This window comes from Burkholderia sp. Ac-20345 (assembly GCF_017104825.1).
In the GTDB taxonomy this organism is placed as follows: domain Bacteria; phylum Pseudomonadota; class Gammaproteobacteria; order Burkholderiales; family Burkholderiaceae; genus Burkholderia; species Burkholderia lata_B.
In genome coordinates, this window is sequence record NZ_JAAGPO010000054.1 from 1 (window position 1) to 52,929 (window position 52,929).

Annotated in this window: 69 protein-coding genes and 2 pseudogenes; 37 read left to right on the forward strand and 34 right to left on the reverse strand. The window is 63.3% G+C overall.

The window, feature by feature from the left end:
- The 3 genes from G3O06_RS20440 to G3O06_RS20450 all read left to right on the forward strand — a co-directional run.
- Window positions 1-284, forward strand: a 284-nt coding sequence (locus G3O06_RS20440; RefSeq protein WP_241020156.1) for an AIR synthase-related protein, incomplete at its 5' end; no start/stop codon positions are given.
- A 72-nt stretch (window positions 285-356) separates the two neighbouring features.
- Window positions 357-947, forward strand: a complete 591-nt coding sequence (locus G3O06_RS20445) for a LysE family transporter (RefSeq protein ID WP_205817291.1) — start codon at window positions 357-359, stop codon at window positions 945-947.
- A 259-nt stretch (window positions 948-1,206) separates the two neighbouring features.
- Window positions 1,207-2,286, forward strand: a complete 1,080-nt coding sequence (locus G3O06_RS20450; RefSeq protein WP_205817292.1) for a purine nucleoside permease — start codon at window positions 1,207-1,209, stop codon at window positions 2,284-2,286.
- 220 nt (window positions 2,287-2,506) lie between these two features.
- Here G3O06_RS20450 and G3O06_RS20455 read toward each other — a convergent pair whose 3' ends face one another.
- Window positions 2,507-2,800: a DUF4148 domain-containing protein gene (locus tag G3O06_RS20455; protein ID WP_174971121.1), complete on the reverse strand. Its 294-nt coding sequence runs from the start codon at window positions 2,798-2,800 to the stop codon at window positions 2,507-2,509.
- Window positions 2,801-3,194: 394 nt separating this feature from the next.
- Entirely contained in the window at window positions 3,195-4,199 is a 1,005-nt protein-coding gene (ceoR, locus tag G3O06_RS20460; RefSeq protein ID WP_174916304.1) for a putative multidrug efflux transcriptional regulator CeoR, read from the reverse strand.
- 174 nt (window positions 4,200-4,373) lie between these two features.
- Between ceoR and G3O06_RS20465 the strand changes: the two genes are divergently transcribed.
- From G3O06_RS20465 to opcM (G3O06_RS20480), 4 genes and pseudogenes are all read left to right on the forward strand, one after another.
- A complete protein-coding gene (locus G3O06_RS20465) occupies window positions 4,374-5,234 on the forward strand; it encodes an alpha/beta hydrolase (RefSeq protein ID WP_174999801.1) in 861 nt (286 codons plus the stop codon).
- A 32-nt stretch (window positions 5,235-5,266) separates the two neighbouring features.
- Window positions 5,267-6,484, forward strand: a complete 1,218-nt coding sequence (gene ceoA / locus G3O06_RS20470; RefSeq protein WP_174916302.1) for a multidrug efflux RND transporter periplasmic adaptor subunit CeoA — start codon at window positions 5,267-5,269, stop codon at window positions 6,482-6,484.
- Window positions 6,485-6,529: 45 nt separating this feature from the next.
- Entirely contained in the window at window positions 6,530-9,730 is a 3,201-nt protein-coding gene (gene ceoB, locus G3O06_RS20475) for a multidrug efflux RND transporter permease subunit CeoB (protein WP_205817293.1), read from the forward strand.
- Window positions 9,731-9,740: 10 nt separating this feature from the next.
- Window positions 9,741-10,466, forward strand: a pseudogene (gene opcM / locus G3O06_RS20480) (multidrug efflux transporter outer membrane subunit OpcM); the annotation flags it as partial.
- A 102-nt stretch (window positions 10,467-10,568) separates the two neighbouring features.
- On the opposite strand, the gene G3O06_RS20485 reads toward opcM (G3O06_RS20480), so the two are convergent.
- The 28 genes from G3O06_RS20485 to G3O06_RS20625 form a co-directional block, all read right to left on the reverse strand.
- A complete protein-coding gene (locus G3O06_RS20485; protein ID WP_205817294.1) occupies window positions 10,569-11,165 on the reverse strand; it encodes a formyltransferase family protein in 597 nt (198 codons plus the stop codon).
- Window positions 11,156-12,283, reverse strand: coding sequence for a GNAT family N-acetyltransferase (locus tag G3O06_RS20490; protein ID WP_205817295.1), 1,128 nt, complete (start codon window positions 12,281-12,283; stop codon window positions 11,156-11,158). Before G3O06_RS20490 ends, G3O06_RS20485 begins: the two co-directional genes overlap by 10 nt.
- Window positions 12,280-12,444, reverse strand: a complete 165-nt coding sequence (locus G3O06_RS20495; RefSeq protein WP_205817296.1) for a hypothetical protein — start codon at window positions 12,442-12,444, stop codon at window positions 12,280-12,282. Before G3O06_RS20495 ends, G3O06_RS20490 begins: the two co-directional genes overlap by 4 nt.
- Entirely contained in the window at window positions 12,401-12,616 is a 216-nt protein-coding gene (locus G3O06_RS20500; protein WP_205817297.1) for a Com family DNA-binding transcriptional regulator, read from the reverse strand. Before G3O06_RS20500 ends, G3O06_RS20495 begins: the two co-directional genes overlap by 44 nt.
- Before the next feature lie 139 nt (window positions 12,617-12,755).
- The gene (locus G3O06_RS20505; RefSeq protein ID WP_205817298.1) at window positions 12,756-13,307 is read right to left on the reverse strand and encodes a hypothetical protein; all 552 of its coding nucleotides are present in this window, start codon (window positions 13,305-13,307) and stop codon (window positions 12,756-12,758) included.
- A gap of 42 nt (window positions 13,308-13,349) precedes the next feature.
- Window positions 13,350-14,198 (reverse strand): hypothetical protein, encoded by an 849-nt coding sequence (locus G3O06_RS20510; RefSeq protein WP_205817299.1) that lies wholly within the window; start codon window positions 14,196-14,198, stop codon window positions 13,350-13,352.
- A 34-nt stretch (window positions 14,199-14,232) separates the two neighbouring features.
- Window positions 14,233-15,042: a DUF4376 domain-containing protein gene (locus G3O06_RS20515; protein ID WP_205817300.1), complete on the reverse strand. Its 810-nt coding sequence runs from the start codon at window positions 15,040-15,042 to the stop codon at window positions 14,233-14,235.
- Between the two features lie 5 nt (window positions 15,043-15,047).
- Window positions 15,048-16,262, reverse strand: a complete 1,215-nt coding sequence (locus G3O06_RS20520; RefSeq protein WP_241020157.1) for a phage tail protein — start codon at window positions 16,260-16,262, stop codon at window positions 15,048-15,050.
- A 7-nt stretch (window positions 16,263-16,269) separates the two neighbouring features.
- The gene (locus tag G3O06_RS20525; RefSeq protein WP_205817301.1) at window positions 16,270-16,920 is read right to left on the reverse strand and encodes a phage tail protein I; all 651 of its coding nucleotides are present in this window, start codon (window positions 16,918-16,920) and stop codon (window positions 16,270-16,272) included.
- A 1-nt stretch (window position 16,921) separates the two neighbouring features.
- On the reverse strand, window positions 16,922-18,091 hold the full coding sequence (locus G3O06_RS20530) for a baseplate J/gp47 family protein (protein WP_205817302.1): 1,170 nt from the start codon (window positions 18,089-18,091) through the stop codon (window positions 16,922-16,924).
- On the reverse strand, window positions 18,088-18,516 hold the full coding sequence (locus G3O06_RS20535) for a GPW/gp25 family protein (RefSeq protein ID WP_205817303.1): 429 nt from the start codon (window positions 18,514-18,516) through the stop codon (window positions 18,088-18,090). Before G3O06_RS20535 ends, G3O06_RS20530 begins: the two co-directional genes overlap by 4 nt.
- 52 nt (window positions 18,517-18,568) lie before the next feature.
- Window positions 18,569-19,228, reverse strand: a complete 660-nt coding sequence (locus G3O06_RS20540) for a phage baseplate assembly protein V (protein WP_205817304.1) — start codon at window positions 19,226-19,228, stop codon at window positions 18,569-18,571.
- Window positions 19,218-20,291, reverse strand: coding sequence for a Cro/Cl family transcriptional regulator (locus tag G3O06_RS20545; protein ID WP_205817305.1), 1,074 nt, complete (start codon window positions 20,289-20,291; stop codon window positions 19,218-19,220). The genes G3O06_RS20540 and G3O06_RS20545 overlap by 11 nt, the downstream gene beginning before the upstream one ends.
- Window positions 20,279-20,515, reverse strand: coding sequence for a tail protein X (locus G3O06_RS20550; RefSeq protein WP_205817306.1), 237 nt, complete (start codon window positions 20,513-20,515; stop codon window positions 20,279-20,281). The genes G3O06_RS20545 and G3O06_RS20550 overlap by 13 nt, the downstream gene beginning before the upstream one ends.
- 10 nt (window positions 20,516-20,525) lie before the next feature.
- The gene (locus G3O06_RS20555; protein WP_205817307.1) at window positions 20,526-21,212 is read right to left on the reverse strand and encodes a phage tail protein; all 687 of its coding nucleotides are present in this window, start codon (window positions 21,210-21,212) and stop codon (window positions 20,526-20,528) included.
- Window positions 21,179-23,668 carry a phage tail tape measure protein gene (locus G3O06_RS20560; protein ID WP_205817308.1) on the reverse strand — a complete coding sequence of 830 codons (2,490 nt, stop codon included), beginning with the start codon at window positions 23,666-23,668 and terminating at the stop codon, window positions 21,179-21,181. The genes G3O06_RS20555 and G3O06_RS20560 overlap by 34 nt, the downstream gene beginning before the upstream one ends.
- 125 nt (window positions 23,669-23,793) lie before the next feature.
- Window positions 23,794-24,189, reverse strand: coding sequence for a phage tail assembly protein (locus G3O06_RS20570; protein ID WP_205817309.1), 396 nt, complete (start codon window positions 24,187-24,189; stop codon window positions 23,794-23,796).
- A 1-nt stretch (window position 24,190) separates the two neighbouring features.
- Window positions 24,191-24,712 (reverse strand): phage major tail tube protein, encoded by a 522-nt coding sequence (locus tag G3O06_RS20575; RefSeq protein WP_205817310.1) that lies wholly within the window; start codon window positions 24,710-24,712, stop codon window positions 24,191-24,193.
- Window positions 24,709-26,142 carry a phage tail sheath subtilisin-like domain-containing protein gene (locus tag G3O06_RS20580; RefSeq protein ID WP_205817311.1) on the reverse strand — a complete coding sequence of 478 codons (1,434 nt, stop codon included), beginning with the start codon at window positions 26,140-26,142 and terminating at the stop codon, window positions 24,709-24,711. The genes G3O06_RS20575 and G3O06_RS20580 overlap by 4 nt, the downstream gene beginning before the upstream one ends.
- A gap of 3 nt (window positions 26,143-26,145) precedes the next feature.
- Window positions 26,146-26,412 (reverse strand): hypothetical protein, encoded by a 267-nt coding sequence (locus G3O06_RS20585; protein ID WP_205817312.1) that lies wholly within the window; start codon window positions 26,410-26,412, stop codon window positions 26,146-26,148.
- A 21-nt stretch (window positions 26,413-26,433) separates the two neighbouring features.
- Window positions 26,434-26,943 (reverse strand): Gp37 family protein, encoded by a 510-nt coding sequence (locus G3O06_RS20590; RefSeq protein ID WP_205817313.1) that lies wholly within the window; start codon window positions 26,941-26,943, stop codon window positions 26,434-26,436.
- On the reverse strand, window positions 26,940-27,410 hold the full coding sequence (locus G3O06_RS20595) for a phage protein Gp36 family protein (RefSeq protein ID WP_205817314.1): 471 nt from the start codon (window positions 27,408-27,410) through the stop codon (window positions 26,940-26,942). The genes G3O06_RS20590 and G3O06_RS20595 overlap by 4 nt, the downstream gene beginning before the upstream one ends.
- Window positions 27,411-27,424: 14 nt before the next feature.
- Window positions 27,425-27,775 (reverse strand): hypothetical protein, encoded by a 351-nt coding sequence (locus G3O06_RS20600; RefSeq protein ID WP_205817315.1) that lies wholly within the window; start codon window positions 27,773-27,775, stop codon window positions 27,425-27,427.
- Between the two features lie 12 nt (window positions 27,776-27,787).
- On the reverse strand, window positions 27,788-28,675 hold the full coding sequence (locus G3O06_RS20605) for a Mu-like prophage major head subunit gpT family protein (protein WP_205817316.1): 888 nt from the start codon (window positions 28,673-28,675) through the stop codon (window positions 27,788-27,790).
- 18 nt (window positions 28,676-28,693) lie between these two features.
- Window positions 28,694-29,092, reverse strand: coding sequence for a hypothetical protein (locus tag G3O06_RS20610; RefSeq protein ID WP_205817317.1), 399 nt, complete (start codon window positions 29,090-29,092; stop codon window positions 28,694-28,696).
- 27 nt (window positions 29,093-29,119) lie between these two features.
- Complete coding sequence (locus G3O06_RS20615; protein WP_205817318.1) at window positions 29,120-30,241, reverse strand: phage protease; 1,122 nt, start codon at window positions 30,239-30,241, stop codon at window positions 29,120-29,122.
- A gap of 472 nt (window positions 30,242-30,713) precedes the next feature.
- Window positions 30,714-31,133, reverse strand: a complete 420-nt coding sequence (locus G3O06_RS20620) for a hypothetical protein (protein ID WP_205817319.1) — start codon at window positions 31,131-31,133, stop codon at window positions 30,714-30,716.
- 279 nt (window positions 31,134-31,412) lie between these two features.
- Complete coding sequence (locus G3O06_RS20625) at window positions 31,413-31,835, reverse strand: transcriptional regulator (protein ID WP_205817320.1); 423 nt, start codon at window positions 31,833-31,835, stop codon at window positions 31,413-31,415.
- A 91-nt stretch (window positions 31,836-31,926) separates the two neighbouring features.
- Between G3O06_RS20625 and G3O06_RS20630 the strand changes: the two genes are divergently transcribed.
- Window positions 31,927-32,199: a helix-turn-helix domain-containing protein gene (locus G3O06_RS20630; protein ID WP_205817321.1), complete on the forward strand. Its 273-nt coding sequence runs from the start codon at window positions 31,927-31,929 to the stop codon at window positions 32,197-32,199.
- A gap of 36 nt (window positions 32,200-32,235) precedes the next feature.
- On the opposite strand, the gene G3O06_RS20635 is transcribed toward G3O06_RS20630, so the two are convergent.
- Complete coding sequence (locus G3O06_RS20635; protein ID WP_205817322.1) at window positions 32,236-32,481, reverse strand: hypothetical protein; 246 nt, start codon at window positions 32,479-32,481, stop codon at window positions 32,236-32,238.
- Window positions 32,482-32,619: 138 nt separating this feature from the next.
- Between G3O06_RS20635 and G3O06_RS20640 the strand changes: the two genes are divergently transcribed.
- The 3 genes from G3O06_RS20640 to G3O06_RS20650 are packed head-to-tail and all read left to right on the forward strand — an operon-like array spanning window position 32,620 to window position 34,275.
- A complete protein-coding gene (locus G3O06_RS20640; protein ID WP_241020158.1) occupies window positions 32,620-33,060 on the forward strand; it encodes a hypothetical protein in 441 nt (146 codons plus the stop codon).
- Window positions 33,057-33,365 (forward strand): hypothetical protein, encoded by a 309-nt coding sequence (locus G3O06_RS20645; RefSeq protein WP_205817324.1) that lies wholly within the window; start codon window positions 33,057-33,059, stop codon window positions 33,363-33,365. Before G3O06_RS20640 ends, G3O06_RS20645 begins: the two co-directional genes overlap by 4 nt.
- Before the next feature lie 10 nt (window positions 33,366-33,375).
- Window positions 33,376-34,275 carry a hypothetical protein gene (locus tag G3O06_RS20650; protein WP_205817325.1) on the forward strand — a complete coding sequence of 300 codons (900 nt, stop codon included), beginning with the start codon at window positions 33,376-33,378 and terminating at the stop codon, window positions 34,273-34,275.
- A gap of 109 nt (window positions 34,276-34,384) precedes the next feature.
- On the opposite strand, the gene G3O06_RS20655 is transcribed toward G3O06_RS20650, so the two are convergent.
- A complete protein-coding gene (locus tag G3O06_RS20655; protein ID WP_205817326.1) occupies window positions 34,385-34,729 on the reverse strand; it encodes a hypothetical protein in 345 nt (114 codons plus the stop codon).
- Window positions 34,730-34,780: 51 nt separating this feature from the next.
- Here G3O06_RS20655 and G3O06_RS20660 point away from each other — a divergent pair, with 51 nt between their 5' ends.
- The 24 genes and pseudogenes from G3O06_RS20660 to opcM (G3O06_RS20775) all read left to right on the forward strand — a co-directional run.
- Entirely contained in the window at window positions 34,781-36,049 is a 1,269-nt protein-coding gene (locus G3O06_RS20660) for a hypothetical protein (protein WP_205817327.1), read from the forward strand.
- Window positions 36,043-37,227 (forward strand): AAA family ATPase, encoded by a 1,185-nt coding sequence (locus G3O06_RS20665; RefSeq protein WP_205817328.1) that lies wholly within the window; start codon window positions 36,043-36,045, stop codon window positions 37,225-37,227. The genes G3O06_RS20660 and G3O06_RS20665 overlap by 7 nt, the downstream gene beginning before the upstream one ends.
- A 74-nt stretch (window positions 37,228-37,301) precedes the next feature.
- Window positions 37,302-37,571: a hypothetical protein gene (locus G3O06_RS20670; RefSeq protein WP_205817329.1), complete on the forward strand. Its 270-nt coding sequence runs from the start codon at window positions 37,302-37,304 to the stop codon at window positions 37,569-37,571.
- A gap of 23 nt (window positions 37,572-37,594) precedes the next feature.
- Window positions 37,595-37,894, forward strand: a complete 300-nt coding sequence (locus G3O06_RS20675; protein WP_205817330.1) for a hypothetical protein — start codon at window positions 37,595-37,597, stop codon at window positions 37,892-37,894.
- 52 nt (window positions 37,895-37,946) lie between these two features.
- The gene (locus tag G3O06_RS20680; RefSeq protein ID WP_241020159.1) at window positions 37,947-38,534 is read left to right on the forward strand and encodes a DUF3164 family protein; all 588 of its coding nucleotides are present in this window, start codon (window positions 37,947-37,949) and stop codon (window positions 38,532-38,534) included.
- Between the two features lie 2 nt (window positions 38,535-38,536).
- On the forward strand, window positions 38,537-39,322 hold the full coding sequence (locus G3O06_RS20685; RefSeq protein WP_205817353.1) for a hypothetical protein: 786 nt from the start codon (window positions 38,537-38,539) through the stop codon (window positions 39,320-39,322).
- Complete coding sequence (locus G3O06_RS20690; RefSeq protein WP_205817332.1) at window positions 39,315-39,476, forward strand: hypothetical protein; 162 nt, start codon at window positions 39,315-39,317, stop codon at window positions 39,474-39,476. Before G3O06_RS20685 ends, G3O06_RS20690 begins: the two co-directional genes overlap by 8 nt.
- 100 nt (window positions 39,477-39,576) lie before the next feature.
- Entirely contained in the window at window positions 39,577-40,017 is a 441-nt protein-coding gene (locus G3O06_RS20695) for a regulatory protein GemA (RefSeq protein WP_205817333.1), read from the forward strand.
- A gap of 181 nt (window positions 40,018-40,198) precedes the next feature.
- Window positions 40,199-40,564, forward strand: coding sequence for a Mor transcription activator family protein (locus G3O06_RS20700; RefSeq protein ID WP_205817334.1), 366 nt, complete (start codon window positions 40,199-40,201; stop codon window positions 40,562-40,564).
- A 118-nt stretch (window positions 40,565-40,682) separates the two neighbouring features.
- Window positions 40,683-40,931 (forward strand): hypothetical protein, encoded by a 249-nt coding sequence (locus tag G3O06_RS20705; protein WP_205817335.1) that lies wholly within the window; start codon window positions 40,683-40,685, stop codon window positions 40,929-40,931.
- Window positions 40,915-41,403 carry a lysozyme gene (locus G3O06_RS20710; RefSeq protein WP_205817336.1) on the forward strand — a complete coding sequence of 163 codons (489 nt, stop codon included), beginning with the start codon at window positions 40,915-40,917 and terminating at the stop codon, window positions 41,401-41,403. The genes G3O06_RS20705 and G3O06_RS20710 overlap by 17 nt, the downstream gene beginning before the upstream one ends.
- Window positions 41,400-41,723 (forward strand): hypothetical protein, encoded by a 324-nt coding sequence (locus G3O06_RS20715; RefSeq protein WP_205817337.1) that lies wholly within the window; start codon window positions 41,400-41,402, stop codon window positions 41,721-41,723. The genes G3O06_RS20710 and G3O06_RS20715 overlap by 4 nt, the downstream gene beginning before the upstream one ends.
- Before the next feature lie 256 nt (window positions 41,724-41,979).
- A complete protein-coding gene (locus G3O06_RS20720; protein ID WP_205817338.1) occupies window positions 41,980-42,501 on the forward strand; it encodes a hypothetical protein in 522 nt (173 codons plus the stop codon).
- Between the two features lie 106 nt (window positions 42,502-42,607).
- A complete protein-coding gene (locus G3O06_RS49125) occupies window positions 42,608-42,724 on the forward strand; it encodes a TraR/DksA C4-type zinc finger protein (protein ID WP_241020163.1) in 117 nt (38 codons plus the stop codon).
- 11 nt (window positions 42,725-42,735) lie between these two features.
- Window positions 42,736-43,083 carry a hypothetical protein gene (locus G3O06_RS20730; RefSeq protein ID WP_205817340.1) on the forward strand — a complete coding sequence of 116 codons (348 nt, stop codon included), beginning with the start codon at window positions 42,736-42,738 and terminating at the stop codon, window positions 43,081-43,083.
- A complete protein-coding gene (locus tag G3O06_RS20735; protein WP_205817341.1) occupies window positions 43,080-43,367 on the forward strand; it encodes an ArsR family transcriptional regulator in 288 nt (95 codons plus the stop codon). Before G3O06_RS20730 ends, G3O06_RS20735 begins: the two co-directional genes overlap by 4 nt.
- A 1-nt stretch (window position 43,368) precedes the next feature.
- Window positions 43,369-43,905, forward strand: a complete 537-nt coding sequence (locus tag G3O06_RS20740; RefSeq protein ID WP_205817342.1) for a DUF3486 family protein — start codon at window positions 43,369-43,371, stop codon at window positions 43,903-43,905.
- Window positions 43,905-45,407 carry a terminase family protein gene (locus G3O06_RS20745; RefSeq protein WP_241020160.1) on the forward strand — a complete coding sequence of 501 codons (1,503 nt, stop codon included), beginning with the start codon at window positions 43,905-43,907 and terminating at the stop codon, window positions 45,405-45,407. Before G3O06_RS20740 ends, G3O06_RS20745 begins: the two co-directional genes overlap by 1 nt.
- Complete coding sequence (locus tag G3O06_RS20750) at window positions 45,407-47,017, forward strand: DUF935 domain-containing protein (protein ID WP_205817343.1); 1,611 nt, start codon at window positions 45,407-45,409, stop codon at window positions 47,015-47,017. The genes G3O06_RS20745 and G3O06_RS20750 overlap by 1 nt, the downstream gene beginning before the upstream one ends.
- An 11-nt stretch (window positions 47,018-47,028) precedes the next feature.
- Window positions 47,029-47,211 (forward strand): hypothetical protein, encoded by a 183-nt coding sequence (locus G3O06_RS20755; RefSeq protein WP_205817344.1) that lies wholly within the window; start codon window positions 47,029-47,031, stop codon window positions 47,209-47,211.
- Complete coding sequence (locus G3O06_RS20760) at window positions 47,208-48,020, forward strand: phage minor head protein (protein ID WP_205817345.1); 813 nt, start codon at window positions 47,208-47,210, stop codon at window positions 48,018-48,020. The genes G3O06_RS20755 and G3O06_RS20760 overlap by 4 nt, the downstream gene beginning before the upstream one ends.
- Window positions 47,972-48,595 carry a phage virion morphogenesis protein gene (locus G3O06_RS20765; RefSeq protein WP_205817346.1) on the forward strand — a complete coding sequence of 208 codons (624 nt, stop codon included), beginning with the start codon at window positions 47,972-47,974 and terminating at the stop codon, window positions 48,593-48,595. Before G3O06_RS20760 ends, G3O06_RS20765 begins: the two co-directional genes overlap by 49 nt.
- Window positions 48,596-48,625: 30 nt before the next feature.
- Entirely contained in the window at window positions 48,626-48,970 is a 345-nt protein-coding gene (locus G3O06_RS20770) for a DUF2513 domain-containing protein (protein WP_205817347.1), read from the forward strand.
- A gap of 326 nt (window positions 48,971-49,296) precedes the next feature.
- Window positions 49,297-50,118: pseudogene (opcM, locus tag G3O06_RS20775) on the forward strand (multidrug efflux transporter outer membrane subunit OpcM); the annotation flags it as partial.
- Between the two features lie 93 nt (window positions 50,119-50,211).
- On the opposite strand, the gene G3O06_RS20780 reads toward opcM (G3O06_RS20775), so the two are convergent.
- Complete coding sequence (locus G3O06_RS20780; protein WP_205817348.1) at window positions 50,212-50,808, reverse strand: TetR/AcrR family transcriptional regulator; 597 nt, start codon at window positions 50,806-50,808, stop codon at window positions 50,212-50,214.
- A 125-nt stretch (window positions 50,809-50,933) separates the two neighbouring features.
- Between G3O06_RS20780 and G3O06_RS20785 the strand changes: the two genes are divergently transcribed.
- Complete coding sequence (locus tag G3O06_RS20785; RefSeq protein WP_205817349.1) at window positions 50,934-51,365, forward strand: Tautomerase enzyme; 432 nt, start codon at window positions 50,934-50,936, stop codon at window positions 51,363-51,365.
- 65 nt (window positions 51,366-51,430) lie between these two features.
- On the opposite strand, the gene G3O06_RS20790 is transcribed toward G3O06_RS20785, so the two are convergent.
- Window positions 51,431-52,321, reverse strand: coding sequence for a LysR family transcriptional regulator (locus G3O06_RS20790; RefSeq protein WP_174984762.1), 891 nt, complete (start codon window positions 52,319-52,321; stop codon window positions 51,431-51,433).
- A 99-nt stretch (window positions 52,322-52,420) separates the two neighbouring features.
- Between G3O06_RS20790 and G3O06_RS20795 the strand changes: the two genes are divergently transcribed.
- Window positions 52,421-52,864 (forward strand): PACE efflux transporter, encoded by a 444-nt coding sequence (locus G3O06_RS20795; protein WP_174916294.1) that lies wholly within the window; start codon window positions 52,421-52,423, stop codon window positions 52,862-52,864.
- The last annotated feature ends 65 nt before the right edge of the window (window positions 52,865-52,929 follow it).

A 52,929-nucleotide genomic window follows, 5' to 3' on the forward strand; every position in this document is an offset into this window, starting at 1 on the left:
TGCCGTGGCTCGCGGGCGTCGAGGCGTTCGTTGCCGACGGCGTGTTCACCGGCGCGTCGGGCCGCAACTGGGCCGCGTACGGCGCGGACGTGCAGCTGGCCGACACGCTGCCGCCCGTCGCGCAGGCGCTGCTGACCGATCCGCAGACGTCGGGCGGCCTGCTGGTCGCGTGCGCGCCCGAGGCCGTCGATGAAGTCCTCGCGTGCTTCCGTGCCGACGGCTTCGACCGCGCGGGCGTGATCGGCGAGATGGTGGACGGGCCCGCACGCGTCGACGTCGCGTGACGCTGAAGCGCCCCACCAGATTATTTTGCGGTCGCTAGAATCGATGCCTTCCATCGAAGACATCGACGACCGATGAACGACTTCCTGTTCGGGCTGATGATCGCGCTGTCGGTCGGGCCCGTTGCGCTGATGATCGCGAACTACGGGATGCGCGCCGGCACCGCAAGCGGCGTGCGCGCGGCGGTGGGTGTCGCGACGGCCGACGGCTGCTATGCGGTCGTCGCGTTCACGCTCGGCGCGATGCTCGCGAGCACGCTCGCCGCGCATCTGTCGCTGTTTCGACTGGTCGGCGCGCTCGTGCTGCTCGCGATGGGCGCGCGGATGCTGTGGCAGGCGCTGCGGGATCGCCGCCGCACGCTCGACGGCGATGCGCGGCCACCGGGCAGCCGCCCGTTTGCATCGATGTTCCTCGTCACGCTCGCGAACCCGCTCACGATCCTGTTGTTCTACGGCTATGCAACCGCTGCCGCCGGTGCGCATCGGCACTGGCTGCTCGGTGCCGCGTGCGTATTTGCAGGCAGCCTCGCGGGGCAGCTCGTGTTCGCATTCGGCGGCAGCGTGATCGGCCGGATCGTGAAGTCGCCGGGGCTGCTTGCGGCGAGCCATGTGGTTGCCGCGCTTGTCGTGCTGGGTTACGGGGTGGCGGGGCTGGCGCGGCTGTAGCGGTTCGCCGGGCGGGTGATGAGCAGGCGGGTGAGGCTGGCGTGCCGGTTTCGGTCAACCGGATAGTATTCCTGACGGAATGTCGAGGTGCAGGGGCCGTTTCCTTCGTCATTCCCGCACGTACCCAATCCGCACCGATGCGCCGACGCACCGACGTCGTTTCGTAGTCGGGTTCCGCATCGGGCACGCCCGTTCTATACTCCGACGCGCAGTCTACGAGAGCCGTTCTCACCCAACATCATCGAAACAAGGAACGCCGATGCTGACTCGCTCCATTCTTTCCGCCGCTGCATTCTCGCTCGCAGCCTGTGCGACCGCGCCGTCGATCGCGCAGGACAACCAGGGCAACAACGCGGGCAACAATGCATTCGCCGAGACCGGTGCACAGGGCCGCCCGGTCAAGGTCATGATCATCACGATGTTCGGTCCGGAGGGCCAGGCCTGGCTCGACCGGCTCGGCCCGTGGCGCGACATCGCCGTGCCCGGCCTGTCGCCCGACTACCCGAACGTTCATTGCAACAAGCAGGACGTGTGCGTGGTCACGACCGGCATGGGCTATGCGAACGCGTCGGCGACGATCATGGCGCTCACGTTCTCGCAGCGCTTCGATCTGCGCCGCACGTACTTCCTGATCTCCGGCATCGCAGGCGTCGACCCCGCGCAAGGCACGGTCGGTTCGGCCGCGTGGTCGAAGTACCTCGTCGATTTCAGCCTGCAGTGGGAACTCGATGCACGCGAGATTCCGGCCGGCTGGAATACCGGCTTCCTCGGCATCAACACGAAGAGCCCGAACGACAAGCCGCCGCTCGACTATCGCACCGAAGTGTTCCAGCTGAACCCGCAACTGACCGACGCCGCGGTCGCGCTGTCGCGCAACGTGGTGCTCGCCGACAGCGCGCAGGCGCAGGCCGCGCGTGCGAAGTTCACGTATGCGCCGGCGAACCGGCCGCCGACGGTGATCCAGTGCGACACGTCATCGGGCAACACGTGGTTCTCGGGCACGCTGATCGGCGAGCGCGCGCGCCAGTGGACGAAGATCCTGACCGACGGCAAAGGTACTTACTGCATGACCGCGCAGGAAGACAACGCGACGTATGAAGCGCTCAAGCGCGCGGCGAGCGTGAAGCGGGTCGACCTGTCGCGCGTCGCGGTGCTGCGCACGGGGTCCGATTTCGACCGGCCGTATGTGGGGCAGACGAGTACAGACAACCTGCTGAACTACGCGGACCAGGGCGGCTTCGCCCCGGCGACCGAAAACCTGTATCGCGCGGGCAATCCGCTCGTTCAGGACATCGTGACGCACTGGGGCGAATGGCGTGACGGGGTGCCGCGCCGGTAAGGGCCGGAAGTTGACTCGGCCGGCGGTCAGTGCGCGTGCGGGGCCGAACGGAACGGCGTCCATACCGGCGTGGTGTCGTCCCAGTGATCGAGCGGCGAAGGGAGTTGATCGTTCATCATGTGCTCCTGCAACTAACTATCTAACTGACTGACTCGGCGAGTCGTCGACAGGGAAATCGCGACGCCGCGCACGGGGCAACCCGTTGCGCGGCGTTGCGCGTTTACCGGCCTCCGCCGGCGAGCTGGTTGCTTTCCGGCGTCGGGCGATACGGGCCTTGTGCCAGTTCGAGCCCTTGCGGATACGAGTTGGCCTTGCGCAGGTACGCGAGCGTGCCGTCCTTGCGTGCTTGCTCGACTTCCGCGCTTACTTCGGCGCGGGTGCGCGGGCCGTAGTGCTGCGAGTACCACGACGTGTTGCCGTAGTCGCCGGCATGCGGCGTACCCGAATCGGCGAAGGCCGGTGCGGACACGGCGAGCGTGAGTGCGAGGGCGGAGAGAAGATGGCGGCGGTTCATGGCGTAACTCCTGTCATTCGGAGCTGGCGCTGGAGCGCTTACTCCGGTCCCATCAAGCGGGATCTGTTCGATGCGCAACGAGGTGCGCGACAGGGTTTACTCTAGGTATCTGTTCCGTCGCGATAAATGCGGCAGATGCGAATTGAATTGTCGTGTCAGTGGAACAATCGACATCCGTACACCTGGCAGGGTTATGCGGAAATCGCCCGAACCCGCTTGCAGCGGGCCTCGCACGGGAGCGACGACGGCGCGCGGCGACGCATGCGGACGATTGCGTCGCATGGCACAAAGGTTTGCTGCGGATTCAGGAAGGATCGGGTGCGCCGGGCGGGAAACGGGGCGCGGAGGCGGGGCGACGCGCGGGCCTCGCAGCCCGCGCGTGCAGTTCAGACGATTACGCGACCCACTCGTTGATGACCGGCGTGTCGAGCGCCGGCGCGCGTTCAGCTTCCTCGAACGTGCGCTTGCTGCACGTCGCGTCGAGGCTGCCCTTGCCGCTCAGCAGCGGGCAGCGGTCGAACACTTCGGCCACCCAGTCGACGAACACGCGCACCTTCGGCGACAGATGACGGCTGTGCGGATACACGACCGAGATCGGCATCGGCAGCGGCTTGACGCCCGGCAGCACTTCCTTGAGCCGGCCTTCGCGCAGATGCGGCAGCACCATGAACAGCGGCGGCTGGATCAGCCCGAAGCCTTCGATCCCGCAGGTTACGTACGCATCCGCGTCGTTCACCGACACGATGCCTTCCATCTTCATCTCGACTTCCTTGCCGTCGGTCAGGAACGTCCAGTCGATCGTGCGGCCGGTGCGGCTCGAGAAGTAGTTGACGGCCTTGTGCTGGCTCAGGTCGTCGATCGATTGCGGCTCGCCGTGGTGCTCGAGATAGTCGGGCGACGCGACCGTCACGCATTCGAACAGGCCGACCCGGCGCGCGACGAGCGACGAGTCCTGCAGTGCGCCGACGCGGATCACGCAATCGACACCTTCCTGCAGCAGGTCGACCGGCCGGTCGGACAGGCCGAGCTGCAGGTCGATGTCCGGATAGCGCGAATGAAATTCGCACAGCGACGGAATCACGAGCAGCCGCCCGATCGAACCCGGCATGTCGATACGCAACTTTCCGTGCGGCTTCCGGTTGTTCGCCTGGAAGCTCGCCTCGGTTTCCTCGACGTCCGCGAGGATCCGCACGCATCGTTCGTAGTACGCGGCGCCGTCCGGCGTGAGCGACAGCCGGCGCGTGGTCCGGTGCATCAGCCGCACACCGAGGAATGCTTCGAGATTCTGGATGATCGTCGTGACGGACGCTCGCGGCAAGCTGAGCGTTTCTGCTGCCTTGGTGAAGCTGCTTGTATCGACGACGCGAGTAAACACCTGCATGGCCTGAAGCCGGTCCATCACAACCTCCGCAATCTAATGAGCCTCCGGAACAACAAGGCTGCGCTACCTCGTGGGTAAACGCAGCCTCGGATTGTTCGGGGGCGTTGAATTGTGTTGCCGGATTATAGGCATTTATCCCAATGTCTGCCGGACCCAGAATTCGTTCCATCTCGAAATGGATGCTGCATCGTCATGGACGCTTCTGAATTCAGCAAATTCCTGAAGGCCGCATTGCCCGCCCAAGCCATGGCGGGCGCGGCGCTGACGGTCGCCGAAGTCGAAATTCCCGGCTACGCGCAGGACATCGTGCTGCGCCTCTACCGCCGCCCGGACAAGACCGGGTTGCCAGTAGTGCTTTATTTCCACGGCGGCGGCTTCGTCCGCGGTTCGCTCGAAGACGCCGATTTCGCCGCGCGTTTTTTAGCAGAACGCTTACCAGCGCTCGTAGTGTCGGTCGATTATTCGCTCGCGCCGGCCTTTCCCTTTCCGGCCGCGCCGGAGGATGCGTATCGCGCCGCCGTATGGGCCGCGACGCGCGCCCGCGCGTTCGGCGGCAACCCGAAGAAGATCGGTGTCGCGGGCCACGACGCGGGCGGCCAGCTCGCGAACTGCCTCGCGTTCATCGCGCGCGATCGCGGCGAAGTGTCGATCGTCGCGCAGGCGCTGTTCGGGCCGATGCTCGACCCGAGCATGACACGCATCGGCGACGCCGATCGCCTCGCGTCCGACATCACCGCGCGGGAATGCGCGGCATGTTATCGCGCGTATCTGCCGCAGGCCGCGCAACGCATGCACCCGTACGCGGCGCCGCTCGAATCGGTGCGCCTCGCGGGGCTGCCGCCGACGCTCGTCGTCACCGCGCAGAACGACGTGCTGCACGTCGAGGCGGAGAAATATGCGGGCTGCCTGATCTCGTCGGGCGTGCTCACGCAGGTGATCCGCTATCCGGACATCACGCACGCCGCGCTCGCGACGCACGAAGCCGCCTTCGAGGAAGCCGTGCGCTTCTTCCAGTGCCGCTTCCAGGCGCGCCAGCCGAACCGTTCCGAATAACCAAAACCAATCCACGTTTACTGGAGATCCACATGGCCATCCTACGCACCTCCCGTTCCCGGATCGCGACAGCGGCGATCGTGACGCTTGCCGTCGTCGGCCTCGGAACGTTCGGCGCAATGCGCGTGAACGCGAACGCACCCGATAAAGCGGCAGCGCCGCTGCCCGAAGTCGACGTCGCGACCGTCGTGCCGCAGACCGTGACCGACTGGCAGAGTTATTCGGGCCGCCTTGAAGCGGTCGAAAAGGTCGACGTGCGCCCGCAAGTGTCGGGCACGATCGTCGCGGTGAACTTCAAGGACGGCGCGCTCGTGAAGAAGGGCGACGTGCTGTTCGTGATCGACCCGCGCCCGTACCAGGCCGAAACCGACCGCGCGGCCGCACAGCTCGCGGCCGCGCAGGCGCGCAACGGCTACGCGCAGACCGACTGGCAGCGCGCGCAGCGGCTGATCGGCGACAACGCGATCGCGAAGCGCGATTACGACGAGAAGCAGAACGCGGCCCGCGAGGCGACGGCGAACCTGAAGGCCGCCGAAGCCGCGCTGGAAACGGCACGCATCAATCTCGGCTATACGCGGATCACGGCGCCCGTTTCGGGCCGCGTGTCGCGTGCGGAAATCACGCTCGGCAACGTCGTGTCGGCCGGCGCATCGGCCGCGCCGCTGACGACGCTGGTGTCGGTGTCGCCGATCTACGCATCGTTCGACGCGGACGAGCAGACCTACCTGCAATACATCAACGGCGCGCGCAACGGCCGCAAGGTGCCGGTGGAGCTCGGTCTCGCGAACGAAAGCGGCTACTCGCGCAGCGGCGAGATCGACTCGGTCGACAACCGGCTCGACACGTCGTCCGGCACGATCCGCGTGCGTGCACGCTTCGACAATGCCGATGGTGCGCTCGTCCCGGGCCTCTACGCACGCGTGAAGGTGGGCGGCAGCGCGCCGCACGAGGCACTGCTCGTCGACGACGCGGCGATCAACACCGACCAGGACAAGAAGTTCGTGTTCGTCGTCGACCAGCAAGGCCGCGTGTCGTACCGAGAAGTGCAGCAGGGGATGCAGCACGGCAACCGGCGCGTGATCGTGAGCGGCCTCGCCGCCGGCGATCGCGTGGTCGTGAACGGCACGCAGCGCGTGCGCCCCGGCGAACAGGTGAAGCCGCACATGGTCCCGATGACGGGTGGTGACGCGCCGTCCGCGCCTTTGGCGGACAACGCGAAGCCGGCCGCACCGGCGAAGGCGGATTCGTAAGCGGCCCGCCGCTTCGTATCCGCGTTCAACCAGACAGAGCCACACATGAATATTTCAAAATTCTTTATCGACCGGCCGATCTTTGCAGGAGTCCTATCGGTGATCATCCTGCTCGGCGGGGTGATCGCGATGTTCCTGCTGCCGATCTCGGAATATCCGGAAGTCGTGCCGCCTTCCGTGATCGTGAAGGCGCAGTACCCGGGCGCGAACCCGAAAGTGATCGCCGAGACGGTCGCGTCGCCGCTTGAAGAGCAGATCAACGGCGTCGAGGACATGCTCTACATGCAGTCGCAGGCGAACAGCGACGGCAACATGACGATCACCGTCACGTTCAAGCTCGGCACCGATCCGGACAAGGCCACGCAGCTCGTGCAGAACCGCGTGAACCAGGCGCTGCCGCGCCTGCCGGAAGACGTGCAGCGGCTCGGCATCACGACGGTGAAGAGCTCGCCGACGCTGACGATGGTGGTCCACCTGATCTCGCCGGACAACCGCTACGACATGACCTACCTGCGCAACTACGCGCTGATCAACGTGAAGGATCGCCTGTCGCGGATCCAGGGCGTCGGCCAGGTGCAGCTGTGGGGTTCGGGCGACTACGCGATGCGCGTGTGGCTCGATCCGCAGAAGGTCGCGCAGCGCGGGCTGTCGGCCGAGGACGTCGTGCAGTCGATCCGCGAGCAGAACGTGCAGGTCGCGGCCGGCGTGATCGGCGCGTCGCCGTCGCTGCCGGGCACGCCGCTGCAGTTGTCGGTGAACGCGCGCGGCCGTCTTCAGACGGAAGACGAATTCGGCGACATCGTCGTGAAGACGACGCCGGATGGCGGCGTCACGCACCTGCGCGACGTCGCGCGGATCCAGCTCGACGCATCCGAATACGGGCTGCGCTCGCTGCTCGACAACAAGCCGGCCGTTGCAATGGCGATCAACCAGTCGCCGGGCGCGAACTCGCTGCAGATCTCGGACGAAGTGCGCAAGACGATGGCCGAGCTGAAGCAGGATATGCCGGCCGGCATCGACTACAAGATCGTCTATGACCCGACGCAGTTCGTGCGTTCGTCGATCAAGGCCGTCGTGCACACGCTGCTCGAAGCGATCGCGCTGGTCGTGATCGTCGTGATCGTGTTCCTGCAGACCTGGCGCGCGTCGCTGATTCCGCTGATCGCGGTGCCGGTGTCGATCATCGGTACGTTCTCGCTGCTGCTCGCGTTCGGGTATTCGATCAACGCGTTGTCGTTGTTCGGGATGGTGCTCGCGATCGGGATCGTGGTCGACGATGCGATCGTGGTGGTCGAGAACGTCGAGCGGAACATCGAAAGCGGGATGAACGCACGGGCGGCGACCTACAAGGCGATGCAGGAAGTGAGTGGGCCGATCATCGCGATCGCGCTGACGCTCGTCGCCGTGTTCGTGCCGCTCGCGTTCATGTCGGGCCTGACCGGCCAGTTCTACAAGCAGTTCGCGATGACCATCGCGATCTCGACGGTGATCTCGGCGTTCAACTCGCTGACGCTGTCGCCGGCGCTGTCGGCGATCCTGCTGAAGGGCCATGGCGACAAGGAAGACTGGCTCACGCGCGTGATGAACCGCGTGCTCGGCGGTTTCTTCCGCGGCTTCAACAAGGTGTTCCATCGCGGTGCGGAGAACTACGGCCGCGGCGTGCGCGGCGTGCTGTCGCGCAAGACGCTGATGCTTGGCGTGTACCTCGCGCTGGTGGGCGCGACCGTGCTCGTGTCGAAGGTCGTGCCGGGCGGCTTCGTGCCCGCGCAGGACAAGGAATACCTGATCGCGTTCGCGCAGCTGCCCAACGGCGCATCGCTCGACCGCACCGAGAAGGTGATCCGCGACATGGGCTCGATCGCGCTGAAGCAGCCGGGCGTCGAGAGCGCGGTGGCGTTCCCGGGGCTGTCGGTGAACGGCTTCACGAACAGCTCGAGCGCGGGCATCGTGTTCGTCACGCTGAAGCCGTTCTCGGAACGGCATGGCAAGGCGCTGTCGGCCGGCGCGATCGCGGGTGCGCTGAACCAGAAGTACGGCGCGATGAAGGACTCGTTCGTCGCGGTGTTCCCGCCGCCGCCGGTGCTCGGCCTCGGTACGCTGGGCGGGTTCAAGATGCAGATCGAGGATCGCGGCGCGGTCGGCTATGCGCGGCTCGCGGATGCGACCAACGACTTCATCAAGCGCGCACAGCAGGCGCCTGAACTCGGCCCGTTGTTCACGAGCTACCAGATCAACGTGCCGCAGCTCAACGTCGATCTCGATCGCGTGAAGGCGAAGCAGCTGGGCGTGCCGGTGACCGACGTGTTCAACACGATGCAGGTGTATCTCGGTTCGCTGTACGTGAACGACTTCAACCGCTTCGGACGCGTGTACCAGGTGCGCGTGCAGGCCGATGCGCCGTTCCGCCAGCGCGCGGACGACATCCTGCAGCTGAAGACGCGCAACGACAAGGGCGAGATGGTGCCGCTGTCGTCGCTCGTCACGGTGACGCCGACGTTCGGCCCGGAAATGGTCGTGCGCTACAACGGCTACACGGCGGCCGACATCAACGGCGGCCCGGCACCGGGCTTCTCGTCGGGTCAGGCGCAGGCCGCGATCGAGCGCATCGCACATGAAACGCTGCCGCGCGGCGTGCGGTTCGAATGGACCGACCTCACGTACCAGCAGATCCTCGCGGGCGATTCGGCGATGTATGTGTTCCCGATCAGCGTGCTGCTCGTGTTCCTCGTGCTCGCGGCGCTGTATGAAAGCCTGACGTTACCGCTCGCGGTGATCCTGATCGTGCCGATGAGCATTCTGTCGGCGCTGACGGGCGTGTGGCTCACGCAGGGCGACAACAACATCTTCACGCAGATCGGCTTGATGGTGCTGGTGGGGCTGTCGGCGAAGAACGCGATCCTGATCGTCGAATTCGCACGCGAGCTCGAACACGACGGCAGGACGCCGCTCGAGGCCGCGATCGAGGCGAGCCGGCTGCGGCTGCGCCCGATCCTGATGACGTCGATCGCCTTCATCATGGGTGTCGTGCCGCTCGTCACGTCGACGGGGGCCGGTTCGGAAATGCGCCATGCGATGGGTGTCGCGGTGTTCTTCGGGATGCTCGGCGTGACGCTGTTCGGGCTGATGCTGACGCCGGTGTTCTACGTCGTGCTGCGCACGCTCGCGGGCGGCAAGATCCACGTCGCGGGCAAGGACTCGGCGGGTTACGGCGTGCCGGCTCCCGGCGTGCCGGCATCGGATGCTTGAGGACAAGAAGATGAATAACATGCACAACACGAATGGCCTGATGCGCTTCGCGAAGGTGGCGGCCGCGAGCACCCTGCTCGCGACGCTGCTCGCCGCGTGCGCGGTGGGCCCCGACTACAAGCGTCCGGATGCGCCGACGCCCGCCGCGTTCAAGGAAGCGCCGACGCTCGCCGCCGGCGAACAGGCCGGCACGTGGAAGACGGCCGAGCCGTCGGACGGCACGCATCGCGGCGAATGGTGGAAGGTGTTCGGCGACCCGGTGCTCGATTCGCTCGAGACGCAGGCGCTCGCCGCGAACCAGAACCTGAAGGCCGCGGCGGCGCGAGTCGAGGAAGCGCGCGCGGCGACGCGTACGGCACGCTCGCAATGGTTCCCGCAGATTGGTGCCGGCTTCGGGCCGACGCGCCAAGGGGTGTCGTCGGCGTCGCAGTTCCAGCCGCAGGGCACGGGCCCGACCAACGCGACGCTGTGGCGCGCGCAGGGCACGGTGTCGTACGAAGCCGACCTGTTCGGCCGCGTCGGCCGCAACGTCGAGGCGTCGCGTGCCGACCAGGCGCAGAGCGAAGCGCTGTTCCGTTCGGTGCAGCTTGCGCTGCAGGCGGACGTCGCGCAGAACTACTTCGAACTGCGCCAGCTCGATTCCGACCAGGACCTGTACCGCCGCACGGTGGAGCTGCGCGACCAGGCATTGAAGCTGGTGCAGCGCCGCTTCAACGAAGGCGACATCAGCGAGCTGAAGCGGCGCGTCGTATTTGCGGCTGATTCTGCGTCATATTTGACGCGCCGGTCGGTTTCTACTGGCGATATCGAATTACGCGCGTAGAAACGCGCGCACCCTCTATTGATCGCCGAGCAGCGACGACCGAAACGCGGGCTCCCACGTGGCCAGCTCGGTGTCCTGTTCGATACGTGGGCAATTCCCCCTCTCAACGCGCGCCAGCGCCTCACGGAACAGACGCAGCCCCATCGGAGCCAACGTCCGCCGCCATAGCTCGGCCGGCGTGTCACCGGGCCGCACATGCGCCCAATCCTGCAACGCGATCGGCCCGGTGTCCGCGCCGTCATCCAGCCAATACAGGGTGCCGCCCGTAACGGCCTCGCGCATGTGGATTGCCCACCGAATCGCATCACGGCCGCGATGACGCGGTAGAAGCGACGGGTGGTAGCCGAGCGCCCCCAATCTTGCCCGTCGACGAGCGGTTGCCGAAATGAACGCGTGTGCGTGCGCGGCCAAAATCAGGTCCGTTGACTGCGGGATTGCGTCCGGCTCGACGCGCCGCGACACGACGGTCGGGATACCGAGTCGGTGGCCGACGAGCGCCAATCTATCGTTAGCGGCCGGCGCGATCGCCGCCACGACTTCATGCCCCTCCACGACACACTGCTCGAGCAGCTCGGCCGCGATCCATTTTTGGCCGACGATCGTCAAGCGCATTCGGCGTCCTCCCCGAGATATCGGAAGCCCTGAACCGCGCGGAAGTGGCCGCCATAGGCAGCACCCGGTGCTGACGCGTCGCCGCGCCGCTGCCGGCTGTCCGCCAGTGATTTAAGGCTTCTGGCGCGGCTTTCCCCGTACAGGTGCGCTGAGACTTGCGTCCAGCGGCGGTCGCGTCTCAGCGCGGCGGCCAGCCCCGGATGGCTGGTATGGAACAGTGAGCGGAGCGGCAGCTCGTAGCGGTTGCGCCCTGTCGCCCATGCCTCGCATACGGCGTTCAGGAATCGCATACCAACTCCGGCACCTTGCCATTCCGGCATGACGACGAGCCGGCACGCTCGCGCTTCGACAAGGCCCTGACGGGTGGTGACGGCAACGTGTGCGACCGGTTCGTCGCCGACCCATGCCACGTAGTTGGTCGCGGCCATCATGCGCGGCATCTTCAGATAGTGATGCGGCTCAAAACGCGGCCAGTGCCGCCAGTCGGTCTCTTCGATGTCGAACGTGATGGGCGGCCGTCGCCGAAGACGCCCCCGTTCAAACTGGCCGGTCGCGGTGTCGAATACCCAATCCGGCTGTAGCCAGTCGAGGATGTCGTAGTGGCAGGAAAGGAGCACCACGCGCCCACCGGTGCGCCGCCAAGCCTTCGCGAATGCGCCCGCGCCGATCCTGGCAATCTGTCGGTCGACCACCGACGAAAACTCGTCGACGACGGCGATCGGCGGCGCTTCGCATACGAGCCGGGCCAACATGGCGCGGAACTGTTCACCGTTGGACAAGACGCCGAATGGTCGCAGCCAGGTCGGGACGCTCCCGAGACCTACGGCGGACAGCGAGGCCGTCACCGCATCGAACTCGCCGCGCGGCGCGATCGCGTCCACGATCGGCTTGCGCGCCGGCCATTCGGGCGCGTAGATCGGCCCGATCTGGCGGCCGATGCTGGTCTTACCCGAACCGGACGGCCCGACAACGACCCCGATCTGCCAGCCGTCGTCGTCGATCGGCAACTCGGCGTCCAGCTCGAACCGGCTACCGTCGTCGACGTTGAACAGGGATTTCACGCGGGCAGCGCGGTAGCTACGCGGATCGGGGCAGCGGTGGCGAATCTGAAACTTCATACGCACACCACCTTCAGCTTGTACCCCTGACGGGTCAAATCGCGATAGACGCGCTGCCGGTCGGCCTCGTCAGCGCAAAGCACGATGACGCCGTATTTGGACTGGTACTTGAACCCGTTACGCCCGTACGGACGCGCCGGGCGCGATTTGCTGGTTGCCATGCGGCTTCTCCGAATCAGGCGCTCGCGGGCGCTCTGACTGGAGGCTCTCGGCCTTCAAAACATTGACTGCTTTACAGCGCGGACACTTGATACTCAGTTCGAGGTATCGGCCCGCACCGAGCTTTCGCGTACAGCGGCCGCATCGGATTTCAGGGAGGTGACACTTTTGCATAGGTGAAAGACCGTTTCATGTATTAGAATCAGCCCCGCCTGCCGGCAGGCAGCGGAGCCTTGGCCTCTTCACTGGTTGGTCCAGTGTCGCGGTGGCCGCCGTGAAGCCACTAACTTCACGGCGGTCGCTCTGTCTCACGTCAGGACGGCCAAACCACCGCCTGAATTGCCGCATTGTCTGCCGCCTGTTCGATGGCGAGCGACAGTTCCGCCTTCGTCACGGCAAGCTTTCCTACTGCCGTGCCAGCGTCAAACCCGACCTGCTGAATTTGGCTTGCCGAATGGCTGCGCAGCGACCACGCGCCTTCGCCGTCCGAACACAGATACGGCATCGACCAATTCGCGGGCGTGATCGGCAAGCACGACGTCGTCACAGCCTGGTGCAGTTTGTCGAGGTCGGCGGGCAAGGCCAAATACGTATGCGCCGATCCGAGTGCGGACGACTGAAACCCCGCCGCGATCGCTTTGTCGTAGGCTGATTGCACAGCCGCCCGTGCCCCCGATCGCTTCACATCCAGCTCGACCGCGTTCAGCGGTCGGGTGACCCACTGTCCTTGCGCTACGTCGGCGACAACGATGCTATTGACGTCGGGTGCGTCCGGCGGCGGCGTGGTGAGACAGTACGGAATCGGTGCGTCGTCCGGCACAGCGCCGGCATAGGTGAGCATTTCCGGGAAGTAGATGTATTTCATCGTGGCGCGGCTGGTGAGGTTGAGAAGGCGGTCAGCTTTAGATCAGACCGGCGCTCTGGCGGTGTCAGCAGCGAGAGCGGTTCCGGGAGGTGTCGCGCTCAACTGCGTGATCGACACGACACCCTGCAATAGCAGCGGCGTCTGGTTGACCGAGCCGAGAACCTTCGAAAAACCCAGCCAGAGTTCCCAATTCGAGTCCCACGCTTGTACGCCGCTGATCACGATGCTGCCGAGCGACCCAGAAACGCTTTGACTTGCGATCGGCAAGCTCGGAAACGCCCGAACCGCATACTGAAAAATGCCGGGCCACTTGTACACGGTGCCGATGGCCAGCGCTACCTGCGCCGGCAGCTGAAACGTATCGGTACTCGGGGCAATAACATTGACGCTTCCATTGATCATGTATTGCCCCTGCGGAAGCGTCAGCGTGCCGTCGCTGTTCGCCACATACTGGAAGCCGTTATAGGCCGTCGTGCCGGCGTGGAAGTCGATTTGATAGTAGCCGCCCTTATCAATCCCCCGGGCGCCGTTCTGCTGCGCGCTGTGACCCAACTCGATCATGAGTGTCGGCATAACCGACAGTGACGCGGGCTTGTTCAGAATCTGCGCGAGTCCGCTCTTTGCGTTCCAGTCTGCATTGACGCCTTTGAACAGCTCGTTCAACGCGTCCAGCAAGTCATCGAGGCGATTGGGAGTCGGTGTAATGCCAGCCGCCTGACAAATACGCAGCATATTGCCGAGCATGTCATTCGCCGTTGCGGCGGCGAATGGCGTGCCGTTGACACCGGGGCCTGCGTCTTGCCCCCATCCGCCGCCGCCGGTGGGCGGTACGGCTTGACCCGACGCGACACCAGGAGGTGACGCCAATGAATTGTGCGGAAAACCTTGCATAGTCAGCTCATGATCGAAATATGGGAGGTGTGCTTCACCACACGACTGCCTGGACGTCGCTCGTGGTCGTCGCGGCCGAGATTGCAGCCTTGCGAGCTTGAAGGCGCTGGAATGCCGTCCAGCCCTGCGCGAGCATCGCGCCATACAGCCCCTTCAGGTCGGCCAAAGTCAGCGACACTTGCGTGTTATCTGCCGCCACCCAATAGAATCCGTCCGGAACCGATCCGGCCATGTCGTAGCCTTGTGTCGCGGTCTGCAATACCCGCTGGCTTGCTACATCGGCGTCAAAAGCTTTCGTCACGCCGGCCGCAGTCGTGAAGGAAACGGGTTGCTGAATTGCGACCGAATACGCGGCTTGCAACATCGCGGCTTGTTGCGCCTGCACCTGAGCGAGTGTCGGCGCTACGGGCGCGGGCGGTGCCGGCGGCGACGTCAGGCCGTCAGCCGGAACGGTCGCGCCAATTTCGGTGATGGTGTGTCGGCTGCCGTCCGCGAGCCAGTAGGTCGTCCCTCGAAAGTCGGACAACACGTGCCACTGGCCGCCAAGGATCACGGCGACTTCATTCGCGCCGATGTCTGGCCTGTTCTCGGTAGTTGCGACCACCGGCGCAGCGGCCGGCGTCGACGACGGTGTCGCCGGCGACGCCGGCAAATTTTGCACAACCCACTCGCCGTTACCCCACACAGCGACGCTCAACGTCGGATCGAAATTCGGTGGCGGAACGGTCGTCACGCCCGGCGGCAACAGCAAGGAACCCGGCTCATTCGGATCTTCCTGAATCGCGGTCGTTCCGATCAATACGCCCTGTGCGTCGCACTGATACGCAGTAACAAGATTCGTCATGGTGTTCAATACTTGATGATGTAGTTCACGGCAAGGTTCTTGCCGCGCGTTTCTGACGCGCCGGCCCCTTGAATCGATATGCCGGTGGCGCTGCCATAGATCCCGATATTGGTCCCGCTCGCGTAAATGCCGATGTTGCTTCCGCTCTCGTTCGTCGTCCCTGTGAATACGCCGTCGTTACCGGTATCAAGCGTGCCGCCAGTAAGTGCCCCGGAGCCATTGGAATCAACGTTCTGCGCGATCACCGTGAAGCTGTGTGCGTGCTGGTAGTCGGCGACACCGTGGCCGTGGGACGGATCGTTCACGCCATGCGAATGCAACGGGTCGCTGATGCTATGGTTGTGGTACGCGTAAGCATCGGCCTGGTAACTACCAAGAGCGCGCCCGGAGTCGAGCCCTCGGCCGTTGTCCAGGCCGCGCAAACTGACGCCACGGGAATCGGGCAAATTAAATGTCGACGCGCCGTCCCCCGCACCGTATGTCGTGCCGATTTGCCCGAACAGTGCCGCGTAGGTTGCGCGTGACACAGCCGCGCCGTTGGCGAGCAGGAAGCCGGCGGGCACCGCGCCACCGAAAAACGGCAAGCCTGCTCCAGTCGGCACAAAGGTGCCGAGCTGCGACGTGAAGGCGACCCCAGTCAGCCCTAGGTTGGCGATCGCCTGCGCCCGCCATGCGGCCGGCTTTCCCGCTTGATCCACAACACCCGACACATACTGATCGAACGGATCGGTTTGCTGGAGCAATGTATTGATCGCGGTCGTGACCGCGTCATCGGCGGCGGCCTGCGCCGCAACGTCGAGCGGCTGGATGACGACCGAGATATTTTGCAGGGGCAATTGCCCGTAGCCGACCGTGATGGATGCCGTGTACGGGACACCAGGCGTACGCACAACGAGAGCCTGCGCGGGGTCGGACGTGCTCCATACGCCAAACACAACGCCGTCGCCAATCAGCGTCAGCTCGGTCGCACTATACGGCGCTGGCGGGTCTGTATCGAACAACGAATTGATGCGCAGTTGGCCAGGCGCGGGCTGCGACGCCGAGAAGATGGACGAGCGTTCCTGTTCGCTCGTCAACGCGACAGCGGAGGAAGTCAGCGGCGCGGTACCTGAGCCCAACGCAATCGCGCTGAATTGCACGTCCATGCTTCGCTGTTGCGCGCTGATCAGCGCGTTCATACCGGCGAGCGTCAGTGTCAATGAAATGGTGCGTTGACTCATGGTCTTCTTAGACGAATCCGTATTGGGTCATGGTGACGGGGAATGGCGAACCAAGGGTTTGCATCGGAAAATCGACGGCTGCGAACTCCGCGATGATGTGGCCTTGCTCTTCGCCGTTGGCGATCATGGCGATACCGGTACCGAGCCCGATGCCGGCGCTGCTCGCGGTCAGCTTGAAACCGCTGCGCCCGTTCTTCCAGAAATTGACGACGCGAGCGATTTCCCCCCAGCGTTTCAGGTCGAGCGGCGGCGCACCGTCGGGTTGATCGAGCGTATCGGCGTTGAGCACAAACGTGTACGGCGCGCCCTGCGGCGTCTGCCGAAACCATTCCGTCATCGTTGCCGTGACGCCGATGATCGTTAGAATCCGCATGACCGGATCGGGCGCACCGTGAATGCGGTGTAATGCGCCGGCCTGTTTCAACAGCGCGCGCTTTTGCGCCTCCGTCGTCACATACGCCCAGCCGGCGTCACCAAGCATGCGCCACTGCTCGGCAAGTGCCGGCAACGCGTCGGCCGGCACTGTGTCGAAGTCCGCCACGACAAGCGGCGTGAGGTCGATGTCGACCGCCGATGCACCGATCGTTTCGAGTGCGCGGGCGTTTAGGTCGCGTGCAAGCGGTGGCACTAGCAGCGATGGATCAACGAAGTCTGTCATGTCAACCGTCGGTCGAGCCCGCAATCGTGATCTGAATGCCGGTGCAATGACCCCATTGCTGCGGCGTCAGTACCGCGTCGGCGGCCGGCTGGATGAGATTTACCTTGTAGACGCCGTAGGCCGACGGGCCGTTCAGCACGCCGATGATCTGCTCGCGCACGATGTCGAGGCCGAGCAGACCTTCTCGCGCAATGACATACGTCGCCGTCGCGCTGTTCGCCTGCGTAAGCGCAATCGACTGATCGGCGGTATCAAGCAGAATCAACTCCGCCACAATCTGATAGTCGACTTCTTCCGCGTCGAACACCTGCACGAAATCAGTCAAGGGGCGTCGATTGGTCGCCGAGCACGACGCCAGCACCGCGTCTTTAATCGCCTGAGACGGAAGCCCCGTCCTGGTCAGCGGATACAGATACACGCAGCCCGGCGGAACGTCGTTGGCGGACCTCAATGCGTTGTTGACTAGCTCCAGCGCCGGGTACTGCACTGAAACGTCGACGATACTCGGGTCAGCCGATCGCGCCCAATAGACATAGGCGCCGATCGGCCCTGTCGTTGAGAAGCTTTCCGGTGCGAGAGCGATGCGCTCCCGATAGTTGTCGTCTTCTTCGTCGTCGGTGCCGTTTGCGGTGGTGGTCGCATTGTTGGCGACCGTGATATTCAGACCAGCAATCGTTCCGATAAGGCCGTTGATCTGGCCGGCGACGAAGCCGTTCGCGGCGGTGCCGGCCACCGTACACAAACCCTGCACCGTGGCTGTCGTATCTGTCGCGGCGACCTGGGCATCGGCTGCTGTCGCGAACACGACGTCGGAGCCGACCTGCGTCCCGGCCGGCAACGTGATTGCGGAACCCGGCGCATCGAACGTGAACTGCAGCGTGCACTGCGCAGGCTGCGCGAGAATCCGGTGGCAGTCGACGTTTTCGCCCAACATGTCCAGCACGGGCCTACGCGAATACCGAACGAGGTTCAGCTTCGCCGCGTCCTGGATGGCTTCGCGCAGCAGGCTTTCACGATACGAGTAGACGTTGATCAGCAAGCGCTCCGCTTGCGCGGGATACAGCGTCTTACTGGTAAGTCCCTCGTACATCGCGACCATGTCGGCCGTCACCTGAGACGGATTGCGGTCGATAAAGCTCGGTACGGGCAGCGACGGATCAAATACGCTCATGATGCGAGCCTCCCAAAGGCAAGGTTCGTCACGAAGATGTCGTTCGAGTAGGCGGCGGCGACTTGCCAACGGATACCGACCGCGAGCTTCGCGATATCCGAAGGCGCGACCGACACCTGGACAAGGTCAAGCCTTGGTTCCCAGCGAGCGAGTGCAGTCCGGATCTCACGTGCGATATACGGGCGCGCGATGTTGATCGGGTAGTCGATGTAGCGGTCGACGTTACTGCCGAAATCGGGGCGGTGTGGGTCGCTGCCGAGCGGCGTGTGCAGGATGATGGTGACGCATTGGCCGATGTCGTCGACGTCGGTCACAACCTGACCGACAGCATCGGCAAGCAAGCCGCCCGAGGCGGCTGTGGCTTGAGTGGACAGCGCAAGCTGAAAAAAGCGCGTCTGGATGGTGGTGGTGTCGGACGATTGCATGATCCGGAGTATCCGGAACCATGCGCGCGCCCGACAGTAACGCGAGTTCTTGTTACGAGGGAATCGGCTTGGACGTGGTGCCGCCTTCGGGGTCGTCGTGCTCGTGGTCGTGCAGGCTGACGTCCCCGGCCTTGACGTCGTTCTCGGCGAGAATGCTACCCGGAATCACGGTGCTTGCGCCAGCCGCGCCACCGACGCCGCCTTCGAGCATCGTTGCGCCCTTTACGCGAAGGTTGCCGTCGATGACCGTTTCCCCGGCTTTCAGCGTCGCCGTTCCTCCAGACGTGACATTCAATGCACCGGCCACATTGATATTTGCGTCGCCCCCAATCGTGACGGTCGTGTTGCCCTTGACGTTGACGTCCAGCTCGCCGGTCGACCGGTTGTACGAGAATCCGCCGCCGTCTTTAAACAGCCAGCCATACACGTCGCCAGACGACCATGGCACGCTATCGGCCGCCGAGTAGATCGCGCCGAGAACAGTACCGTCTTCAAGATGCTCGTCCATGATGCAACGCACCTGCTCGCCGGCATCCGGCGTCCAGAATGCCTTGTCGTCCTGCGTCTTCGGATAGCACACCGGGAGCCAGAAGCTTTGCACCCCGATGTCCTCGAACGTCACACGCACATTGCCCGCGCCGTCGACGGCAGACACGACGCCCGTCTTGAAGCGAACACCGCCGGTGGCCGGCCCGTGATTGTCATGCGCCATTTGCCGCGTCCCTAACTCGCTTGAGTTCAATTTCGGTTGAATACCCGCTGCCGCGCGAAAACTCATGCTTCGACTGCGAAATGAAATATTTGCCGCTCAATTTTCCAAAGTCTTTAACCAGAATGTTGACGCCGGCAGCCAGCTTTGTATTGCCGTACAGCGTGAGCGTTGCGCCGGTCTGATCGTCGTTCGCCCGCTCAAGCGCGGACTGCGCCTTCGCATTCGCCTGGCTGTCGGTCTCGGCCCGAACGTTGAGGTTCAGCTCGTCGGCGCTGTAATGGTCGTACGCCGACAACTTAGACGACGGATCGGCAACCCGCTTTTTGCGTACGTGCTTCGCGTGCGGGTCGTGCCACGTCACGGTGCTGGCCAGGTAGATCTCGTGCACCTTGTCGCGGAACGAGTACTTCGTCAGGTCCGAGCGGCCGATGACCAGCACATGCTGCGCAGCCTTCAACGCGCTACGCTTGTAGAAGGTCATGAGGCCGCCGCGAATCGAAAATTCATATCCGTACTCAATCGAAATTCGCTTCAAAAACACCAGGTCGGTTTCATACGCTTGCGTCACGCGCGTGATCTGGATTGGCTCGATCTTGCCTGCAAGCTTCAGCTTGTTGCGTTTCGCGACGGTCGCCGCGATGGTCGCGAGCGTCACGTTCTCGTATGCGCGTGCCGTACGACTACGGACAGCCTTCTTTACCCCCGCACCCAACGCCTTGATACAAACCGTGTCGGGCGGCCCGTCGAGCGTTATCTCGTCGATATCGAAGGTGCCGCACGGCAGCAGAGGCTGGCCTGCGTAGCCGATCGATACCGTCAGCGTGTCGCCGAATGTCGGATACCACGCGTCCATCCAACGTCCGTCAGCGTCCTCTAGCGTCAATTCGACCGAGTCCGCTTGACCGCCCATGTGGTCGGTGTAGTGAACGTCCGTCAGGTATGGCGCGATCGCCGCGCTGATGTCCTTCTTCTGATAGATCACGATGATAGAGCCGGACGGAACAATGACGTCGGCTGTCGGCACCAGCAACGTGGCGGCTGATTCGGGCGCTACTGTTTCCATGGCGGCAGATCCTGATTGGTTTGTTGAGCGTCGACCTCATCGAGGGTCATGATCGGAATCAGCAACGTCAAACCGGCGGGCAGTACCGTCTTGATGTCGGCCGATGGATTCGCGGAGATGATGGGGCCGTACGCGGTGGGATCGCCGTAGTAGTGCCACGCGATCGTGTCCCATCGCTCGCCCGCGATCGTGACATGCCGCATGGCCTGAATAGCTGTAGTCATACTGTCGTCCTCAGTTGCGGCAAATCGGGGCCCGCGCGGCGCGCGGCGCGGGCTTCGCGAGAACTGTCTTCGGCGGGGTCGAGACGCCACCGCCTGACCTCGATTGCGCGGCGGTCGGCGCTTGCGATGCAGTCTGCTCGACCAGGACAAGCGGCACGACATACTCGCGCAATGTGAGCGAGCCTTCGGCCCAAATCAGCGTGCCGTCCGGAAACGTGTGGCGCGCCGAAATCGAACAGTCGGCCGCAACGAACGTTCCCTTGAAGTCGCCGTTTCCAAGGTGCAGTGGCGCGGCGGTATGACTAGCGATGAGCCGCTGAAGCTTGAGCAGCTCCGACTCCGGATCGCAGTAGGCCGCGTGCAACGCGATCGTCCACGTGATCTCATCCAGGCGGTCGCCCGTCCACTGGAGCCGAGGCTTGCTGCCGATCAGCTTGTGTTCGCCATAGTCAGCGCCAAATTTCGTTTCCCATGAATTCGGGTACGTGATGACGTCGAACCCGACGTCGCCGAGTAGCGCGAACTGGAGGCGCACACCGAGCGAGCTGAGCAAGTCCTGTGCGTACTGGGATGCATAGCCTGCGGCCGCGTTGGAAACCGCGTTGACGGTCTGCTGGAGGGCAGACGTTGCGATCGAAGTGACATCGAATGCCATATTGCTCCTCAGAACGACGTGCGCGCGTTGCTGGCCTGCCAACGCTTCATGAGCTTTTCGAACTCGGCGTATGACGTGCGCATCGCATCGCCCACCTGCTCGCGAACATTCGGACCGCCGGCGACGTGCAGCGTCGGCGCGAAATGGATGACGTGGCCGCCGGTAGACTGGCCGCCCATAGTGTCGGACGGATGACCAGCCTTCGCCGCGGTTGCGAGCGCAGTATTGACGCGATGCCCGGTTGCCGCCTGAGCGGCGGCGCCCGCCAGACGTGCGGCCGTGTCCTGGACCGAACCCAGCTTGCTCAGCATGCCAAGTTCCGCACCTTCGCCGATGTTCTTACCGAACCCAATGAAGACACGGCTCGGCGAGTGAATGCCGAGCGTCTGCGTGAACCACGTCTTGATGTTGCCGCCGAGTTTCACGATCGCATCACGGGCGGCCGCCATCTTGTTGCCAATGCCCGATATCAACCCCGTCACGATGTGTTCACCGAATTCGAGGAACTTCGCTTCGAAATTGAGCAGACCCGCCCACAGTTTCCCGAAGGAGCCCATGATCTTGCCGAGCGCCAGGCCGAACGATTCGCCCATGCTGCGCGCAGCGCCGCCCGTGTCGTCGACGGGTTTCAAAAGCTCGGTGGCCCAGTGCCACAGTTGCTTGAACCAACCGACTACCACGTTCACCACGGGCATGAACGGCTGGAACACTTTCGCGAGCGCCGAACCCAAATGCGACAGCGCCTGGCCGATCGCCGAAAAGCTCGGGCCGAGACCCCTCTTGAGGCCCGTCCAGAATCCGGCGAAGAACGCCTTGATAGGTTTCCAGTACTTGTAGATCAGGACACCAACGACGACGACGGCCGCCGTGATCCAGCCGATACCGGGAATCGCGAGGAACGCGGAACCGAGCGCTCCAAGGCCTTGGATAATTGTCGGGATGACTGCGCCCAAGCCGCCGCCGTTCATCGACAGCGCCATCGCAAAGGATCGGATCATGGACGACACGCCAGGAATGCGCGTTCCCACTTCCAGCAAGCCGGAACCGAGTCCCTTGCCAATGCTCTTGATCGCTGAGAACCCACCGCTGCCGAGGCTCCCCAGGTGTCGGAGGGGCGCACCGGCCAGCTTCACGGCAAAACCGGATGCCAGTGCGATCGAACCGAGTGTGGAGAGCACGACGCCGAGCCCCCCGGCAATCAGGAAGGTCCACTTCGCGAACGTCTTGTGGTGATTGATCCATTCGCGCATGTCCGCGATCCCGTCGCTGAGCTTGTCGAGATACGGTTCCAGCATCTCCAGCGCCGGCGCGGCCCATGCGGCCAGCGCGTTGGTGACGTTACTGCCAAGCACCGTCATGCGGTTCTTGAAGCTCTGCATCGTGACGCCGATCCGTTGATCGATACTCGCCTGGTCATCCAGGCGCTTCAGCGAATCGGTGTAGGCGTCGACACCGTTCTTCGCGAGCAGAATGGCAGCTCGACCATGTTCCGCGCCGAACATGCCGTTGAATACGTCGATCACCCCACGCTGGCCGCCCGACTTCATGAGCTTCGTGTACATATCGGACAGCGTGGTCACCATATTCTGGATACCAGTGCCGTCCTTGCCGCCCTTGAGCATCCCCTGGGCGTCGAAGAAGCTGACATTGCCGAGACCGGCCTTGATCATCTCTTCCTTGGCCGCGCCCCGCATGCCCTTGCGCGCCATCATGAGCTTGCGCGGTCCCGACGACAGATCCGACAGCAGTCCGCCGATCTCGGTACCGGCCTGCGAACTGGCGATACCCATCCGCCCGAGTTCGACCTGGAGCGCGCCGATCCCCTTGGCGTTAGTTAGCCCGGTCAGTCCCAATGCATTGATGTTCGGCGACGCGTATTTCATGAATTCCAGCTGCTCGCCTGGCTTGATGCCGCCCGCGAAGCTGATACGCTGGATCAGGTCGGCCGCCTTCGGCAGCTCGTTCCCCTGAAGCTGGTACGCTTCGCGCACCTTTGCCGTCATCTCGCCGGCCGCTTCCGGCGACATCTTCATCACGACTGACAGGTTCGCCGCGGCATCCAGTGCGCCGCCGAGCAACTGCTCTTTGGTCGTGCCGAGGTTCATCAGCGCCGTACCGACTTCCGACACCTGCGCCGTCGTCATCGGCAGGCGCGCGTCGATCTGCAAGACCTTCTCTTTGATCGCATCGAACCCGTCGCCGATCTTGCCCGTCTTGTCGAGCGACGCGACAGCCAGGTCGTTCAGCGCGGAATCCATTTCTTCGAAGGCGTGGATCGGCTTTTCGACGAAGTGCATGATCTCGCCGCCGACCGCCTTCGACGATGCGCCCAGCGCGATCATGCGATTACCCATCGCGTCAAGTGCCGTGCCCAGGCGTTGCAGGCCGTTCATCCCCTGCGCGACGCCCTGCGAAAGCGAGTTCGTGAAGACCCGCAGCGGCCCGCTTGCCGAGTCGGTCAGACTCAGCAGTATTCCCAGCTCGAGCATGTTGCTCATACGTCGTCGCCCCTGAAATGAAAAAAGCCGAAGCTCATGCGTCTTCGGCCTTCCTGGTGCTTTCGATCTGCTCGGCGGCCAGCTCCGACCAGTCGATCAGCTCCGCGATATCGAGTGCGTTAATCTCACTGGGCTGGAACCTGAACCACCGTGCCAGCAGCCCCCCCGCCTTGCGCAGCGACTCTCGGTCGATCAAGCATCTTGCGAAAGGCGGCCTGGACGCGCTGATAGTCGCCCAGATCCATGTTTTCGAGGTCTTCGGCCAGCACCTGCTCGTGCGAGATGATGCCCACGAGCGCGAGTTCTTGCGTCACGCTATCGTCGCCGACACGCTGCGCGGCTTTCAGATCGCGAACCTTCGCGCGACGCATCGTGATGCGGTCGATCTCGCGACCGTCCGCAAGCTTGAACGGTTCGCGCAGCGGGACAACTACGCCGCCGTCCGGCGTGCGTGTAGCTGTCGTGGTTTGACCTTCCTCGCCGGGGTGCGCCGCACCTTTGGCTTGATCTTCGACTTTCATTTCACGCTCCGATGTTGGCGCGGTAGAGCGCCAGTTGATCCTTACCGCCGACCTTGAAAATGTTGGACATGAAGTCCAGCTCCACGATGTCCTGACCGTTCAGCTGCTGCTTGATGTAGGACGCCGTGAATTCGCTTTGAAATTCCGCGTTGTCGTTCTGCTTGAACGAGCCGGTCGGAATTTTCTTCATCGTCACGGTAAGGAACGTCACGAGCGGCACCTGCTGTGTGCGGCCTTGGCTCGTGTACGTATCCACCGACGACCGGCATTGCAGCGACAGCGACGTGAACGGGTTGGCGAACTTCAACCACACGTCGCTGTAGAAGCTGTTCCACTTGACCTTGCCTTCGAGCTTGTCGAAGCCCGCCGGCAACATGATCGTGCCGACCATACCCACCGCCTTGTGCTCGGTCTCTTTGACCGTGATGTCCGGCAGCGAAATCTCGTCGGCCTTGCCGAGCTGCGAATTACCGCCGAGGTACAGGTTCGCGTTCGTAATTCGGTTGATCAGGATCGAAGTCATTGCTGCGTGCTCCCGAGCTGATTCAGATAGTTGATGTTGACCGTCGCCTGATACGTGATGCGCTCGGCCGGCGGCGGCGGCATGAAGTCATACGAGAGCTGAATCCAACCGGCCGCCAGCTCGGTGGCGGGATTCAGCGTCGGATCGAACCACGCGCGGCCATCAATGATCGCGCCGTCACCGACCAGCTTGCGCAGGAAGCCGTTCGCCGACTCAAGGATCGCATCGATGTCGCCGTTGGATATCGGCTTATCGACGTACTGGAGCGTGAAGTACTCCAGACTCTCCTCGATCACGTCGGCGGTGCGGCGCACGCAAATGAACTGCGTCGGTTCCGTGGACGCCGGAAACGCAGCAGAACGGTTTCCCCATAGACGGTAACCTGTGCCGTACGACGCAAAGATGGTCATGATCCCGGCCGCGTTCAGCAGGTTCGTGTCGCTGTTCGGGTCGTTGATCATTGCGTAGATCGGGCGCTCCAGGCCAAGGACGCCGCCGAGCTGGTTGTTCGACGCCGAGAACCAGTAACCCAACTGCTGGTCGACCAGCGCCTGAAGACCTGCCGCACGCGCCGATAGCGGCTCGATCACATTGGCGTTTGTCGTTTCGTCCAGCACCTCGACATGCGGGTAGCACAGGGCCGAGCGCTCGCTCGACGTGAAGAAGTTCACGACACCGGCCGGCCCGCGCGCTTCCACCGCCTGCTGTACGGTGAGACCGGCCGGTGCGTCGCGGTACGAAATCGCGCGAATCTTGCCGGCGACGGTCTCCAGTGCCGACGACACCGACGCAAACGTTGAGTACACCGGTGCGATCAGCAGCTTGGCGAGGTAACCGAGGGTCGAATAGCCGTCGAGCAGCTTCTGCATGCCGGTGCGCAGCCCGGCTGCGTCGATGCCCCCGATTATCTCGGCCTGCGTGACTTGCGACGGATCTGCGTAGCTGTAGGACGCGCTCAACGTCGCACTCCGTGCGATCGCGCCGGTCGCGACGCGCGTGACGATGCCGTTCAGCGTATCGAGTACATAGTCCGTGCCGGGCTCGTAGGTTGTCGCCCCGTCCGGGCTCTTGATCGCGCTGGGCAGCGCCGTGACGATGCCGGGGTGGGCAAGCGTCGCGGTATCGGCTGCATTCAGGGTCAACGCCTCGCCCGCGACCGCCGTGTTGTGGATGGCAGGGTCGAGCACGTTGATCACCTGCACAACTGTCGGCCCCTGATCAAAAATCGCCGTCAGGGCGGCACGGATGGTCGCGTTCGGCACGGCCGGGCCGAACTGCGCAAAGTCTCGATCACCCGACACCACAATGATCTGATTCACTGCGCCGCCGACGGCCGTGCCGATCAGGCCGATCACCGCCGTTTTGACAAGCGTGACCGACGCACCGCCCGACTGCGTTTCGATCGTCTCGACGCCATGCAGATAGCTCATGAATCAGTCTCCCTTGATTTGCGCGGCAACGGGCGCGACGGTGGGCGGTACGCCGTTGGCCCCTTCGGGGGCCGGCGCGTCGGAGGGCTTCGTGGACGCCTTCGGTTTGGTCGGCGCGGCCTCCTCGACAGGCGTCAGCCGCTTGAGCGCGACGAGTGTTGCGACGGGCGGGCAGTCGGGCAGCTCGAGCGTCGCGCCCGTATACAGCATGAATTCGTCCTGGCCGATCGTGAGGCCCGTCGCCGGGCCGGTGTATCGATAGCGGGGCATGTCTTTCCCTGGGAAATGGTGTTACTGGCGATTGAAGGAAACGCCAGCGAATGCGCCGGCTTCCGGCTGGTTGCCGAGGTGACTCGGCGCGGCGTCGTCACGGCCCTTGACGATCAGAACAGGCACGCAGACCATCAGCGAGTATGCGAAGACGCCTTCACCGTAGTCGACGAAGTCATCGCGCAGCGGCACAGTGACGTCCGCCGACTGCGGCAGGCGATGGCCGCATACAGCGCCGAACGCCGCCTCGAGCATTTCGTATGCGCCGTCGTTGTCGCGCAACGTTCGCGCGCGAATCACGATCTCGAACTTGAGGTCGTCGTCGTAGAACATTTCGCTCGTCGATCGCACCTTGTACGAGCCGCCGCGATAGATGATCAGCACGTCGCCCGCGCCGGTCATCTTGTAGCCCTCCGGGCGCACCGGCCAGCTTTCGACCTTCAGCCAGGGGCGCTCGTCGTTCATCTTCGTGAACGCCGCCGTGAGCTGCGCGAGCAACCCGTCCTCGATTTCCTTGATCAAGCCGATCATCGGTGTCTCCGCGCGAAAATGTCGTGGCACCGGCCAGACTCGACCATCGCCGCGCCGGGCGACTGACTCGAATCAGGCGGCTCGGTCGCCTGGCCATCGCGCAGCAGCGCGCCGGGAATCTGGATGTCGCCCGTGCTCATGAGCTTGAGCATCTTGATCCAGTCCTCGTAACGTTGACGCGCGTCCTTGATGTCGTCGTGCGGGCGCAGCGCCTGTGCGCAATACATTGCGATCTCGCAGCAGGCGCGCACCAGCACGGTCGGGGTCGACAGCGGCGTGAGTAGAACGACGTCCGTCAACGGCAACACGTACCGCATCCCGAGATAGCCGTCGATCTCGGCGCTGGCGTCATCCAGCGCGGCCTGCAGACGCGTATCGTCGACGCGCTGATTGCGCTCGTCGGAGACGGCGATCAGATCGCGTTCGAGGTAGCGCGTCTGGAGGTCGGTCACGGTCGCATAGCTCATTGCGTCGTCGCCTCTTACTTCGTGCTCGACGGCGAGCGTCGGGCCGGCTGACGCGTCTCCGTCGCGGCCGCATCGGTCGCGGGCGCATCCTCGACGCTCGGCTCGACGCTGAACGGCGAGCCCATGAGGCTGGCGACGATTGCCTCGACGTGCTCATCGTCTTCGCCCTCGACGGCGATCGGAATCAGCGTCACTTCCGCCGACAACCACGGGTCGCCGCGCAGCCGTTCCACTTCGGCTTCAGTCAACTCCGTCAACGGGATCTGCGTCGCACTGCGCGAGAAAACCCGGCCGCCCGCGCGATACGTATCCCGGCCGTTCGTTGCAACGACGTGCAATACGGCGATGATTTTGGTACCCATCATGATCTCCAGGCGTTACGCGAGGTACGGCGCGACGAGCACGTCGGCCAGCCCCTTGTAGATGTTGGTGGTTGCGTTGATCTGCTCGGCGTGCAGGATCGTGCGGGCCTTCCCTTCGAGCTGCGGCGGCACGATCAGCAGCGTGGGATTCACGCCGAGCGCCGCGCCCGCATCGCTCTTGAGACTCTGCATCGCCGCGCGTGCTGCGCCGAAAGCCTCCGCCGTGAGCGTCTGCGCGCTGCGTGCGGCGAGCTGCCACAACCCGAAGCCGACGTTCAGTCGCGCGTCCGAACCGAACACGAGCTCCTTCTTCATGAAGTTGGGCAGGTCGTCTGGCCTGTTGAGCGCCACGAACTGGTAGTCCTTGCGGAACTGAACGATCATCGGCTTGATGACCTGGGACGCGTCGACCAGATACCACGGCACATCCGTGCCGCCCATGTCGTTCGACACGGATTTTTCGTAACCTTGTTCGCCAACCGGGTGATCCGTCGAAAAGAACGGCTGGCCGTCGTAGCACAGTGCCGACTCGCCTTGCTTGAGCAAGCCGTACGACAGCATGTCCGGATGGCGCTTCGCGTCACGCCCCATCTGTGCCATCAGCGGCTTGTAGACACCGTACTGATCATCGTCGATGGAGTCGCGGTCCACGCCGACCGTGTTCTCGAACGGCTTGTTCTTGATGGTGAAACCGTGCACCGTGAGGCCCTGGATCACGCGGTCGCCGAGCCACTCGCGAAAGCGCGTGGTCTGGCCGAGCCACGGATAGACGCTTTCCGACGTGGCCGACTCGGTGCGCATGGCGAAGCGATTCCACTGCGCGGGCGTCTCGTTGAAGGCGTCCTGGAACGACATGTTGAAGGCGAGTGTCAGCGCCCGGAAATTTGCTTGATTGAGTTCCATCTTGTCGGAGGTCTCCGGTTACAGTTCGATCCAGACGTCGCCGTTCGCGTCGATGTCGCGCACGATGCCAGCCGGTGATTGACCGCTCTTGCTGACGGTCGAGTCGTCGAGCGCGTGCGCGGCCGTGCCGATATCCTTCGACGAATACGGGGCGGCCGTGTCGTTTGTGAAGCGGTAGCAGCCACGGCGTACTTCGATGCCGATCGCGCCGTCAGCCATGCCGGTCGTGTCCGTGCGATAGCGGTTCACACCGACGACCGTCTCGGTGGCCGCTCCGGTGCAGGGCGCGGCGAACCCGGTGCCCGAGTCGATCGCGATCATTGCGCCGACGAACGACACTTTGCCGCCCTTGGCGGAATAGGCGAACTGGACGGCTTCACGCAGCGGCGTGTCACGATCCTTGATAGCTGCTGTCATGCGTTACTCCTGTTCGGGTTCGTGAGGTCAGTTCGCGGCGCGCAAGCCGGTCGCGAACTTCTCGGGGTCGACGCCCAGCGATGCGGCGATCTTCGCTTCGTCGGTCGACAGCGCGGCGACGCCGGCATTCTTCGGCGGGATGCCCTTCGTCTGCGTTGCGGTGAGCGCTGCGATCGGTTGCGCGACAGCGAGGAACGACTTCAACGCGGCGATCGGCTGGCTCATCCAGTAGTCTTTCGCGACGGCGAGAATGCGGCCATCGGACAGACCCGCCTCGACCAGCTCCGTGCGCTCGTCGGTTTCGATCTGCTGTGACAGCGCCGCGACTTGGTTCTGAACCAGGACGAACTGATCCATCGGCACGAACTTCGACGGGTCGTGTGCACCCGCTTGTGCGCTCGCGGCGGCGAGTGCCGTGCGCGATGTCGTGAGGTCCGTGCGCAGCGACGTCAGCGTGCCGATCAGCGACACCGACGCTGCGGCCGTATTCGTGTTGCCTTCGTTGAGCATTACCTTGACCTTGTCCAGCTCCGCGCCGATTTCTTGCGCGGTTGCCGTGAGCGGCAGGTTGAGCAGGTAGCGCAGGCGCTCCAGCAGTTCGTCCATCGACTTCTCCGTTGCGTTTCCAGTGGGTTGTGCGGTGAGCGCAGCAAGTGCGCTGGCGGCGATGGCGTCCATGCCATCGAGCGCGGGGGTGTTCGTCAGAGCGACGTTGAGAATCGACAGGACCGCGCCGGTATCCTTGTCGTAGGAAAAAAGTGGGCTCGTGTAGCGGTATTCCTCCGCTTCGATCATCTGTCGCGCGGCGGGCGTCCAGCGGATGCCGGTCGCCCACAAGCCATCCGCGCGCATCTCCAGCGTCTTGAACCAGCCGGCGGCGGGCGCGGGCTTACCGTTGACAGCGGAGCGCTGCACCTGGTGTTCATAGTCGAAGCAGTAGTCGGTGCTGCGCGCGTTCGCGGCGGCGACGAGGCGTGCGCCGATTTCCGGCGTCATCTGCCACGCGGCGCAATCGGCGGGACGATCCGATCCGTCGGCCGCGCGGAACGCGCCCATCGGGAAAACCTGCGCGCTACCCGACAGCGACGACGCAAGGTCGAGCGCGCAGGCTGCGTAGCCGATTGAGGGGGTGTGGGATCGCTTGGACATGTCGCCACTTTGCCAATCGATACGCGCGCTGAAAAAGAACTCGGGTTCTTGTCGGCGATGTGCGAACGACAGCTATCGTGGCGGCACGATGTGAAGGAAGGTACAGCGTCGAAATGGTAGTCGGTCGGGCTGTTTCGAGCAACGCCGCCTTCGGGGTCGCGCTCCTTGCTGTGAGGAGCCGACGCAACGCGCGTTAAACGCGTTTGAAGGCCCCTCGATTCGCTGCGGAGTATCTGCGCCGCTACAGGGGGCGTCAGGCCGTCAGATCGCCTGAAATCGAAAGGCTCGATTCACCGAGCAACAGGATGTGCGGACACGTCAGTGCCCGGCGCGTCGAGAGAGACCGCGATGTGTGATGTGAAGAAGCGACGGCAACTTGCCGACGGCCTGTTTCGGATAGGCGAGAACCCGAGCTTGCCGTCGTGGGCCTATGACGTGTTGCGCGATGCGATCGCAGAGTTGAACGACGACGCTAATGGCGTAACGCGGAATCAAGCGACGAATTCGCGTCACGCACAAACCACCCCTCGATCAAACCAAAGGACTCCTTCCATGCGTCACTCGGGCCCTGCATTTCTTCCAGCGTGGCTCCCTCAATCGCTGCTTCCATCTGCGACGTTGCTTCGTAGAATTTTTTTGCGAGAACCTGCAATTCGGGAACGTCCTGAAGAGACAACGCATATGCCTTCAGGGCAACAACGGATGGCATCGGGTTCGGCCAGCCCTCAATGGGGTAGTCGGTCGGAAGTATCACGCGGCGCGGAATCCTCAGAATTTCAGCGGAAAGTCGCTGAATCCCGGCGCGAGCGTCAAACAGCAGAACAAGAATTTCATACCTTCTTTCGCGCAGAGCAGCGGCGGAATTTTCTTTGTATTGGCGTTCCAGTCTCATTGCTTCTAGGTCTGCTTGAAGCCGCATTGCTTTCCGCGTCGACCGAGCCGAAAGTGCCTGCCCAACCCACACACCAACAAGTGGCATGCACAACGTCACAACAGACATCCACCCCGGCAATTCACTCGTCACAGCCTCTCCCCAATCATTAAATCGCTTCTTGTCGGGCCGTCGACCTTCGACGGCCCGCTCTTTCACGCAACCCACAAGCGCCGCAATCCGCGCACTTCGATTACAAGCCAGCACGCGAGGACCACGCACGGGTCACACACCAGTGCGTCACCCGCGCGATCCGGTTCGGGGCACGGCGGGATCAGTATCCCCGCCACTCCGGCGATCGCTTGCCTCGTCACGATCGCCTGACCTAACCGAGGCACCTGCGGCCTTCGCCGCCACGAGAGCCGCGCTTTCGAGAGCGCGTTTACCCTCCTCGTCAGAGTGGTGGTAGTTGTCGAGTAGCGCTGATTCCCGCCTGTTCGGCTGGGCGGCACTCGAAGCGCCGGGGGTGCGCGAACCGGTGATGACGTAGAGCACGTCCATACCGGCTTCGGCCAACAGCGCGAGTTGAGCCGCCGTCGGCGTCGACGCCCCCTGTTCCCAACTGATCACCGTCCGCTTCGCTGCCTGAGCAATCTCACCGAACGCCGGCTGCGTGAGCTTAAGCCGCTCCCGCTCCTCTCTAAGTCTTACTCCGATAGACATGCTGATATCTGCACCATTTCGTTGACAGGTGCCAATATCTGCACCATAATCAACTTACCTAATCAACTTGACTTGTAGCAAAAAAGCGTTCGTGCGCTTTTTCGCCCCCAACGCCATGCACCCAGAAGACATCAAGGCTTCAATCCGTAAGGCGAACAGTTCGCCCGCCCGGATCGCGCGGGAACTGGACATCTCGCGCAACGCCGTATCACTCACCATCCACGGACGCAGCAAGTCCATCCGGGTGGCGCGCAGGATCTGCGAAGTCGCGGGGCTCGACCCTGAGGCCGCATGGCCCGGTTGTTACCCCGAGTTCCGCGTGAATCCGATCGCCTGCCCCGTTACCCCGGAGAACCGTTCATGAGCCGCGCCCGTGACGTCCATGGCTTTCCGGTAGCCGCTACGCCGATCGGTCCGCCCGCACGGCGTGCGCCCGGTCAATCCGCTCAGCCAGATCACGCATCACGGAGGCGGAATCCTGATGCGCCGTCTGTCGGTCCCGTCCGTCCGCGAACCTTCGCAGCCGCCTACTAAACCCCGGCCCGTCAATCCGGCCCGCCACTTCCAGTTCGCCTATGAGAATCAGCAACGTCTGCCCGATACCGTCCAAAGTACCCCACAGCTCGCGCTGTTCGTCGTCTGTCATGTCCGCGCTCCCGTCCAATGATTCGATGGGCGCATTTTCACTCAACGAAATCGAATTTTACTCTTTCCAATCGGCGATTTGTTTGGAAGCCGGTCGACGGAGGACATTCCAATGAGACGCCGGAACTGGAGCAAGATCATGCCTGGCTCGCTGCTGGAGGCGTTCCGGCTCTGCAAGGACCACGCCCGCGAGGAGCGCGGCCTGTCCGTCGAGCGCATCGCCGACCTGATGGCGTTGACGGCGGACACCGTCTACAAATACTTAGCGACCGGCCGCATGCCGGGGACGTTGATCCCGGTCTATGAGCACGTCTGCGGCGTCCATTACGTGTCGCGATTCCTCGCCGCTTCGTCCGGCTATCTCGTCATCCCCGTTCCGACCGGCAAGGGTGTATCTCCGGCCGACGTCCAGGCGCTTCAGTCGGTTCTGAACGAAGCCGTTGGCGCAATCCTTGAGTTCGCCGCGCAACGTTCCGACGCCGACAAAACCCTCAGCGCTATCCATGCCGGTATGTGCGCGTTGGCGTGGCATCACGGCAACGTCGGTCGGGCCGCGCAACCTGAACTGGAGCTTTCATGAGCACCGTAACCGACAAGCAAAGCCCGACCGCCACTCAACGTGCACTGCGCGCGATCTGGGTCCTCCAGGGGCACGTGGTCGACGGCATGCGCCTCAAAGCGATTGCGTCCGAACTTCAGACCAGCTCGCCTAACGCGCTGCGTGATCTGGAAGCACTGGCGGGAGAAGGAATCGCGGAGCGAATCCCTGGGCGCGAGGAGTACTGGAGACTGACGCCACGCATCGTCAAGCTTTCGCGGGCTACGGCCGAAGAATTCGCGCGGCATCGCGCGGCCATTGACCAGTTTGAACAACGCTACAAGTAAGGGGGAAGGGATGACAACGAAGAAGAGTCCACGGACACGTCAATCAGCAGTGCTTATTGGTGACGAGAATTTCGAGGAGAAGTTGAATCTCGCGAAGCGCGAGAACGCCGAGCAAATGTCGGTCGCACTGAGCAAATACGGATTCGAGGACTACACGATTGATAGGCTTATTGCGGAAGGTGCGCTGCGCGCACGTCGCTTCGTAGAAGACATCCTCGAACTCGGCAGAATCATACTCACCTGTCGCGAGCTGCCCCACGGCATGTATGGGCCTGCGATTGCCCAAATGGGAATCTCGAAAGACACCGCTCGGCGAGTGGCCGGCGTAGCGCTGAAATTCTGGAACCGTGACGATCTGAAGCCTCTGCTGTCGCTGGACATCGGCAAGGTCTATGAACTCGCATTGCTCGATGACGATTCGCTCGCGTCAATGGCCGACGACCCCGAAAAGCTGGACGAACTCGAATGCATGTCGGTGTCGGAACTGCGCGCGGCGCTGCGCGAAGCGCATGAGCAGATCAAAGCCAAGGATGCCGTAGCCGAAGAGATGCAGGGGACCATGCGCAAGCAAAAGGAAAAGCTCGCCCGCGCCCCGAAGCCCACCCCCGAGTTTCTGTCGCAGGAAGCGATTGACGACCTGAACAAGACGTCCGTGGAAGTGGCCGCTGCGGTGACGACCAGCCTGCGTGCGGCGCTTGGTGCGGCGATCGAAGCCGTCGACGCGCACGGCGCAGATCAACTGATTGTCGACCAGGCATGCGCATCGGCCCTTGGGCTCGTGTTCGCTGCCGCGCGCCAGTTGTGCGCCGACTTCGGCCTGCTGCCGCAGGAAGCCGTCGATCCTTCGGCCGAGGGTGATGCGAGCTGGGCGGCAGTGCGGGAGCAGCTCGCGAACAAGAAGACCCGCTGACGGAGCGCTCATGTCTGCGAAACCACAACAGCATGCCGTCCTGGCGAAATACGCGGATCGTCTGCACGACGCGCGTCACGGTACGAAGGGGAAGATCATGGGGGAGCTGTCACAGGAACTTGGCGTGACGCCGCGTGCCGCGCACCGTCTGCTCGAAGACCACACAGTGCGCGATCGCAAGCGCCGTTCGGACGCGGGTGACGTCGCGCTGACGGAACACGAAGCGCGCGTGGTGTCTGCTGCGATGATGGAAACGACGAGCGGCCATGGCAAGCAACGCGGATCGTTGACTGACCTGGTCGAGCAGTTGCGTCGCGCGGGCATGATTCGCGCCGAGCGGGTCGTCACGTCGACGGGTGAAGTCGTCGCGCTGTCGGATACGGCGATCGCACGCGCGCTGCGCGCCTACTATGTGCATCCCGAGCAGTTGCGCCGGCCGACGCCGCACGTGCATCTGTCCAGTCCGCATCCGAATCACACGTGGCAGGTAGACGCGTCGGTCTGCGTGGTGTTCTACCTGCCGACCGGCGGCGTCGGCATCTACGAGCTGAAGGACGGCGTCCACTACAAAAACAAGCCGGGCAACCTCCGCGCGATCGAGGCGTTCCGCGTAATCCGCTACGTCGTCACGGACCATTGCTCGAACGTCATTCGCTGGCGTTACTACCCTCATGCCGAGTCGGGTCAGCATACGGTCCGGTTCCTCGCCTGGTCGATGGGCCGCGAGCGTGCGGGCAATGATCCGTTTCACGGTGCGCCGCTTCACCTGATGGTCGATCCGGGCGCGACTGCGGCCGGGCTGGTGAAACGCTTCTGCAAGCGCCTGGACATCGACCTGATCGTCAACAAACCCGGTAACGCGCGCGCCAAGGGCAGCGTCGAGAAAGGCCAGGACATCATCGAATGCAAGTTCGAATCGGGGCTCAAGTTCGTTCGCGATGAGGTGCGCACCTTCGATGATTTGAATCGGCTTGCGGACCTGTATCAACTGCACTTCAATGCTACCGCGAAGCACTCGCGGCATGGGAAGGCGCGCACGGACAAATGGCTGGAGATTCGGCCCGATCAGTTGCGAACGACACCGACCGAAACCGTGCTGCTGTCACTCGCCACGGACGAGCCCGAATCGCGCACGGTCAGCGGCGATCTGTCGATCAATTTCAAGGCGCGCGTGTGGAACGTGGCGGACGTGCCGAATGTCACGCGCGGCGGAAAAATCGCGGTTCATTGGCATCCGTTCATCCCTGACACCGCAATGGCCGTTATCACCGACGCGGACGGCCGCGAGCATCACCTTCCGCTGCCCGAAATCACGAAGGATGAACACGGGTTCCCGTCAACCGCGGCGGTGATTCGATCGGGTTACGACGCGCACGCCGACACCGTGCTCGAAACGAACCGCAAGGCAGTCAAGATGCTTGCGGCCGGCGCTTCAAAGATCACTGAAGCGGAGGCCGTCTCGAAGGGCCCCAGCTACACGCCGTTCAATGGCACCTTCGATCCGTATGTTGCTGCCCGCGAAGAGACGCCGCCGACAGTCATCCCACGCATCGGCAATGCCTTGGACGTCGGTGTGCCAGTCGTCCACGCGGCGAAGCTGTCGGTCACGATGGCCGCGCTCCAGCTTCAGGACCGGCTTGGCGACGCATGGCGTCCCGACTACTTCGCGTGGCTTGAGCGGCGCTTTCCGGACGGTGTCGAAGAGGATCAGATTGACCGGCTGGCGTCCCAATGGTCGGGGTCGAATACGGAGCGTCGATTGCAAGCATGCTGAAGCTGGCACACATCCTCAAGACACATCAGATATCGATGGCCCGACTAGCGAGCATGCATCCGATGCTGTCGCGAACGCCCATCAGTTTATTGCTCAACCATGGTCACTATCCGGCAAGAAAAAGCGAGTTCCAGTCTGCGGTGCAAGAAGCGTTGATGAAGTGTGGTGTCACTGCGGACGAAGCCGCAGCGGCGTTTAAAAAAACGGTGGATTCGGGGAAGCCCGCGAACCCGCCAATCGAGAACGGCCTGCGGGTCGAAGACGAGGTTGTGATGCTGATTCGAAAAGTTACGTTGAGTGCCGAAGCGCTGACTATGTTTGGCCTGTCGCCCGATCGACTGATGCCGCCGCAGGGAACGAAGGATGTGTTCATGGGGCAGGCATTGCGTCGCGGCTTCGAGCACATGAGCCGGGCCGCACGCTTCGGCGGCTTCCTTGCCTTGATCGGCGAATCGGGGGCCGGCAAATCGACACTCAAGGGCATGCTTGCCGACGAGCTTGGCCGCCACGGCGAGGTCGTCGTCATCGAACCCATGGTGATCGGCATGGACCAGAACGACAAGAAGGGAAAGACGCTGAAGGCCGCACATATCGCAACGGCGATCCTGCGCGAGATTGCGCCGTATGTCCGCCCGGCGCTCACGCTTGAGGCCAGAAGCAAGCAAGTTTATGCGGCGCTGATCCAGGCCAAGACCGACAACCCGAAGCGACGCCATCTGCTGGTGATCGAAGAGGCGCACCGTTTGCCTGTCCCCACGCTGAAGCACCTGAAGAACTTCTACGAGCTGTCGCACAACGGTTCGCCGCTGCTGTCGATCCTGCTGCTCGGCCAGCCCGAACTGGATCGACGCCTGTCGCCGCTCGATATGGAAATTCGGGAAGTGTGGCAGCGCTGCGAGATTGTGCGGCTCTCGCCGCTCGACGGGCAGCTTGCCGACTATCTGAAATTCCGCCTGGGCGCGAAGGCTGCGGCGGCGTTCAAACAGGATGCGATCGACGCGTTGACGGACCGCCTGTGCGATCCGGCGTCGAAGCGCTCGTACCTGTATCCGCTCGCGGTCGACAACTGGATCGCGGCAACGATGAACGTCGCCGCGAAGATCGGTAGTCAATCGATTACCGCCGAGACGGTCGCCGCCGCGTACAAGCGACTCAACGACGAATACCGCCAGTTCTAGGAGGTGACGCCATGTCTGCATCTTTGAAAATCGTTCCGCCGACAGTTGAACGCGCGATCGACGATCAGCCCGTCGTGCTGACGCCGCGCTTCCTCGCGCAGCTTGCGCGCGTCACGCGTGCCGAGCGCACGCTGCGGGAAGCCGGCTTTCACGCTGATCATGTCGACTGGAATGAAGCGGTACCGGTGCTGCACATCAGCACGCTCGCCGAAGGCCAGATTCGGGAACTGTTCCGCCATATCGAGCGGCCGTATCTGCGCAAAGGTGCGGACGGCGCTTGCGTTCATGGGTCGCTGAACGGCGTCAAGGTTTGCTGTGTGGCGCACGGAAATGTGCTGATCTAAACATCTTCTATCTCGATTCAACAATGACAAGCCAAACCGAAACCATTCGCGTCGAAGCCGCCCCGAACGCGACCGCAGACGAACTGCAGAAACAGCTTCACCGTGCAAACGAATCGATTCTCAGCTATTCGGCTCAATGCGCTCACCAGCTCGACATCATCGAGCGCGTGTACGGCTTCGTCGGTGCCGTGCTCATGCTCCACCTCCGCGACGATCGGGCATCTCTCGAAGGATGTCTCGACCAATATCTTGAATCTCGACCGACGCTGCGTGCGCAGTTGCTGTCCATGATCGAATCCGGCTTCACCGGCAAACCGCACTGACTTAACCTGGAGAAATCACATGTCCAATATTCCGGGCGTCAACGCCCAATACATGACCGACGCGCGCGGCCGTCTCGTGCCGGTTGAAGTGATCCGCCCGATCGATCTGGCCCGAGACGAGTTCGTGAAAGAAGCATTCCAGAAGGCGCATAGCGTGAAGGAGCACATGGTCAAGCTGAGTGCCGAGCTGCTCGGTGATATCGACGCGTTCATCGAACTGTCGGCCGAGCGCTACGGTGCGGCGATCGGTGGCGAGAAGGGAAACGTCACACTGACTAGCTACGACGGCTCCATGCGCATCCTGCGTGTTGTGCCGACGACACTGTCTTTCGATGAAGGGCTCCAGGCCGCGAAGGTGCTGATCGACCAATGTGTGCGCGAATGGTCGGTCGATGCCCGCGTCGAGATTCGCGCGCTGATCGAAGACGCGTTCCAAACGGACCGTATCGGCAAGATCGCGACGGATCGTGTGCTGCGCCTGCGCAATCTCGCGATCGACGATCCGAAGTGGAAACGTGCGATGCAAGCGCTATCCGATTCGGTTCGCGTTCAGCATTCGGCCGCATATGTACGCATCGAACGTCGCAGCGAAACGACGGGAAAGTTTGAGGCGATTCGATTCGACCTGGCGGGAGCGTGACTATGGAAAAGTTGACTATGGATTATACGAGCCGCGCTGATGCGCTGACGCGCTCCATCATGGAACAAGCGAGGGTATTCGCAGTCGCCTTTTCGAAGTACACAAGATCAACATCGGCAAGTGAAGAAGTCTCCGCAGAGGTCGATCGGGAACATGCCAATTTGCGCAAACTCGTCCTCAAGGTTTTATCAGAGAACGAACAGACGCCGATGACCGTCGAGCGGCACGAAACAGCGCCAGGCGACGAGCAGGTTTACCAGCACTCATCGCCCAATGCGGCGGGGGCGGACACACACGCGCTCGCGCTGCGCGTTGTCCATGCAGAATCCAGCCGCACGTTGTCACACAAGGACTTCGATATGTGCATGCGGATTGCGAAAGCCGCGATCAGCCAGGCCCCGGCGCGGGTGGCTGAAGACTTCACCTACGCGAGCAAACAGGCAGCCACATGCGCGCTCTGCGGCGAACACAAGCACACGCCGCTTCGCATCGACTGGATGGGCGGCTACGTGTGCCTGACCTGCATCGATCGCGAGCTGGAGCGGAGCAAGGACGACAAATCATGCGCTACCCGGTACCGATGGATGCGAAAGCACGCCCAGTTCATCAACGGAGGCGATGGGGAGGTGGTCATGATGCTCATGGTGTCGTTTGTGACGAAGCATCACGAGATGGACACGGCCTACACGGACGAAGGTTTTTTAGTTAGCGTTGACGCGAGCGTCGATGCCGCAATCGCGGTCCATGGCGAAAACAATGCTCACGACGCAGAGGGCGACGATGACTGAACGTACCCCCGCATACGGTGAGGGTCGGGAGGCGTATCGCGTCGGATACGGCGACAGCGACAACCCTTACGAAGCTGGATCGAACGAAGCAGAAGACTGGTTCGACGGATTCAACAATGAGGAGCGCGCCGCGCTACGCAACGCACTCGACTGATTGCCATGACCTTCGATCAATTCATTGTAGTAATCGGCGTCGTGTTTCTAGCCTATCTGTGCCGGAAAGACCTGCTGCGCATGCTGCGAGGTAAGAAGCGATGATCAACAAAGCGACATTGGCGCGCATTCATGTCGCCAAATCCCAGCTCGGCCTGGACGACGATACGTATCGCACGATGCTGCGCTCGGTGGCCGGCGTCGACTCAGCCCGGAATTTGTCACCCGGCGGTGCTACCGCCGTGTTGAAGCACCTGGAGCGATCGGGCTTTCAACCCACGACACCATCGCGTCGGCCGCCTGCTGCGCCATCAGCGCGCGTGACTGGTGGCTCGCAGGCGGAGAAGATTCGTGCCCTGTGGCACGAGCTACATTCGCGTGGCGCGGTGCGCAATGTGGGAGACGCTGCGCTTGCCGCTTACGTGAAGCGCCAGACTGGTGCCGATGCGGTGCAGTGGCTTAGCACCGCGCAGGCCAGCAACGTCATCGAATCGCTGAAGCGGTGGCTTGCTCGCACGCCGCTCAAACAGGTGCAATCGTGACGGTGTCCGAACTCATTGATGCGCTACGGCGCTTTCCGCCATATCATCCCGTGATTGTCGAATTACCAACCGTCGAATTTGGACCGAACGGAATGAAGGTGGTCCATCACCTCTCGTCCGTTGTCGACGTAACCGGTGGTCGAGATAACACCGTGTATCTGAATGCTAGTGGAGGCTTGAAGTGACCGTACCCGACCGACCAACTTTTCCCGCGCAGCTTCCCGAGCTGCTCGAACACTTCGCGCAGATTGCATACCGCAAGATGCGCGAAGGGTCGGTCGAGCACGCGCCCGCCGAACGCGTTGCACTGAGCATCGTCAACGCGGTTGCGGAGCAATTCGGCGGCGCACAACTCTACATTCCGTTTCCCGAAACGTACATGCGCTCCGAGCGCGATATGGAAATCTTCCGCAAGTACACCGGGAGCTATGCGACGATATTCGAGCTGGCACGCGAATATCACCTTAGTGAAGCACGTGTTCGTCGTATCATCAGGCGCGTTGGCGAAGAGCAGTTTCGCGAACGCCAGCCTGATATGTTTGCCTAAACTCCTTCCCCCGCAGGCGGCGATACCGCCGCCTGTCTCGCAATGACGCGGGTTCTTTCCGCGCGTCTCTCCCCGCAGGCGACTATGGCGTGTCCGATATACACGCGTAGGTGCCCCTATGAAATTCCGGTTGATCGACGATTGGCGCGACGCGCATCGCTTCGGAAGCGTGCGTGCGTCTGCCGTCATGGCATCGGTTTTCGGGTTCGGCCCGTCTCTGTTGTCCGCGTGGGGCGCACTCCCTGACGACCTGAAGGAAGCATTGCCGCACGGATGGTCGCGCGTGATCGCCGTCGCGGGCTTTCTCCTGGTACTGGGCACACGGGTGCTCACCACCGATCGGGGGAGCGATGCCGATCAACATTAAGCGCCCCGGCCCCCGCTCCCTAGCCGCGACGGTCGGCATCGCAACAGCAACGCTGCTCGCAACCTACGTGCCGAAGTTCGAAGGCATGGTGCTCAAGACCTATCGCGATCCGATCGGCGTGCTCACGTACTGCGACGGCGAGACGCAAGGTGCCGTTCTGGGGCGGACCTACACGCCCGACCAATGCCGGGCGATGCTTTCCGCACGCCTTGTGCAATTCGCTGATGGCGTCGACGGTTGCATTGATGCGCCGCTCACCGACTACCAACGTGCGGCGGCCATCTCTCTTGCCTACAACATCGGCGTCGCTCGATTTTGCGGGTCGAGTGTCGCGCATCACTTCAACGCGAGGGAGTACGCGCAAGGGTGCGCCGCGATCTCGCTCTACAACCAGGCCGGCGGTCACGTGGTGCCGGGCCTGGTCAACCGTCGGCGCATCGAGCGCCAAATCTGCGAGGGGAAAATTCGATGACTTTCATTTACATGCTTGCGAAGCTCTGGCCGTACGCCGCTGGTGTGTCGGCTGCTGTGGTCGTGTACTTCGTTGGACGTCGGAAGGCGCAGGCTGCAGCGGCCAAGACCACCGCCGCCGATCAAGCCGCCGTGCAAGCCGAGGCGACCGCCGTCCAGGTGGAAGCCGATGGCGCTGCGTCCAACGCGGCGGCGGCAGCGGCACAGGTGACGAGCGCGGCGAACGCGACTCAGGCCGCCGAGGTTGCGGCGACGTTGCCGGCGAGCGCGGTTGATGCCCAGCTCGACGCAATGGGCGAACTCCGCAAGGATCAACCATGACCCGGTGTCCGTCTCGCTTCGTCGGAATTCTGGCGTCGATTTCTTCCGTATCTGCGCTTTGCGCGCTTGCCGCGTGCACTACGGTTCCCGCACCCGCGCCGTGTCCGCCGGCCCCGCCTCGCATCGTCGACACGGGCTGCACGTGGGTTCACTCAATCTCCGTCAGTCCGGCTGATACCGAACCCACCAAGCGGCAGATTCTCGCGCACGATCTCGCCTATCGCGCGAACTGCCTCGATTCCAAAGCGGAGCCGAAATGAAGTACGCCGACGCCAGAAGCCAAATTCAGGACGGCGACTTGATCGCGGTTCGTTCCCGTACTGGGGTGATGCCGGCGTTGATTCGCACGGTCACGCAGTCGCCCTATACGCATACGGCGGTAGCGGTTTGGGTCGGCTCCGATGACGCCCGTCGTCTCCTGGTTGCCGAGAGCAACGAAGGCGGCTGCTCCCTGTCCCCGCTGTCGCACTACGCCGACATCGACTTCGATGTGTTCCCGTGCCCGGTCGATCGGCCGGCCGCACTTGCGCATCTCTGGGGGCTGGTCGGCGAGCCGATCGCGTATGGCTACGTGGACCTGCTGCGCATCGCAGGGAATCGCCTGCTCGGCGTACCGTTGCCGCCGCCGGATACCGAACGCCTGATCTGCTCTGCGCTGTCGGCCCGGATCTTTCAGGACGCGGGGTGGAAGCCGGTCTATCTGCCGACGATCCCGGCCCCGGACGATGTTGTCCAGGCAATCGGTGTTCACCCGGCGCTGGAGGTCCGTAGTGCCTAGCGAAATCGACATTGGGTGCGATCGCGAGGCGCAGCTGCGTGACGACGCGCTTGCCGAGCAGCTTCGCCGAGGGAGCCACGCGGGGAAATCGGTCGACGACAGCGCGATGTATTGCTGCGAGTGTGAGTCGCCCATTCCGCTCGGCCGTCGAGAAGCGGTACCGGGCGTGCAGACCTGCCTCGCGTGCCAGATTGATCTCGAACGCACTGCGCCGCGTCGCTGACGGAGAGCACCATGGTCTTGAATTACCAACTGATCAGCCTGATTTTTGAAATCGCGCAAGCGTTCGCTACGGCAGCGATCGGCGTCTACGTGTACCTGAGCAACAAGAACAAGGTCACGAACGATCGAATCTCGACACTCGAAGCGGCGGTCGATGATCGCCTCGATACCCATTCCGAACGGCTTGCGCGCCTGGAAGCTGCGGCCGAGCACGCGCCCACTCACGATGACATCGGCAAGCTTCACGGCCGCATCGACGATATTGCGCAGGGCGTCGGCGTGCTGACCGGCGAGGTCAAGGGTGCGCGGTCGACGTTGACGCTAATCGAACAGCACCTGCTTAACGGGAGCGGTCGATGATGAAGTACGCAGAAATGGTCGAGGAAGATCGCCGCCTGGTGATTTTGCGCGTGTTGCTCGAAGCTGCCGCGTTCGGCACGAACATCGGCTTGCTACGGCAATTCGTAGAGGCGGCCGGACACACGGTATCGCTGGATCGATTGGCCGCCGACATCGCATGGCTTAGCGAAATGAGCCTGATCGGCGTCGAAAACGATGTCGTGCGCCTCACCGCGCGCGGCGGCGACGTCGCAACCGGCCGCGCTCGCGTGCCGGGCGTTCGTCAACTGCGTCCGGGGGAGTGACATGCCGCCGCGCTCGAAAATCGTCCAGCTTCCGCCCAAGGTCAAGGAATGGCTGGACAGGCTGCTGGTCGATAGCAACTTCTCCGACTATTCCGGTGTCACGGCGAGCCTGAATGAGGCGTTGAAGTCGTACGGCTTGAAGGTCGGCCGATCCAGCGTGTACGCGTATGGCAAGACGTTCGAGGACAAGCTGCAATCGCTCAAGCTGGTCACGGAACAGGCCCGTGCCGTGGTCGCGGCTTCGCCCGACGACGATGGCGCTGTGAACGACGCGCTTGTGCGGCTGACGCAGGAAAAGATGTTCGACATTCTGATGAAGATCGACGTCGACCCCGAGGAGGTCGACCTTCCGAAGCTCGCGCGTGCGGTTGCCGATCTCGGCAAGGCATCTGTCACGCAGAAGCGCTGGCAAGCCGAAGCGCGTCGACAGGCGCTCGAAGATGCGGCTCGGGAAGTGGGTAGCGTGGGCAAGTCGCTCGGCCTGACGGATGACGCCGTCAAGGAAATCAAAACCCGCATTCTTGGCAAGGCCGAGTAATGTCAGTGCTGCTGCCTTACCAGCAAAAATGGGGCGAAGATACGTCGCCGGTTCGCGTGTGCGAGAAGTCGCGGCGCGTCGGCTTGTCGTGGGGCGAAGCTGCCTATTCGGCGCTGGAGGCTTCCCGTCAGGGCGGTCAGGATACGTGGTACATCGGCTACAACAAGGATATGGCCGAGGAGTTCATCCTCGACTGCGCATTCTGGGCGCGACACTTCCAATTCGCGGCCGAGGCGATGGAGGAAGTCGTCATCGCCGATGAACGCGCCGACATTCTCGCCTTCCGCATTCGCTTCGCAAGCGGCGCACGGATTACCGCGTTGTCGTCCAGGCCGACGAACCTGCGCGGCAAGCAAGACCGCGTGATCATCGACGAGGCCGCGTTCCATGACAACCTCGACGAGCTGCTGAAAGCCGCGATGGCGCTGTTGATCTGGGGCGGCACGGTGTCTGTCATCTCGACGCACAACGGTGTCGACAATCCATTCAATGAGCTGGTGAAGTCGATTCGGGAGGGGCACAAGCCGTATTCGCTCCACCGCATCACGTTCGACGAAGCGGTCGAGCAAGGGCTGGCGCGTCGCGTATTCGAGAAGACAGGCAAGGTATGGACGCCTGAAGCGCAGATTCAATGGTGCGAAAGCATCCGTGCGTTCTACCGGCCGAATGACGCAGAGGAACTGGATTGCGTGCCGGCGAGCAGCGGCGGCGCCTATCTGTCGAGCGCGCTGATCGAATCGCGCCAGTCGGACAAGTGTCCCGTGCTTCATTTCGTGTGCCCGCCGGGCTTCGAGCAATTGCCGGACGCCGAGCGCGAATCGTTTACGCGCGACTGGTTGGAATCCATCGTTGCACCCGTGATCGAGACGCTGCCTCGCAACGTGCGCAGCAGCTACGGCATGGACTTCGGCCGCACCGGCGACCTTTCCGTGATCGCGCCGCTGATCGAGTGGCACGCGCTTCAGAAGGAAGTCCCGTTCCTGGTCGAAATGCGCAACGTTCCGTTCAAGCAACAGGAGCAGATCCTGTTCTGGATCGTCGATCGGTTGCCCCGATTCGGATGCGGCGCGAACGATGCACGCGGCAACGGTCAATATCTCGCCGAGGTTGCGATGCAACGATACGGCGCGGCCTGCATTTCTCAGGTGATGCTCTCGAACCAGTGGTATCTGGAAAACATGCCGAAGATGAAGGCGGCATTCGAAGACGGCACGCTCGCGCGAATTCCAAAGAGCGATGACGTGAAGGCCGATCTGCGCGCGCTCGTCGTCGACAAGGGTATCCCGAAGCTTGGGGAAGGCTCACGAACCCGCTCGAACGGCGTCCAGCGCCACGGCGACGCGGCCATTGCGATCGCATTGGCATGGTATGCCGGCTCGCTCGACGGCGGCCCTATCGAGTACTACGCCGTGCCGAAGCGTCCGGATCGCCAAGGCGGTAATTCAATGCAGTCCGACGAGGATCGCCTCGTCACGTCCGGCGGTGGCCGGGGAGCTTGGTAATGGCACGTATCGTCGACCAGTTTGGCAGACCCATCGAACGCGCGGTGCTAGACGAGCCGCAGACCGTCAAGGTGCCGTGGCTGACACATCAGATTGCCGCGCATCCGGCGCGCGGCCTGACGCCGCAGCGGCTGAATGACATCCTGCAGGAAGCCGAGTTCGGCTTCCTGATTCAGCAGCACGAGCTGTTCCGCGATATGGAGGAGCGCGACGCGCACCTTTATGCGGAGATGATGAAGCGCCGTCGCGCCGTCACGAAACTGGACTGGGACGTCCAGCCTCCGCGCAACCCGAGCAAGGAAGAAGAAAATCTGACCGCATTTGCGCGGGAAATGCTTGAGGACATTCCCAACTTCGAAGACCTATCGTTTGATTGCCTGGACGGAATCGGCAACGGCTTTTCCGCGCTTGAGCGAACTTGGACGCGAGTCGAGAACACGTGGGTCGCCGAGATGCATGAATGGCGGCCGCAGTACTGGTTTCAACTCGACCAGGCGACGCGTACCCAAATCCACTTGCGTGACGGCACGCCGGACGGCGCGCCGTTGCAGCCGTTCGGCTGGATCTTGCACCGACATAAGGCAATGTCGGGATACACGGCCCGCCAGCCGCTGCTGCGCGTGCTGGCGTGGCCGTATCTGTTCAAGAACTATGCGGTCGGCGACTTGGCCGAGTTCCTCGACATCTACGGCATTCCGATGCGGATCGGCAAGTATCCGCAGAACGCGACCGACGAAGAGCGCATGAAGCTCATGCGCGCGGTGCGCGATCTCGGCCACAACGCGGCTGGCATCATGCCGCAGTCGATGGCGATCGAATTCATGGATGCCGCGACCGGCAAGGAAGGGCCGTTCCTTGCGATGATGAACTGGTGCGATCGCGCGGAAAGCAAGGCGATTCTCGGTCAGACGATGAGTGCAGATGCGCATTCGTCCGGGCTAGGGAGCGGCAACGCGAAGCTGCACGGCGAGGTACGCACGGACATTCGCGATGCGGACTGCAAGCTGCTCGCCGCGACGCTAACGGCCCAGCTCATCTATCCGCTTTTGGCGCTGAACAAGGGGTTCTCCGATATCCGGCGCTGCCCGCGTCTGGTCTTCGACGTCTCGGAGGCCGAAGACATCGTGACGCACGGCGAGGCGCTGCCGAAGCTTGCGGCCATCGGCATGCAAATCCCCGTCAAATGGGCGCACGAACGGCTTCGTATCCCGCAACCCGTCGACGGCGAGCCAGTCCTGAAAATCGATGTCGCGGACGTGCAGCCGCTGCGGACAGTCAAGGGCATCGCCGCAGCGTCGGCGCAAGCTCCCGCGACCACGCCGGCCGCGCCCGCATCGCGGCCCGATTCGGTGCAAATCGAACTCGACAAGGCGCTCGACATGCTCGGGAAGGATCTCAGCGGCCAGGCGCATGAGTTGGTGCGCCCCGCGCTGGCGGCGGTCACGAACAGCGCCGACTTCGACTCGGCGCTCGCTGCGCTGTCGGCCGAACACGCCGACGTCGACGCGACGCTGTTGATCGAAGCACTCGCGCGCGCCATGTTCGTCGTCGACATCATTGGCGTGGAAGCGATCCGTCGCATCGTCCAGCCGGGCATCGAAGGTACATAACCGGAGGACACATGCACGGATTTGTGTTGATTCGAGGCACGTTCGTCATTCCGGAATCGTTCCGGTTTACGAGTGAGGCGTGCAAGGGCCAGACGTCTACATGGCAGGACGATGCCGGCCGGTATCACGCGTTCGACTTCTGGCGACGCCAGGGCTGGCGCGTGCAGCCCGCGTTCCTGGAGCTGGTCGATTGAACGCTGCGACGCTCTTCGCGGCGTTCAAGATGCCGCCGACGCAGGCGGTTGAATTTCTGCGCTCGAAGGGCGTCGTTGTGTCCGATAGCTGGATGGACGTCTGGCGAGACGCACATGCACGTGCATTCACGGTCGCACAAACGGCCGGATCCGATGTCGTGGGCGATATCCGCGACGCACTCGTCAAAGCCGTCAACGACGGCGAGACCTTCGCAACATTCAATCGAAATCTCGAGCCGACGCTGGTTGCCAAAGGCTGGTGGGGCAAGGCTATCGACCCGGAGACGGGCGAGATTACGAAGATGTATCCGGGCACGACGCGGCCGGTGTCCTACGGTACGCCTGCGCGGCTGAAGCTGATCTATCAGCAGAACGTCCAAACGGCGTATATGGCGGGTCGGTATCGCGGGATGATGGCGGCCGTCGACACCCATCCGTACTGGCAGTACACGGCCGTGATGGACAGCCGAACACGGCCGGCCCATGCCGCCATGCACGGCCGGATTTTCCGGTTTGACGACCCTGCATGGGGCGTTTGCTACCCGCCGTGCGGCTGGAATTGTCGGTGCCGCGCCATTCCGATGTCGGCCGCCGAGGTTCAGCGTCTTGGCTTGCCGATCGAGAGCGCGGCCGGTCACATTGAGGAAGTGCCGGTTCTCGACAAGGCCGGCCAGCCCCGCGTGCTGCCCGATGGCCGGCCGATGACCGTGCGGCAAATCCGATTGCCTGACATGCCGCGACCGTTCCGCCCTGACCCCGGATGGGATTACAACGCGGCGGCCAACTACCCGAATCTGGAGGCGGCATGACGTCGCTCAAAACCGAAATCGTCGGTGTGCAGCAGCTGCGGGCCGTGTTGAACCGCGTCGCGGAGCACGCGTCGAACGCCGCGCCGGCAATGGCCGGCGTCGCGGCCGAAATGCTGCGGCAGACCGAGGAAATTTTCGCGAAGGAAGGCCGAAACGTCGGGCTTGATCACGATTGGGCCGACCTGAGCGATGTCACGAAGCATCGGCGCGCGCTCGCGCAGTCAGGCGGTCGGCAATACGGCAAGAATGGGCGCGAGCTGAAGCGCTATGCCCGTGCGCTGGCCGGCCCGATGAAGATACTTCAAGTTTCCGGCCGCTTGGCCGCAAGCATCCAGCCCACGTCGAACTCCCACGAGGCCGGGTTGACGACGAACCTGGCATACGCGGCGACGATGTTCTACGGCGCGAAAAAGGGGCAATTCGGGACTGATAGACGGAATCATCCAGTTCCGTGGGGCGACATCCCTGGTCGTCCGTTTTTCCCGGTTCGTGCGGCAGGATCTGGGTTCAGGTTGACGAATCAGGCCGAGCGGTCGGTAATCGAGATTCTGGAGCACTATCTCGATCCGCTTTGATAGACTGCTGCGCGCAGGGAGGCAACGACAATGCAACGTGACTGGCAGTGCATCCGAACGATTCTTCAGGCGTTAGCCGATACCGCGACGCAAGATCGTAGCCTAGGCTGGGGCGAGGTGCCGCCCTACGACGAGGAAACCGTGTTGTTTCACTTCCGTCTTCTGGAAGAAGCCGGGCTGATCGTGGGGCATCCGCCGGGACAGCCGATGATCGCCGTACGGCCAACCTGGGCGGGCTACGAGCTGCTCGATGTGCTCAATGAGTCGAAGTTCTGGTCGAAGATCAAGAGTGTCGCGAAGGAAAAGGGAATCGCGCTGACGTTCAACACGATCGGCATGCTTGCAGAGCACGTCACGAAGCACTTGCTGCGATAACGGTAGTTCGCATAGGGCAACGAGCATCCCGCGTCCGCCAGTGGACAACGGCGTTGCCCCCACCACAAGGGCGGGGACAACCGCTTCGCGGTTCCGCCGTTGACCACTGTCTCCTCGCGAGCTTTGCCTTCGGCCTGACGCGGCCCGTGCGGGCCTTGTCCCAGAGAGATATACGGGTTCAAAGCGCCAAGACGTCGCCAGAGCCCCGGCCCGAGTCTGTTTCATCTATTGCAATCGTGTTCCAAACACCGTTCACGATCATCCGCCTTTGTTCGGGCTCATTCGGGAAATATGACGCCGAATCGGTGGGAAATATGACACCTCCCATCAGCGAGCTCGACGTGTCGCGCGCGAAGAACGAGCTGGCAACCGCGCAGGCCGATGCGGTCGGCGTCGCGCGCCGGCGCGCGGCATCCGAGCATGCGCTCGCGATCCTGCTCGGCAAGGCGCCTGCGGATTTCGCGTTCAAGGAAACGCCGATCGTGCCGGTGGCGGTGAAGGTGCCGCCGGGCCTGCCGTCCGCGCTGCTCGAACGCCGCCCGGACGTATCGGCGGCCGAGCGCTCGATGGCGGCCGCGAACGCGCGGATCGGCCTCGCGAAGTCCGCGTACTTCCCGAAGCTCGATATCACCGGGGCGTTCGGCTATGAAGCGTCGACGCTCGGCAACCTGTTCCTGTGGTCGAGCCGCACGTTCCTGCTTGGGCCGTTCGCCGGCACCGCGCTGACGCTGCCGCTGTTCGACGGCGGGCGTCGTGCGGCCGGCGTGCAGCAGGCGCGCGCGCAGTACGACGAGCAGGTCGCGAACTACCGGCAGCAGGTGCTCGTCGCGTTCCGCGAGGTCGAGGACAATCTCGCCGACCTGCGCCTGCTCGACGACCAGATCCGCGCGCAGGATGCGGCCGTCAATGCGTCGCGGCGCGCGGCGACGTTGTCGCGCACGCAGTATCAGGAAGGCGAGGTCGCGTATCTCGACGTGATCGACAGCGAGCGTTCGGTGCTGCAGTCGCAACTGCAGTCGAACCAGTTGACCGGCGCGCAGGCCGTGTCGACCGTGAACCTGATCCGCGCGTTGGGCGGTGGGTGGGGCGCGGCGCAGACGGCGATAGGCGACGCGGCGTCCGTCAAGGAGGATGTGGCGGCGCGTTGATGCACCGGCCCGCGACGGGCCGACGTAACGGGTAGTCGATCGAAGCACCCCGATCCGTGGCGACGCGGATCGGGGTTTTTTATTGGCGGCCGGTCAGGCCTGTTGCTCCGGCTTCACGTCCGCACGTTCGGCGATCACCACCGCGTAGCGGCCGACCGCATCGGCGATGCGCTGCGCCAGTTCGGGATCGCGCACCGCTCGCGCGAGCGTGACGCCGCCCGACAGCAGCGCGAGGAGCGCGATCGCGCGGTCGTCGTCGGGTGGGTTGTCCATTCCGGCCGACACTTCGTCGACGATCTGCCGCAGTGCCTGCTCATATGCGTCGCGCGTTTCGTCGTCGGCGCGCATCACTTCCGGGGACAGGCTCGGCAGCGCGCAGCTTTCGCCGAGTTCGCAGGTGCGCCGCGGGCCGAGGTAGAACGACACGAACGGGCGCCGCCAGCGCGCGCCATGCTCGGCCTTGAACGTCGCGACGCCTTGCCGGAGTTGGGCGAGGCCATCGAGGACGACCTGCCGGAACGCTTCGCCCTTCGTTTTGAAATGGCCGTAGAACGCGCCGTTGGTGACGCCCGCCGCCTTTGTCAGCGGACCGATGCCGGAGCCGCCATACCCTTCCTGGCGGAACAGGCGGCTCGCGGCATCGAGGATGCGTGTGCGGGTGTCGTGCTTGTGCTCGACGGAATAACGCATGACAGGCTCGCTTCAGAGCGATCGCTCTTTATCTTGCATAGAGAGCGATCGGTGTCTAATGTATAGAGAGTGACTGATATTTATATCACGTCACCTGACCGATGACCTGACCAGGAGAAAGTGCGATGCCGATTACGCTGACAGTATCCGAAGGGGTGTTCACGCCGGACGACGAGGGGCCGGTGTTTGCCGAGTTGACCGATGCGCTGCTGGAAGTCGAGGGATTGACCGGGAATGCGTTCCTGGCGCCGAACGTGGTGGGCACGCTCAACGTGCTGCCGCGAAACCGGACCTTCGTGCACGGGCGGGCGGAGCCTGCCGCGTTCGTCGAATTGAAACTGCCTGCCGTGGCGCTTGCGGCGCCCGACGCGCAGCGGCAATTCGTCGAGCGGGCGACCGCGATCGTGCTGCGCCGCGCCGGCGGGCGGCTGACGCCGGCGCTAGTGTGGGTGAACGTCGTCCATGCGGTCGACGGCGGATGGGGGATTGCCGGGCGACGCTACGACAACGCGTCGCTCGTCGATTCGATCCAGGGTGCGGCGGCGGCAGCGCACTAATCGCAACTAACGGTCAAATCATCAGGCATTGACCGGCGGAGTGGCAGCGTGCGCCGCCACTCCGGTCATTTTCCGTCGCCGGCAGCCCGCAGCGCGCGGACCAGTTCGCTGGCCGCCTTGCCGAGCCCCGTGTGTTTCGGCCGGCGCAAGAACACGGGCAGCGGCAGCCCGTTGCGGATGTTCGCGAACACGAGCGGCGCGAGGTCGCCGTCGGCGACGTATCGGCCGGTCACGGATTCGGGCAGGTTCGCCCAGCCATGTCCGGCCTTCACGAGCGCGATTGCGGTCGCCATGTCGGTCACTTTCCACGTGCGGTTGCCGATCAACGGCCGCACGTCGGTCAGCGGCCGTTCGGGATCGGCGATCACGATCTGCCGGAAACCGGACAGCCGCTCGATCGCCTCGGGTTGCGCGCATTCGGCGATCGCCGGATGGCTCGGCGCGGCGACCGCGACGAGCGTCTCGGTCCACAGCCCGTGGATCTGCTCCTGCGGATGCAGGTCGAGCCCGCCATACGCGACACAGAGATCGACAGCGCCGCGATGCAGCGCATCGACGATCACGTCCTGCGGCGCCGTGACGATGCTGATCGCGAGCGCCGGGTATTTCGCGGCGACAGCGGTCAGCGCGCGGGCAACGGGCGCGCCGTCGAGTTCGGCGGCGAGGCCGAGCCGCAACGTATCCTCGACGCCTTCCGACAGGTGCTGCGCATGCGCACGCAACGCGTGCAGCCGTTCGGCGATCGAGCGTGCATCGGGCAGCAGCGCAGCCATCGCGGCGGTCGGCGTCGGTTCGCGTGTGCCGCGGTCGAACAGCACGAGGTCGAGTTCGGCCTCGAGGTTCGCGATCGCCATGCTGATCGCCGACGGCGTGCGGCCGAGCGCACGCGCGGCGGCGGAAAACGAGCCTTTGTCGATGACGGTCAGCAGCATGTCGATGTGGTCGCTGGTCAGCATGCACTGGCCTCCTGTCAGAAAAATTGAAAGGACCTGACTTTTGCGGACGCGCTACCCGCTGATAGTCTCGCCACCTTGTTCGATAGAAGGTGGATGGTCATGCAAGGGTGGAAGAGACGCATAGTCTACGTCGTGGTGTTCGAAGTGCTCGGCATCCTGATCGCATCGTCGGTGCTCGGCATGCTGAGCGGCGCGAGCGTGGCGACGAGCGGCGCGATGGGGGTGATGATCTCGACGACGGGCGTCACCGTCAATTTCCTGTACAACCTCGCGTTCGAGGCGTGGGAGCGCAGGAGCGCGGCGACGACGCGCACGGTCGGGCGCCGCGTGGTGCACGCGATCGGCTTCCAGGTCGCGCTCGTGACGTTCCTGATCCCGCTGATCGCGTGGTGGCTCGACGTGTCGTTGCTGCAGGCATTCCTGTACGACGCGGTGCTGATCGTGTTCTTCCCGATCTTCACGTTCACGTACAACTGGGCGTTCGACAGCGTGTTCGGGCTGCCGGATTCGGTCACGCGCAAGGCGGAGCCGGCTGTGTGGTAAGTCGTGCTGAAGGAATTGCGCAGGCAGATTGACGGGATGGACGCGCCGGTGACGCACGGCGGTCG

Coding starts and splice junctions, on each gene's coding strand:
- G3O06_RS20445 (WP_205817291.1), top strand. CDS start 357: ATGAACGACTTCCTGTTCGGGCTGATGATCGCGCTGTCGGTCGGGCCC.
- G3O06_RS20450 (WP_205817292.1), top strand. CDS start 1,207: ATGCTGACTCGCTCCATTCTTTCCGCCGCTGCATTCTCGCTCGCAGCC.
- G3O06_RS20455 (WP_174971121.1), bottom strand. CDS start 2,800: ATGAACCGCCGCCATCTTCTCTCCGCCCTCGCACTCACGCTCGCCGTG.
- ceoR (WP_174916304.1), bottom strand. CDS start 4,199: ATGGACCGGCTTCAGGCCATGCAGGTGTTTACTCGCGTCGTCGATACA.
- G3O06_RS20465 (WP_174999801.1), top strand. CDS start 4,374: ATGGACGCTTCTGAATTCAGCAAATTCCTGAAGGCCGCATTGCCCGCC.
- ceoA (WP_174916302.1), top strand. CDS start 5,267: ATGGCCATCCTACGCACCTCCCGTTCCCGGATCGCGACAGCGGCGATC.
- ceoB (WP_205817293.1), top strand. CDS start 6,530: ATGAATATTTCAAAATTCTTTATCGACCGGCCGATCTTTGCAGGAGTC.
- G3O06_RS20485 (WP_205817294.1), bottom strand. CDS start 11,165: ATGCGCTTGACGATCGTCGGCCAAAAATGGATCGCGGCCGAGCTGCTC.
- G3O06_RS20490 (WP_205817295.1), bottom strand. CDS start 12,283: ATGAAGTTTCAGATTCGCCACCGCTGCCCCGATCCGCGTAGCTACCGC.
- G3O06_RS20495 (WP_205817296.1), bottom strand. CDS start 12,444: ATGGCAACCAGCAAATCGCGCCCGGCGCGTCCGTACGGGCGTAACGGG.
- G3O06_RS20500 (WP_205817297.1), bottom strand. CDS start 12,616: ATGCAAAAGTGTCACCTCCCTGAAATCCGATGCGGCCGCTGTACGCGA.
- G3O06_RS20505 (WP_205817298.1), bottom strand. CDS start 13,307: ATGAAATACATCTACTTCCCGGAAATGCTCACCTATGCCGGCGCTGTG.
- G3O06_RS20510 (WP_205817299.1), bottom strand. CDS start 14,198: ATGCAAGGTTTTCCGCACAATTCATTGGCGTCACCTCCTGGTGTCGCG.
- G3O06_RS20515 (WP_205817300.1), bottom strand. CDS start 15,042: ATGACGAATCTTGTTACTGCGTATCAGTGCGACGCACAGGGCGTATTG.
- G3O06_RS20520 (WP_241020157.1), bottom strand. CDS start 16,262: ATGAGTCAACGCACCATTTCATTGACACTGACGCTCGCCGGTATGAAC.
- G3O06_RS20525 (WP_205817301.1), bottom strand. CDS start 16,920: ATGACAGACTTCGTTGATCCATCGCTGCTAGTGCCACCGCTTGCACGC.
- G3O06_RS20530 (WP_205817302.1), bottom strand. CDS start 18,091: ATGAGCGTATTTGATCCGTCGCTGCCCGTACCGAGCTTTATCGACCGC.
- G3O06_RS20535 (WP_205817303.1), bottom strand. CDS start 18,516: ATGCAATCGTCCGACACCACCACCATCCAGACGCGCTTTTTTCAGCTT.
- G3O06_RS20540 (WP_205817304.1), bottom strand. CDS start 19,228: ATGGCGCATGACAATCACGGGCCGGCCACCGGCGGTGTTCGCTTCAAG.
- G3O06_RS20545 (WP_205817305.1), bottom strand. CDS start 20,291: ATGGAAACAGTAGCGCCCGAATCAGCCGCCACGTTGCTGGTGCCGACA.
- G3O06_RS20550 (WP_205817306.1), bottom strand. CDS start 20,515: ATGACTACAGCTATTCAGGCCATGCGGCATGTCACGATCGCGGGCGAG.
- G3O06_RS20560 (WP_205817308.1), bottom strand. CDS start 23,668: ATGAGCAACATGCTCGAGCTGGGAATACTGCTGAGTCTGACCGACTCG.
- G3O06_RS20570 (WP_205817309.1), bottom strand. CDS start 24,189: ATGAAAGTCGAAGATCAAGCCAAAGGTGCGGCGCACCCCGGCGAGGAA.
- G3O06_RS20575 (WP_205817310.1), bottom strand. CDS start 24,712: ATGACTTCGATCCTGATCAACCGAATTACGAACGCGAACCTGTACCTC.
- G3O06_RS20580 (WP_205817311.1), bottom strand. CDS start 26,142: ATGAGCTATCTGCATGGCGTCGAGACGATCGAAACGCAGTCGGGCGGT.
- G3O06_RS20585 (WP_205817312.1), bottom strand. CDS start 26,412: ATGCCCCGCTATCGATACACCGGCCCGGCGACGGGCCTCACGATCGGC.
- G3O06_RS20590 (WP_205817313.1), bottom strand. CDS start 26,943: ATGATCGGCTTGATCAAGGAAATCGAGGACGGGTTGCTCGCGCAGCTC.
- G3O06_RS20595 (WP_205817314.1), bottom strand. CDS start 27,410: ATGAGCTATGCGACCGTGACCGACCTCCAGACGCGCTACCTCGAACGC.
- G3O06_RS20600 (WP_205817315.1), bottom strand. CDS start 27,775: ATGATGGGTACCAAAATCATCGCCGTATTGCACGTCGTTGCAACGAAC.
- G3O06_RS20605 (WP_205817316.1), bottom strand. CDS start 28,675: ATGGAACTCAATCAAGCAAATTTCCGGGCGCTGACACTCGCCTTCAAC.
- G3O06_RS20610 (WP_205817317.1), bottom strand. CDS start 29,092: ATGACAGCAGCTATCAAGGATCGTGACACGCCGCTGCGTGAAGCCGTC.
- G3O06_RS20615 (WP_205817318.1), bottom strand. CDS start 30,241: ATGTCCAAGCGATCCCACACCCCCTCAATCGGCTACGCAGCCTGCGCG.
- G3O06_RS20620 (WP_205817319.1), bottom strand. CDS start 31,133: ATGAGACTGGAACGCCAATACAAAGAAAATTCCGCCGCTGCTCTGCGC.
- G3O06_RS20625 (WP_205817320.1), bottom strand. CDS start 31,835: ATGTCTATCGGAGTAAGACTTAGAGAGGAGCGGGAGCGGCTTAAGCTC.
- G3O06_RS20635 (WP_205817322.1), bottom strand. CDS start 32,481: ATGACAGACGACGAACAGCGCGAGCTGTGGGGTACTTTGGACGGTATC.
- G3O06_RS20640 (WP_241020158.1), top strand. CDS start 32,620: ATGCCTGGCTCGCTGCTGGAGGCGTTCCGGCTCTGCAAGGACCACGCC.
- G3O06_RS20645 (WP_205817324.1), top strand. CDS start 33,057: ATGAGCACCGTAACCGACAAGCAAAGCCCGACCGCCACTCAACGTGCA.
- G3O06_RS20650 (WP_205817325.1), top strand. CDS start 33,376: ATGACAACGAAGAAGAGTCCACGGACACGTCAATCAGCAGTGCTTATT.
- G3O06_RS20655 (WP_205817326.1), bottom strand. CDS start 34,729: ATGCACGTGCGGCGTCGGCCGGCGCAACTGCTCGGGATGCACATAGTA.
- G3O06_RS20665 (WP_205817328.1), top strand. CDS start 36,043: ATGCTGAAGCTGGCACACATCCTCAAGACACATCAGATATCGATGGCC.
- G3O06_RS20675 (WP_205817330.1), top strand. CDS start 37,595: ATGACAAGCCAAACCGAAACCATTCGCGTCGAAGCCGCCCCGAACGCG.
- G3O06_RS20680 (WP_241020159.1), top strand. CDS start 37,947: ATGACCGACGCGCGCGGCCGTCTCGTGCCGGTTGAAGTGATCCGCCCG.
- G3O06_RS20685 (WP_205817353.1), top strand. CDS start 38,537: ATGGAAAAGTTGACTATGGATTATACGAGCCGCGCTGATGCGCTGACG.
- G3O06_RS20690 (WP_205817332.1), top strand. CDS start 39,315: ATGACTGAACGTACCCCCGCATACGGTGAGGGTCGGGAGGCGTATCGC.
- G3O06_RS20695 (WP_205817333.1), top strand. CDS start 39,577: ATGATCAACAAAGCGACATTGGCGCGCATTCATGTCGCCAAATCCCAG.
- G3O06_RS20705 (WP_205817335.1), top strand. CDS start 40,683: ATGAAATTCCGGTTGATCGACGATTGGCGCGACGCGCATCGCTTCGGA.
- G3O06_RS20710 (WP_205817336.1), top strand. CDS start 40,915: ATGCCGATCAACATTAAGCGCCCCGGCCCCCGCTCCCTAGCCGCGACG.
- G3O06_RS20715 (WP_205817337.1), top strand. CDS start 41,400: ATGACTTTCATTTACATGCTTGCGAAGCTCTGGCCGTACGCCGCTGGT.
- G3O06_RS20720 (WP_205817338.1), top strand. CDS start 41,980: ATGAAGTACGCCGACGCCAGAAGCCAAATTCAGGACGGCGACTTGATC.
- G3O06_RS49125 (WP_241020163.1), top strand. CDS start 42,608: ATGTATTGCTGCGAGTGTGAGTCGCCCATTCCGCTCGGCCGTCGAGAA.
- G3O06_RS20730 (WP_205817340.1), top strand. CDS start 42,736: ATGGTCTTGAATTACCAACTGATCAGCCTGATTTTTGAAATCGCGCAA.
- G3O06_RS20735 (WP_205817341.1), top strand. CDS start 43,080: ATGATGAAGTACGCAGAAATGGTCGAGGAAGATCGCCGCCTGGTGATT.
- G3O06_RS20740 (WP_205817342.1), top strand. CDS start 43,369: ATGCCGCCGCGCTCGAAAATCGTCCAGCTTCCGCCCAAGGTCAAGGAA.
- G3O06_RS20745 (WP_241020160.1), top strand. CDS start 43,905: ATGTCAGTGCTGCTGCCTTACCAGCAAAAATGGGGCGAAGATACGTCG.
- G3O06_RS20750 (WP_205817343.1), top strand. CDS start 45,407: ATGGCACGTATCGTCGACCAGTTTGGCAGACCCATCGAACGCGCGGTG.
- G3O06_RS20755 (WP_205817344.1), top strand. CDS start 47,029: ATGCACGGATTTGTGTTGATTCGAGGCACGTTCGTCATTCCGGAATCG.
- G3O06_RS20765 (WP_205817346.1), top strand. CDS start 47,972: ATGGGATTACAACGCGGCGGCCAACTACCCGAATCTGGAGGCGGCATG.
- G3O06_RS20770 (WP_205817347.1), top strand. CDS start 48,626: ATGCAACGTGACTGGCAGTGCATCCGAACGATTCTTCAGGCGTTAGCC.
- G3O06_RS20780 (WP_205817348.1), bottom strand. CDS start 50,808: ATGCGTTATTCCGTCGAGCACAAGCACGACACCCGCACACGCATCCTC.
- G3O06_RS20785 (WP_205817349.1), top strand. CDS start 50,934: ATGCCGATTACGCTGACAGTATCCGAAGGGGTGTTCACGCCGGACGAC.
- G3O06_RS20790 (WP_174984762.1), bottom strand. CDS start 52,321: ATGCTGACCAGCGACCACATCGACATGCTGCTGACCGTCATCGACAAA.
- G3O06_RS20795 (WP_174916294.1), top strand. CDS start 52,421: ATGCAAGGGTGGAAGAGACGCATAGTCTACGTCGTGGTGTTCGAAGTG.